Raw genomic sequence first — 50,737 nt, forward strand, 5'->3', positions numbered from 1 at the left:
CGGTAGGCGTAGTCGACGCTCACCCCGCGAGCGTCGGTGTGGCTGCTCAGGCGGCCGGCGGCGTCGTAGGTGTAGCGGTGGGTCCGGCCCAGGGGGTCGCGCCGCGCGACGACGTCGCCCCGCTCGTCGTAGGTCACCGTCCAGTCCTTGCCCCGCGGGTCGGTCACCCGGGTCCGCCGACCGGCGGCGTCGTAGCCGAAGGACACGGTGGCGCCGAGCGCGTCGGTGGTGGAGGCCAGGCGGCCGAACCGGTCGTAGAGGTGGGTCTGGGTGGCGCGAGCGGCACCCTGCTGACGAGGGTCCCGCGTGGTGAGGAGGCGACCCATGTCGTCGTACGTGCTGGTCCAGCGGTTGCCGAGCTCGTCGACCACGGCGGTCGCCCGGCCGCGTGCGTCGTACTCGTAACGGGTCGTCACGCCCTCGGGCGTGGTGACCGAGCTCAACAACCCGCCGGGGGTGTAGTCCGAGAGGGACACGCCTCCACCGGCATCGACCACGCGCACCGGACGACCGGCGCCGTCGTACTCGGTGGTCGTGCGCCGACCCTCGGGATCGACGGTCGCGGTGGGGCGTCCGGCACCGTCGTACTCGTAGCGGGTGACGTCACCGTCGGCGTCGATGGTCCGCACCACCTGGCCGGTCGGGTCGTAGACGTTCTCGACCCGGGAGCCGTCGGGGTACGTCGCCAGGCGCAGCCGTCCGAGGCCGTCATAGGTGTTCTCGACAGTGATCCCGGACGGGTTGGTGACCGTAGCGATGTCGCCACGCGCGGTGTAGGTCCAGCGGGTCACCCCGCCGGCACCGTCGGTCCGCGACCGCAGGGCACCGTCCGACGTGTAGTCGTAGGTCGTGGTGGCACCCGACGCATCGGTCTCGCTCAGGAGCTTGCCGGTCGAGGAGTGGGTGTACGACGTCGTGTGGCCGAGCTCGTCGGTCACCGAGGCCACGTTGCCGGCGCCGTCGTAGGTCGTCACCCGCGCCGGGTGGTCGCCGACCTGCTCCGAGACGACGCGGCCCTGGGCGTCGTAGGAGTAGGTGGTCGGCGCGTCGACGTGGTTGTCCAGGCTGAGCCGGCGGCCGGCGCGGTCGTAGGTGTAGTCCTCGACCACACCCGTCCCCGACACGGCGCGGGTCAGCTGCCCCAACGAGTCGTAGACCCAGCGGCGGGTGCGCCCGTCGGCATCGGTCTCCGTGCGGAGCTGACCGGCCTCGTCGTAGGTCATCGTCGTGCGACCACCCTCGGGATCCACCTCCGCGACCAGCCGTCCAGCGGTGTCGTACTCGAAGCGGGTCAGCCCGCCCTCGGGATCGGTCTCGCTGACGACCCGGCCGGCGGCGTCACGGACCCACGCCCACACCTCACCGTTGGCGTCGGTCCAGCCGGTCTTCCGGCCCTGCCCGTCGTAGGTGAACGCCTCGGTCGCCCCCTCGGGGTCGGTCACCGTGGCGAGCGTGCCGTTGGCGTTGTAGGTGTAGCGCGTCACGCCGCCGAGCGGGTCGGTCCAGGTCAGCAGCTGGCCGAGCGGGCTGTACGTCGCCGACGAGGTGGCGCCCGACGGGGGCGTCATGCTCGTGAGCGACCCCTTGGTCCAGGTGGAGCGCCACTCGTTGCCGTCCGGGTCCTTGCGGTAGGTCAGGTTGCCCGCGGCGTCGTAGCCGAACTCGGTCACGTGGCTGGCACCGTCGTAGATCTCGTTGCGGCGGACCATCCAGCCCCGCTCGTCGTAGGACGTGATCGTCACGCGCTTGCCACCCGGGTCGGTCACCGTCTCCTGGCGCAGGCCGACCGACGACCCGATCTCGGTGCGGTTGCCCTCGCCGTCGATCACCGCCGTGAGGCGGCCGTCGGTGTACTCCATCCGCACGGCAGGGCGACCGAGCGGGTCCTCGACGGTGTCGAGGTAGTGGCCGGCCTTGTAGGACAGCCGGGTGACGTTGCCCCGCTGGTCGGTGACGCTGACGAGGTCGCCCGAGGTGTCGTAGCCGTAGCGAACGGTGCTGCCGTCGGGTCCGGTGACGACGTCGATGCGACCCGCTGCGTCGCGGTGGAAGTCGATGGCGGGGCCCGAGCTCGAACGGACTCCGTCGCGACCGAAGGTCAGCGTCTCGCCAGTGGTCTCGACGATCTTGGTCAGGCCCTTGCCCACCGTGAGGTGGTACTCGGTGCCCCCGCGCGCCTGGAGCACGAAGCTGGTCGGGTCGTAGATCCCGTCGATCCCGTAGAAGCCGCCGTTGAGGTTCCCCCCGGAGAAGAAGAGCGAGCTGTCGACCGCGGTGAGCGTGGAGGTGGTGTCCTCACGGCCGGTGAACTGCGCCGTCGTCAGGCCGCTGACGAACGTCGAACCCTTCGCCGGGGTCAGGTCGAAGACCTCGTTGCGGCCGTCGGGCCAGGTGACGGTGACGAAGTGCGGGTTGTCGGTGACGAAGCACAGCGGCACGAAGATGAGCCCGGCGCCACAGGCCGTCATCGACCACCCGGCCAGGCCGAGCGGACCGTTGGTCGACACGGAGAAGTCGGCCAACGACACGTCCCAGCCCACGCCGAAGTCGCCCACGGTCTTGTCGAAGCTGTCATAGGTGCGGTTCACCGAGATCGGCACGCCGCCCATCCCGACCGTCATGTCGGTGATGGTGGTGGTGTAGCGACCGAGCTTCATCTCCCCGTCGACGACGATCGAGGTGTCCACGGCGGTGGCGCCGCCGTTGCTCGTGGTGCCGCGCACGGTCACGACGTACGCCCCGTTGGGCATGGTCGTGGGGTCGAGCGTGACGTCGACGTCAGGCCCCGTGCCGGTGCCCACGACCACGGTGTTCGGGTCGCCGGGCACCTGGTAGGTCACCGTCCAGCCCGCCAGCGTCTGCCCGTCGGGCGGAGTGAGCGTGGTGCGGACCTGCACGGGCTCGGTGACGATGGTGCCCTCGGTGAGGGACACGTCGCCGACGGTGGGTCCGGGGAGCTCCGGGTCCGCGCCCGATCCGCCGATCGGGATGGACGTGCCGTCACCGACCGTGACGGTTCGCGGGTCGTCGGTGACGATCGGGTCGAGCTGGTCGCTGGTGATCGTGCCGGTCGCGGTGAGGGTGGTGACGCCCGCGGGCAGGGGGTTCGCGACGCGCAGGCGGAACTCGATCGTCGCCTGCTGGAACGGCGCGAGCGTGCCGACCGCGACGTCGAGCGACGCACCCGGTGAGATGACGCCCTGACTGGTCCGCACCGACCCGTCGACCAGGGCGGCGCCCGGCGGCGGCTCCACCACCGCCCGAACGCCGGTCACCTGCTGGGTGCCGACCGAGCTGATGCCGATCTCGTACGCCAGCGTGTCTCCGGGGGAGACGCCGCCCGAGCCGTCGGCGTCCACGACGAGCCGGCCGCCGAGCGAGGCCGTCAGCGCGGGCTGCGGACGCGTGACCGTGGTGCGGGTCGGGTCCTGGGAGCCGGGCAGCGCCGGGTCGTCGGTCGGGATCGCCTCGGAGCCGGCGGCCAGGACGGTGCCCTGCGCCTGGAGGCGCGAGACCCCGACCGGGAACGGCTGGTCGACGACCACGTCGACCGTCACGAGGCGCGTCGCCCCACCCGGGATGTCGGGGAGGCTGAAGGACGCCGTCCCATCGGCGATGTCGATGCTTCCACCGTCGGGCGTCCGCCCGGAACCGGGCACGAACGACGACCCGGCCGGGACCGGCAGGGTGCCGGAGACACCGGTCAGGGGCTGGCCGCCGCTGTTGCGCACCGTCACGGCGTAACGCACGGTGTCGCCGGGAGAGACGACGTTGTCACCGGCCTGGTCGACGTGGAGTGCGTCGGTGAGGCTCGCGCCGAGTGCCGCGGGGAGCTGGCGCTCGACGTCGAGGCTGGAGCCGCTCGCGCCGTAGGCGTTGCCGCGCGCGTCCCGCCAGGTCGCGGTGCCACGCAGCACGGTGGTGCCGCTGGTGGCGACGGCAGCGGTGTAGTCGAAGGCGGCCTCGCCCACCTCGCCCGCGGCCAGCGACGAGGGTGCCCCGGTCACGGTCAGGGGCTGCTGGTCGGCGGTGGCCGTCGCTGTGAGGGCGTCGGCGTCCGCCGAGCCGAGGTTGGCCAGCCTGACCTGGTAGTCGGCGGATGCCCCGGCGGCGAGCGACTCGGGACCGACCGTCGACACACCCACGACCGGGAGCTCCCGGGTCGAGGTCGCCCGCACGAGCGGCGCCACCAGTCGACCAACACCGCCGGCCGCCAGCGCGAAGGCGGCGCCGTTGAGCTGGGTGCCGTCCTGCGCCACGAGGCGTGCGAGGTAGCCCGCGTCGGTCTCCCCGTCGGCGCGCGGAGACGGAACGGGCACGGCCCACTCGCGTCGGAGCTCGGCGGTCTCGCCGGGGGCGAGCCGGGCGAGCGCGGGCTCCTCGGTCGACGTCAGGACCGCGGCGTCGCCGTCGGGCAGGAGGGTGGTGACCCGCGTGTCGGTGGCGTCTGCCCCCAGGTCGCGCAGGACCGGTGCGAAGTCGGACCCGTAGGTGTACAGCCTGCGTGCCTGCACCGTCGACGGGTCGAGGGTGAAGTCGACCCGGGTCCGCACCGCGCCGGTGACGGCAGGGTCGAGGAGCTGCTCGATCTCGTCCGGGGTGAGGGTCAGCACCGCCTGCACGCCCCACGTCGCCCAGCCGCCGGGCTGCAGGCTCGTCCCCGCCACGTCCCCGGCCGCATACGTCACGCCTTCGAACGGGTTGGCGCGCAGGTCGATGCGCAGGTCGTCGTCCCCCTTGACCGCGACGGGCACCCAGGCGCCGGTCGCGACGTCCTCCCGCTCGATGGCGAATCCGTAGTCGGTGACCGTGGCCGCCTGGGCGTCGACGTTCTCCAGGCCGATCAGCGAGGGCACGACGAGCGTGGCACCGTCGTTGCCCACCGTGATGTCGAAGCCGAGCGTGTCCGAGGGCAGCGCCCGGTCCCGGTCGACAGAGATGTCGGTCGTCAGGTCGGGCACGACGACGGGGCCCGAGACGGTGTCGTCGGGGCGTCCGCAGTCGGCGCCACGAACGCTCACCTCGGCACCGCTGATGCTCACCTGGTCGCCGAGGACGCCGCAGTAGAACTGGTTGGACCTGCCCGAGATGCTGATCTCACCGGCGCCCGCGAAGACCACCCCGAGGAACTTCGAGGAGGCGGCCGCGATGTCGATCGCCTTGGCACCCGACGCTCCGGCGAGTAGGAGCAGTCCGTCGTGGTAGGACTCGAAGGCCGGCTTCGACCCGGAGATCCTGATGTGGCCCTCGCTCACCAGGGTGACCCGGCCTCCGATGTCGGACCCGTTGAGCTGGATGTCGCACGTGGCGTAGTAGACGCCGGAGGTCAGCACCTGCTGCACCTCGTGCCACGAGCCGGCTGCGCAGGCCGACGACATGTCGTGGTAGTCCGGACCGACCTCGGCCTGGACGGCGCCGCCAGGGCGGAAGTCGGCGATGGCGGGCTCGACGGGGTAGTCGGTCACCGGGGCGAGGGCCGGCTCCGGCACGAAGCTGTTCTTCGTGGTGTCGGCCGCGATGGACCCCGCGTAGGTCGTCGGGCCGACCACCGACTTGCGGTCGCCGACGAAGCGAAGGCGGCCGTTGGTGTGCACCCGGCCGGTGATGTCGCCGGAGCCGCCGCTCCAGTCGAGGGACGGGGATCCCTCCGCGTTGGCCCAGACCGCCACCGGGGTGGCCACCTCGAGGTGGTCGACGCGAGCACTGGCGGTGCCGCCGTCGTCGTCGGTCAGGGTGACGACGACGTCGAAGGCACCGGCCGTGCGATAGACGTGGGACGCGAAGAACGTGCCCCAGCCGGCTCCGGAGGTGGTGACCTCGACCTCGTCGACGGTGCCGTCGCCCCACGCGACGCGGGCGACGTGGCCATCGAGCCAGCCCTCGTCCGTGAGGGAGCCGTTGACCTGGGTGACGCCGCCGGCGAAGGAGTCACCGTGGCTGAGGTCGACCGTGGGGTCGACATTGGTGACCACGACGACGACCCGGTCGGTGGCGGTGCCGCCGGTGCCGTCGGAGACAGTGAGCTCGAGCACGTAACGGCCGTCGTCCGGGGCCACGAAGCTCGGGCGCGCGCTGGTGCGCGACGAGAGGAAGATCGGCGGGCCGGTGGAGTCGGCGACCCGCCAGCTGTAGCCCACCTCTCCCGTCACGGTGACGAGGTCGGAGCAGGTCGTCAGTGACGACTCCCCACCGAAGTCCTCGCCGGAGACCGTGAGGCAGATCCGGTGCGTGCCCGTGGCCAGGTCGTCGGGGAGGTCGAAGGTGACGTCGAGGTCGACCGGTCCGGCGGCCGGCAACGACAGGGTCTCGGAGAGGTCCACCGGCGCGCCGCCATCGACGGTGTACGACACCGAGGTGATCGTGGAGGCGACCACCTGCGGCAGGATGTCGGGCAGGGTCGTGACGGTCGGGACGTCGGTGCAGGTGCCGCCGCTGAGCGTCGCCATGTCGATGAGGCGCGCCCCGACCGCGGAGCCGCTGGCGCACTTGCTGCCGGAGCCCACGGCGAAGGAGTGGAACTTCACGGGCGGGTCGCACGGCAGCACCGTGTTGAGCCGGCCGGAGCCCTGGCCGTCGGACATGAAGGCGGTGATCAGGTTGGGCGACCCGGTCGTGGCCAGCATCTGGCACGCGGTGCGTGTCGGCGGCAGGAAGTTGGTGCCCCCACCGATGCGCAAGGTGCGCAACGCCTGCACGATGTCCAGCTCGCCGTTGCCGTCGGCGTCCGCGTCCGCGGCCACCATGGTCGACGTGGCCGCTGTCGGGTCGAGGTCGAGGGCGTTGGCGCCGGTGCTGAAGCCGATCACCGCGACCTTGTCGACGGTGCCGGAGGCGACCACCTCTTCGTGCAGCTTGAGAGCAGCCGCGATCTCGCAGTCGAGGATAGTGTTCGACCGGTTGTCGCGGTTGACGTCGCCGCCGCAGCCGGTCCCGCCGGTGCTGCCGGACACGTCGAGGACGTAGGCGATCGAGGTGTTCTGGGCCGGGGGGCCCTGCCCGATGCCGACCCCGGCCTTCACCCGGATCGCCTGGGCGTCCTCGTCCAGCCCGGTCATCGCGACGTCGAGCGAGGTGCCACCGGGCAGTGCGCCGGACTCCTCCGTGGCCTGGAGTCCGGGCTTCGTGCTGGCCTTCGAGGCACTGCCGTCCAGGGTGACGGTCGATCCCTCGGTGACCTGCTGGTCGGCACCGGCGTCGGCGACCGGGTCGCGCACCGGATCCGGAGCCGGCGGCTCCTCCGGGTCCTCGGGCTGCTCCGGCGCGATGCCGCCGCAGAACCTGAACCGGTTGTCGTCGTAGTCGCGGTCCCCGCCGCCGAACAGGTCCTCGAAGCCCACGACAGCACAGCCGTCGGTCCCGAAGTCGACCACGGCGTGGGCGATGCCGTCGGGATTCCGGGCGCCGTCGCCGAGGCGGAACTCCGAACCGCCGACCCGGATGCCGAAGACGAGCTCCTCGCCTCGGGCGTACGGGCCCACGGTCACGCTGGTGCCCACGTCGCGGTTCGTCGCGATCCGCACCTCCTCGGGATCGAGGAGGAACAGCGTCGACGTGAGTCCCGCGCTCGCAGCGAGCACCTCGACCGTCACCTGGCTCCCGGTGGAGAACAGCTGTCCACCGAGCACGGGCGCCGGATCGTCCTCGGCAGCGGCGGCCGGGCCGCGGCCGAGCGCCGCGATGACCAGCGACAGGCACACCGCGGTGACGACCAGGGCGAATGAACGACGACCGAGCGCAACGAGACCCATGAATCCCCCGATTGACATGTGTTGCCATGCGTTGGCAAGGGTCTTGTCATAGAGCATCCCGGACCGGCGTGGGAAGGGCGTCACCCGCGCCACGCCGACAAACGGGCCGGAAAATAGCCCAAGTGGGCTATGCCGAACCCCCGATCGGTGGTCACGAGACCACGACGCTCCGAGTCGTCGGGGGTCGGTGTCGAGATGCAGCGAGGATCGACGAGCTCCACGCTGGATACCTTGACGAAACCCGTCCTGGCGAAAGCGCTCGTCAAGGTGCGCGGATCGCGACATGTGAGTACGTTCCATGTCATGGGCGAGGCTCCCCGGGTCCGGTCAGACTTCGAGCCCGACGATGTTGCTCTCTCGCGGCTCCATGCTCTCGCGTTCGGTTCAACGACATTCACCGTCGCCCCGTGGGGAAAGCGGCTTCGCCACCACAGCCTCACGTGGGCCGGCGCATTTGCCGGTGACGAGCTAGTGGCGTTCGTCCACGTCGTTTGGGACGGCGGCGTACATGGTTTCCTCCTCGACACGGTCGTGCATCCATCCCACCAGCGACAGGGTTTGGGGCGAGCCGTCGTCGCAGCGGCGGTGCGGCGAGCCCGATCGGCCGGCTGCGAGTGGCTGCATGTGGACTACGAGTCGCATCTGGAGGCGTTCTACCGCGATGCTTGCGGGTTTCGACCAACCGCGGCGGGGCTTCTTCGTCTGAGCTGAGCGTGCGTGGCCTGTCCCCCCGCGCCCCAATGTGACCTCGTCGCAACGCGGCAGTAGAAGGCAGTTCAGGGCCCGGTCACGAACCCTGACGTAGGAGCGTCAGCGTTCAGACGCAGGTCTCGAAAGTCGATGACGGCGAGGGGGGCTGCTGCACGAGTAGGTGACATCTGATCTGTGGTGCCGAGAGGTGCCGCTGGAAGGATGTGCACCGTGCCGAAGCCGTATCCCAAGGAGTTCCGCGAGGACGTCGTTCGGGTTGCCAGAAATCGTGAGCCGGGCGTCCACCTCAAGCAGATCGCTGCCGACTTCGGTATCAGCGAATCCTGCCTGACGAACTGGATGAAGACCGCCGACGTCGAGGACGGCATCAAGCCGGGGACGACATCGGCTGAGAACGCCGAGAACCGCGAGTTGAAGAAGCGGATCCGGCTCCTGGAGCAGGAGAACGAGGTCCTGCGCCGGGCGGCTGCCTATCTGTCGCAGGCCAACCTGCCGGGAAAATGATGTACCCGCTCGTCCGCGAGCTGGCCGGCGACGGGATCCCCGTCACGGTGACGTGCCGGGTGCTCAAGATCGCTCGCCAGCCCTACTACCGCTGGCTGGCTGCCCCGGTCACTGATGCCGAGCTCGAGCAGGCATACCGCGCCAATGCTCTGTTCGACGCCCACCGCGACGACCCGGAGTTCGGCTACCGATTCCTCGTCGACGAGGCCCGTGAAGCGGGCGAACCAATGGCCGAGCGGACCGCGTGGCGAATCTGCTCACAGCAGGGCTGGTGGTCGGCGTTCGGCAAGCCCAAGCGCGGCAAGGCCAACAAGCCCGGCCCTCCCGTCCACGACGACCTGTGTGCCGTGACCGACAGGCACGGCGTGATCCGCCATGTCTTCGCCGCTGACGTTCCGAACCAGCTGTGGCTCAGCGACATCACCGAGCACTGGACCGGTGAGGGCAAGCTCTACGTCTGCGCGATCAAGGACGTCTACTCCAACCGGATCGTGGGCTACTCGATCGACTCGAGGATGAAGTCCCGGCTGGCCGTCGCTGCACTCAACAACGCGGTGGCCCGACGTGGTGACGTGGCCAGCTGCATAGTTCACACCGACAGAGGATCCCAGGGCGGAATCAATCGGTCGTCGCAACACCCCGTCATGGAGGTGTTGAGTGGTACGTCGTCAGCAAGCAGCAGATCGAGCGATCCGGCCGAAGCTTCGGTCGCCGGGGCACCCGAAGTTCCAGCGTCATGTCGAGGCCGCGTTCTGGGCCGAGATCGCCAATGGCTTTCTGCCCATCGAGGCCGCCGCGACGGTCGGCGTGGCGCAAGCGGTCGGTCAGCGGTGGTTCCGCCACGCTGGCGGCATGGCGCCGTTCGATCTGACGTTCAAGGCCACAGGCCGGTACCTGTCGTTCGCTGAGCGTGAGGAGATCGCGCTGCTCAAGGCCCAGAACAAGGGCGTGCGCGAGATCGCCCGAGCCATCGGCCGCGACCCCGCAACGGTGTCACGCGAGCTACGCCGCAACGCCGCCACCCGCGCGGGAAGTACCGGCTATCGGGCGTCGGTCGCGCAGTGGAAGGCCGACATGGCGGCCAAGCGCCCCAAGCCCGCAAAACTCGTCGCCAACCCTCGGCTGCATGCCTATGTTCACGAGCGGCTGTCGGGACAGATCAAGACGCCGGACGGCAAGGTCGTCCGCGGTCCGGAGCCACCACGGTTCACCGGCATCAACAAGCCCCACCGCAAGCATCGCGGGTGGTCGTCGGCGTGGAGCCCGGAACAGATCAGTAACCGGCTCAGGGTCGACTTCCCCGATGATGAATCCATGCGCATCAGCCACGAGGCGATCTACCAGTCGCTCTACATCGAGGGCCGCGGCGCGTTGAAGCGCGAGCTGGTCTGGTGCCTGCGCACTGGCCGCGCGTTGCGGGCGCCGCGGGAGCGATCACGGCGCAAGACCTGGGCACACGTCACGCCCGAGACGCTGATCAGCGAACGCCCCGCTGAAGCCGAGGACCGTGCCGTTCCCGGCCACTGGGAAGGCGACCTGCTGATCGGGCTGGAACGCTCGGCGATCGGCACCGTCGTCGACCGCACGACCAAGTTCACGATGCTGGTCCACCTTCCGCGTGAGGAGGGCTACAGGCATAAGGAGACGCCGAGGAACGGCCCCGCATTGGCCGGCTACGGCGCGCTCACGATGAAGGACGCGCTGGCGAGCACTATGTCGACACTGCCGACCGAACTGGCGAGGTCGCTGACCTGGGACCGCGGCAAGGAGATGTCCGCGCACGCCAAGTTCAGTATCGAGACTGGGATCCCGGTGTTCTTCGCTGACCCGCAATCGCCTTGGCAGCGCGGGACGAACGAGAACACCAACGGCCTGCTCCGCCAGTATTTCCCCAAAGGCACCGACCTGTCGTGCTGGTCGGCCGAGGAGATCGAAGCCGTCGCTCACGCCCTGAATACCCGGCCCCGCAAGACCCTCGGATGGAAGACACCCGCCGAGGCGTTCAACGAGCATCTACTGTTGCTCCAACAAGCCGGTGTTGCATCGACTGGTTGAACCTGGTCAGTTCCGCAGCCGCAAATTCGTCCACGCGCTCAACCGTCACGGCATGGTCGGATCGATGGGTCGCGTCGGTGCCGCGGGCGACAACGCCGCCATGGAGAGCTTCTTCAGCTTGCTCCAGAGGAATGTCCTCGACCGTCGCTCCTGGGCCACTCGCGAGGAGCTCCGGATTGAGGTCGTGACCTGGATCGAGAGGACCTACCACCGCCGCCGTCGACAGGCCGCCCTCGGCCGATTGACCCCCATCGAGTTCGAGACCATCATGACCGCGTCAGCCACTCAGGCTGCGTGACCCAACCTGTCACCTGATCGTGCAGCAGCCCCTGTCGTTCATCGCGGGTTGGCGAATTCGATGCCGCAACTGAGCTTGACCCGGGCGAGCCGCTCGACCTCTTCGATGTCGTTGTGTGCGGCGCCCGGCAGGCCAATGGGTCTCCTTGTGGCCACGCCTAACGGCAACGAATGGCAGTTGGGTGTCCGCACGCGGTGTGATCTCGCGTGCGTCCGGGGCTGTAACGGCCTGCCGGTGTGGTGGTCACGTCCCCTCCGGACGGGCAGTTATCAGCACCGTGTACGCCGCCTAGCGTCGAACCGACGACACGAGGAGGATCCGATGGGTCAGTGGTTCGAGACAGTGAACGAGGCGCAACGACGGGCGAAGAAGAGGCTGCCGTCGTCGGTCTACTCCGCCCTGCTCGCCGGGTCGGAGCGGGGAATCTCCTACGACGACAACACGCGGGCGTTCGGCGAGCTGGGCCTGGCGCCGCACATGGCCGGACTCTCGGCCAAGCGTGACCTCGCCACCCGGGTGATGGGCCAGGACATCTCGATGCCGGTGATCATCTCGCCGACAGGGGTGCAGGCCGTGCACCCCGACGGTGAGGTTGCCGTGGCGCGCGCCTCTGCGGCGCGGGGTACGGCGATGGGCCTGAGCTCATTCGCCAGCAAGCCGCTCACCGAGGTGATCGCGGCGAACTCGCAGACGTTCTTCCAGACCTATTGGATGGGCGACCGCGACGCGATGGTCCGTCGGATGAATCGGGCCCGCGACGCGGGAGCGGTCGGGCTGATCGCCACGCTGGACTGGTCCTTCTCGCACGGCCGCGACTGGGGCAGCCCGCAGATCCCGGAGAAGCTCGACCTCAAGGCGATGGCGAAGTTCGCGCCCGAGGTGCTGCGCCGCCCGCGGTGGCTCGCCGACTTCCTGCGCTCCGGTGCCCTGCCCGACCTGAGCGCGCCCAACCTGGCCGAGCCCGGTGGCGAGGCGCCGACGTTCTTCGGGGCGTACGGCGAATGGATGACCACCCCGCCGCCGTCCTGGGAGGACGTGGCCTGGCTGCGTGAGGAGTGGGGTGGGCCGTTTATGCTCAAGGGGATCTGCCGCGTCGACGACGCGCTTCGCGCCCGCGACGCGGGGGTCACCGCCATCTCCGTCTCCAACCACGGCGGCAACAACCTGGACGGCACCCCGGCCCCGATCCGGGTGCTCCCGTCGATCGCGGCCGCCGTCGGTGACGACCTCGACGTGCTGCTCGACTCCGGGATCAGGCGGGGCAGCGACGTCGTGAAGGCGGTCGCCCTCGGTGCCAAGGCCGTGATGATCGGCCGCGCCTACCTCTGGGGGCTCGCCGCCGGCGGCCAGCCGGGCGTCGAGAACGTCCTCGACATCCTGCGCGGTGGCATCGACTCCACGCTGCTGGGGCTCGGCCACTCCTCCATCCACGACCTCACGCCCGACGACGTGATCGTCCCCGACGGCTTCACCCGCACCTTGGGCGTCCCGCGGTCGTGACCCGCGTCGCCCTCGTCACCGGTGCTGCTCGGGGGATCGGCGCGGCCACGGTCCGCGCCCTCGTCGACGACGGCTGCCGCGTGGTCGCGGTCGATGCGTGCCTCGGCGAGGACCATGGATTGCCCGGTGTCGACTACCCGTTGGCGACGCGCGACGACCTCGACCTGCTCGGGTCGTACGGCGACGCGATCATCACGCACGTCGCCGACGTCCGGGACCCCGACGGACTCGGTGCGGCGGCCGACCTCGCACTGGAGCGCTGGGGAAGGCTGGACGTGGCCGTGGCCAGCGCCGCCGTGATGGCCGGCGGTCGGCCCGCGTGGGAGACGACGGCCGCCGAGCTCGAGTCGCTCTGGGCGGTCGACCTGGTCGGCGTGTGGAACACCGCCGTCGTCGCCGTACCCCACATGCTGGCCGGCCCGGACCCGGCGAGCTGCCGGTTCGTCGCGATCGCCTCCGCCGCGGGCAGCCGGGGGCTGTTCCACCTGGCCGGCTACACCGCGACCAAGCACGCAGTGATCGGACTGGTGCGCGGCCTGGCGGCAGACCTGGTCGGGACCGGCGTCACGGCGGTGACCGTCTCACCCGGAGCCACTCGCACCGCGATGCTCGACGCGACGGCCCGGCTCTACGGGCTCGAGGACCCGGCCGACCTGGCCGGCGACCAGCTCACCCGACGCCTGCACGAGCCGGCGGAGGTGGCCGCGACGATCGTGCACTGCTGCTCCGTGGCGGGCGGACTGCTCAACGGCTCGGTCATCGACCTGGGAGGCTGAGCTTGCATCTGGTTGTACCTGTCCGATCGGGCAGGGCGGCCCCCGCACAGTGACGGGCGGAAGTCGCCCGGCCGGCACCTAGGGTGAGGGCGTCCCACCAGTGGGTTCCCGGCTCGCTTCCCTGGGCTACCGTGGAAACGAACCGGGTGAGGAGGTCCTGTGGTGTCTGCCCTGACCCCTTCGCGCCCCCCGGCCCCTCCAGCCCTGGCGAAGTTCCACGCGCCGGAGGTGGTGTTCGGTGCCGACTCACTGGGTGAGGCAGGGTTCGCGGCCATCCGGCTGGGGGCACGTCGACCGTTCCTGGTCACGGACCCCGGCATCGTGGAGGCGGGCTGGCTGGCGACGCTGCTCACCCTGCTCAAGGCCGAGGGGCTCACGCCGGTGCTGTGGACCGACGTCACGCCCAACCCCAAGGACCACGAGGTGCGCCGGGCCTACGAGTTGTATGCCGAAAGCGAGTGCGACGTCATCATCGCCCTCGGCGGCGGCTCGGTCATCGATGCGGCCAAGGGCGTCGCGATCCTCTCCGGCAACGGCGGCGACATCCGCGACTACGCCGGCGTCGACCAGGTGACGCGACCCATCCCGCCGCTGCTGATGATCCCCACGACCTCCGGCACTGGCGCCGACGTGTCGCAGTTCTGCATCGTCACCGACACCGACAGGCACGTGAAGCTGACCATCATGGGCCGAGCCCTGGTACCCGATGTGTCGATCACGGACCCGCGGTTGCTCACGACCATGCCCGAGGACCTCAACGCCGCCACGGGCCTCGATGCACTCACCCACGGCATCGAGGCTTTCGTGTCGCTGGCGCACAACCCGCTCGCCGACACCCATGCGCTGAACGCGGTGGGCCTCGTCTGCCGCAACCTGCGCACGACGATCACCGAGCCGGCCGAGATGACGGCGCGGGCGAAGATGGCGCAGGCCAGCCTGCAAGCGGGCCTCGCCTTCACCAATGCGATCCTCGGCGCCACGCACGCCATGAGCCACCAGGTCGGCGGGCTGCTGGACGCGCCGCACGGCGTGGTCAACGGTGTCCTGCTGCCCCACGTGATCCGCTACAACGCCCGTGCCAGTCCTGACCGCTTCGTCGACCTGGCCCGGTCGGCCGGCATCGCCGCCGACGGCATGCCCGGCGAGGAGGCCGCCGAGCTCCTCGCCCAGCACGTCCGGCGGCTCGCCGACGACGTGGGCGTTCCGCGCGGGCTGCGCGAGCTCGGGGTGTCCGACACCGACATCGACACGATGGCGCACACCACGCTCGACGACGCGTGCCTGACCACCAACCCGCGCACGGCGTCCGAGGCCGAGATCCAGCAGCTGTTCAGGGACGCCCTGTGATGAGGGGCGCATCGTGACGACGCGGCCACAGCAGCCTCCACCGGACCTGGCCACCCTCACGGGGGTCAGGTCCGGCAAGGGCTCCTACTACCGCGCCTACGTCAACTCCGACGAGCGGATGCAGCGCGCCGTACGCGCGATGGACTCGATCTCGCGGGCGCTGGTGCGCACCCACGAGGGGCCTCGCGGGCTGCTCGAGGAAGTGGTGCGGGCGGCAGCCGAGCACCTGCAGGCCGAGTGGACCCTGTTGGCGCTGTCCGACGGGCACCTCAGGGGCGCCCGGCCCCGGTTCCTGGTCCTGGGTCCGGCCGACGGTCCCCACGGGCAGCCGACCGCCGACGACTCCGGCCTGCCGCCGATGGTGCAGCGTGAGCTGGGTGCCATCCGGGCCGGGCACGCGGTGCGCAGCAACGACGACGGCCGATGGGTGCGCGTGCCGATGACGCTCGAGGGTCGGCCGATCGGCTGTCTCGTGGGCCTCCACCAGCTGGCCGTCGACCCCGAACCCGGCGACCTGTCGGTGCTTCGCATCCTCGCCAACCAGGCGGCGGTCTCGCTGCACACCTCGGAGCAGTACCAGGCCAGCATGGCCCTGCACCGTCGAGCGCAGCTCGTGCACGACGAGGCTCGCGCACACGAGCGCGACCTCGAGGTGCGTACCTCCGAGCTCCGGCTCGCTGAGGACCGACTGGTGCTGGCGCACCAGCGCGAGCTCATCGACACGGAGCGGCACCGGATCGCTCGTGAGCTGCACGACTCCGTGGCGCAGTACGTCCTCTCGGCCGGTATGGCCGTCGAAGTGGCGCGCGGCGAGGCGGAGTCCCTGGGTGAACCCGGGGCCGGCATCTCCCATCGACTCGGGACGGCCAAGGAACTCTCCCAGCAGGCGGTCGACCAGCTGCGGCGTGCGATCTATGCCCTGCACCGCACCCCGAGCGACACCGTGGTCGAGCTGCCCGAGCTGCTGCGCGAGGTGGCCGCCCACCACCGGCCCCAGCTCGTGGTCCAGGTCCGGGTCGAGGGCGAGGCCGTGCTGCTGCCGGCCGAGGCCGGGCACGAGGTGGCCAGGGCTGTCGGCGAGGCGATGTTCAACGTCGCCGTACACGCGAAGGCGGAGCGGGCCGTGGTGCGGCTGCGCTACCGGCCAGACCAGGTGCTGGTGTCGGTCGCGGACGACGGGCAGGGCGACCCCAAGGAGCTGAGCCGGCTGCTGCGCCTGGAGCGCGGTCGCTCCGGCGACGGGTCGCACCGCGGCCTCGCCAACATCGAGAGCCGGCTGGTCGAGCTGGGCGGCAGCGTCGCCTTCCGTCGTGCTCGCATCGGCGGAGTCCGCGTCGAGATGCGCATCCCGCTCCCGCTCACACCGCCCGACCGGCCGGGCATCATCGACCAGCTGGTCGCGACCGGGAAGCGGCAACCCGCCGCACTGAAGGCCCACCGAACAAAGGACAGCTCGTGACGACGCTGACACCACCCCAGCACGGCCATGACGTGGAAACGGTGCGGATCATGCTCGTCGACGACCACGCCATCGTTCGCCAGGGCCTGCGCTCGATCCTCGAGCGGGAGCGCGACCTGATCGTGGTCGCCGAGGCATCCACCCCCGACGAGGCGCTCACCGTGATCGGCCGCTCCGCGCCGCACATCGTGCTGCTCGACCTCAAGTTGTCGACCGCGTCCGACACCGAGGGGCTCGAGCTGTGCGCCGAGCTCACGAGCCGCCACCCCGACATCGGGGTGCTGGTGCTGACCACCTTCCTCGACGAGCAGCTGGTGCTCAAGGCCATCCGCGCTGGCGCGCGCGGCTACGTCCTCAAGGACGTCGACACCTCCGGGCTGGTCCGGGCGATCCGCGACATCAGCCGTGGTGAGAGTGCCTTCGACGCGCGGTCGGCGGCCGCGATGGTGCGCGGGCTCAACACCCCGGACCCCGAGGAGTCCCAGCAGCTCACCGCCCGCGAGCGCGAGGTGCTGCGGCTGCTGGCGCGCGGGCTCTCCAACCGCGACATCGGCGTCAAGCTGTACATCTCCGAGACGACCGCGAAGTTCCACGTCGGCAACATCCTGCGCAAGCTGGGCGTCTCCCGGCGCGCCGAGGCCGTCTACGAAGCGACCAAGCTCGGCCTGATCTAACGCTTGTCGATCACCAGCCAGCCGCCGTGATGCTCGTTCACCTCGAACGGTAGCCCGGTCGCGCGGCCCCACGCTGTCAGGTCGTCGAGGCTGATCGTGCGGACGTGGCCCCACGTCTCGTCCGCCTCGTCCTCGAGGGGTACGGCGATGACGACCCGCCGCGCCGCCAGGCGCACCGCCTCGGCGACCACTCGGTCGCCGTGCCCGGCGTCGAGGTGCTCGAGGAGGTGGATGGCCAGCACCGTGTCGGCACTCGCGTCAGGACCGGGGAAGTGCCCGGCATCGGCCGCGACCGTGGTCAAGGAGATGCCGAGGCGCGGCGCCACCCCGGCGAGCAGCCGGCTGGTGCCGGGGGAGAGGTCGCTGGCTGTCGTGCGCCGACCGCTGGCCGCGATGCGGAGCGAGAGAAAGCCGAAGCAGCAGCCCAGCTCGAGCACGCTGCCGGGAGCGAGCAGCTGCTCCGCCCGGGCGTAGACGGGTGCGTAGTTGGCGATGGTGCCGTGCCGATCTGAGCCCTGCGCCACCCCGGTGTGGTCGTCGATGCGCTGCTCGATGCGCGCCATCGAGTTGCGGTAGAAGAGCTCCCAGCTGTCCAGTGCCCCGGACCGCGACGTGCGCACGATGCCGGTGAAGATCCGCTCGAAGACCTCGGGCCCACGCAGCCAGCCCGGACCGAAGAGCTCATCGGCGAGCAGCCCGGCGAGGTCGTCGTCGACCAGCTCGGGCGGCACCCGGTGGCCGACGTGGAGCAGGTCTCGGTCGTTGTGCACGTCGAAGTGCTCGGTGCGGATCGTGTGCAGCGCGCGTCGTGGCGGCACCGGACCCTGCGCACGCACCTCCACGACCTCGTCGACATAGGCCCCGTCGAGGCAGGCCTGGAGCGGGTCGATGGGGGCCGAGGTCGCGGCCTCGGTCATCAGCCGACCTCGGACATCGACATGGTGACCCGGTCGAGACCGGTCAGGTTGCGCACCACCTGGACGCGGCTGCAGTACTCCGCATAGGCGGGGAGATCGCAGCGACCCAGTCCCCACGAATAGCGCGGTTCCGGGGTGAGCCAGACGGTCTCGCGGGCCCGCCGCGTGATCTCCTCGAAGACCGACAGTCGCGGGTCGTTGCCGTTGCCCCGGCCGTCGCCGAGGACGATCACGGTCGTACGGCGGGTGACGGCGGAGCCGAACTGCTCCAGGAAGTCCTCGAACGCGGATCCGTAGTCGGAGTCGGCATCGACGTCGAGCACACCACCGGCCGGCAGTCCGGACATCACGAGCGAGAGCGCCTCCTCGGGGTGGTGCTCGGCGAACAGGTCGGTGATCTCCACGAGGTCCTTGACGAACGCGAAGGTGCGCACCGACGAGGCCAGCGACTGCAGGCTGTGCACGAGCTGCAGGGTGAAGCGCGCCGCCGAGCGCACCGAGAGCGAGACGTCGCAGAGCACCAGCAGCTTGGGCCGGTCCTCGACCTTGCTGACGGTGACCGGTCGGAACGGGACGCCGTCGTACTTCATGTTGGCGCGCATGGTGCGGGCGCCGTCGACGACGCCACGCGCGGCGGCCTTGCGACGCGGACGCGGCGCGCCACGCAGCGACCTCAGCAAGCGGCGCAGGGCCTCTTCCAGCTCGGCCCGCTCGTGCTCGTGGATCCGCTCGGTCTGGGCTGCCCGGATCTCGCGCTTCTCGATCTCGTGCTCGACCGCCATCAGCTTCTCGAGGTGCTGCTTCAAGCGCTCGGGCAACCCGGCGAGGAAGGGTGCGAGTGCCGCGCGCAGGGCTTCGAGCGTCGCACCGCGGTCCTCGTCGACATCGGGCAGGGCGTCCTCGAGCCAGCTGAGCAGTGCCATCTCCTGGGCCACGGTGAGCTCGACGTCGAGCTCCATGCCAGGGCTGCGGATGAGGTCGCCGGGGGAGCCCGGGTTGTGCATCCGGTGCGTGGAGATCTGCACGCGCGCGGCCTCGCCGGCACTGCCCTCGGTGTCGTTGGAGAGCACGATCTCGTCGGTTAGGGCAGCGATGTCGATCTTGTTCGCCTCCTGGTGGAGGTTGTACTGCTGCGCCATGTCCTCCGGCTTGAAGAACTCCTTGATGTCGTCCGGCTTGCCGTGCGAGTGACCGTCCTCGGGGATGTCGCCGGGCTCGTCGGAGAGCGTGAACTGCTCGAGCTCGCCGTCATCGGTCAGGTCGTCGTGGCTGTGGCCGTGGCCGACCTCGTCCTCGAAGACCGCTCGCAGCCCGAAGAACAGGTCGAAGACGCGATCGAAGGTGTCCAGGTCGCGACGGTCCTTGATCAGACTGACCATGAGCGCCGATCGAAGCACCTCGCGCTCACCGAGCACGCCGGCCTGAGCGACGGCGTGCATCGCGTCGATCGCCTCCGCCGTGCTCACCCGCACCCCGTTGAGGCGGAGGAACCTGATGAAGCGATGGACTGCCCCCTCCATCGGATCAGACCGGACGCTTGCGGGCAGAGCGCGCAGCGAACGAGCGCTCGCCCTGGCTGGCCGTGACCGTCTTGACCGCGGGTGCCTCGTCGGACTTCCCGGGACCGCCGTAGTTGTCACCGTGGCGTCCGGGCCTGTCCTTGGCGGCGCGGACCTCCTTGCCGTCCACCTCGGCGTCACCGTCGTCGTGACTGTGGTCGCCGTCCGCGCCGTGTCCGTGTCCGTGGCCGTGTCCGTGTCCGTGGTCGTTCTTGGACGGCACCTTCGCATTCGGGTCGACCAAGGTGGGGATCGCGGCCAGCGCCTTCTTCAGGTCACGTTCGTACTTCACCACCACGTTGAGGGTCTGTGACAGCACGTCGGCACTCAGCTCGCTGACCCCGAGCACGGCCAGCGTGCGGGCCCAGTCGATGGTCTCGGAGATGCTCGGTGCCTTGCGGAGCTCGAGCGCGCGCAGACCTCGCACGATCTCGATGAGGCGGACGGCCAGCGCCTCACTGAGCCCGGTGTCCTTGGAGTTGATGATCTCCAGCTCGCGCTGCGCCTCGGGGTAGTCGAGGAAGAGGTGGAGGCAGCGGCGCTTGAGTGCGGCGGACAGGTCGCGGGTGTTGTTGGAGGTGAGCACGACGTACGGCAGTTGCTCGGCCTTCACCGTGCCGACCTCGGGGATGGAGATCTGGAACTCCGACAACAGTTCGAGCAGCACGGCCTCGAGGGCCTCGTCGGCGCGGTCGACCTCGTCGATCAGCAGCACGACGGGTTCGTCGGAGTCGATCGCTTCCAGCAACGGTCGGGGAGCGAGGAAGCGCTCCGAGAAGAAGACGCTGTCCTGCTTGGCGATCCGCTCGACCGCCTCGTTGAGGTCGGCGGCGTCCTCGACGACCTGGCCGATCTTCTCGCGCAGGATCTGGGTGTAGAGCATCTGCTTGCCGTAGTCCCACTCGTAGAGGGCCTTGGTCTCGTCCTGGCCCTCGTAGCACTGCAGCCGGATCAGCCGCCGGCCGGTGACGGCGGCGAGGCTGGTCGCGAACTGGGTCTTGCCCACGCCGGCCGGGCCCTCGAGGAGGACCGGCTTGCCCAGGCGGGTCTGGAGGAACACCGTCGTGGCGAGACGGTCGTCGGCGAGGTAGCCGGCTTCGCGGAAGCGCTCGAGGGCATGGGCGACGTCGTCGAACTCGCCTTCGCCGGCAGCATTGCGCGGATCCGTGTTCACTTGGCGCTCCCTCGAACGTGGTGGGGATGGGGTCCGGACCGGGCAGCACGGCGATCGCTGCCCGGTCCGGCGTACAGGGGCGAACCCGGCCTCAGGAAAGGAGGTCGTCCAGGTCACCGTTCATGCAGTGCTCGATGACGGGGCGAACCGTCTCGAAGGTGCACTCCTTGGCGTTGCCCGGGGTGCAGGCGTCGCCGAGGACGTGGTTGGTGATGCGGTCCACGTCCTCCTTGTCACCGGTGATCACCTTGGCGTTCTCGTAGAACTTCGTCGGGCCCTGGCCCAGCCGGTTCTTCGAGTAGCTGTCGGCGGTGATGTCGGTGAACTTCTCCGGGATGCCCACGTCGCGCAGCAGCCGGATCGAGGCGGCGAGCGCCGCATCGGCTGCCTGCGGCTTGGTCATGCCGCGGGTGTCGACGCCCATCGCCTCGGCGATGTCGGCGAAGCGGCCGTACGCCGCCGACATGTTGAACGCCCACACACGCGGCAGCGCGATGGCGTTGTTCAGGCCGTGGTGCGTGTCGTAGAACGCGCTGATCGCGTGCGACGTCGAGTGGATGATGCCGAGACCACCGGAGTTGAACGCCTGGGCGGCGATGTACTGCGCGTACATCATGCCCTCGCGTCCGGCGAGGTCCTGGCCGTTCCACACCGCTGCCCGGAGGTGCTCCGACGTCAGTTTGATGGCGTGCAGTGCGTTGCCGAGCGACGGCTGGAAGTTGATGCGGGAGACGTACGGCTCGCTGGCGTGCGCGAGCACGTCGAAGCCGCACTGGGCGGTGTAGTCGACCGGGCAGTCGAAGTAGAGCACCGGGTCGTCGATCGCCAGGGAGGTGACTGACGCGTCGTCGAAGGCGACGTACTTGTGCGGGTTGTCCGGGTCGGTCGTGGTGTCGGTGATGACGTAGGCCCACGAGGTCTCCGAGCCGGTGCCGGCCGTGGTGGAGACCGCGATGTGCGGCGGGTTCTTCGGGTTCTCGGACATGTTGAAGCCCTCGAACTCGTTGACGTTGCGACCGTCATGGGCCACCGAGACACGAGCGCCCTTGCAGGCATCGTGCGAGGAGCCGCCGCCGATGGAGACGAACGAGTCGCACTCGTTCTCCTGATACATCGCCACGGAGTCCATGACGTTGTAGTCTTTCGGGTTGGACTCGACCTTGTCGTAGACCACGACCTCCAGGCCGTGGTACTTCATCGACTCCACGATCTTGTGCACGATGTCGGTGCCGCGCAGGCCCGACGTCATGACGAGCGTCTTGCGGAAGCCGAGCTTGAGTGCCTCCGGCCCGATCATCTCGTGCGCGCCGGGTCCCATCAGGGCCCGAGGGAACGGGTGGAACTCCTTGATGGGGAACGGTTTGAGCAGTTCGTCGACCTGCACGGATGACCTCCTGGAGACGGATATCTGACTGCTCCGGACGCTAGGTCCGCCACGGGGCCGCGGCCAGACGAGGATCCGCATACGGGTCGGTGGGTCAGGAGTCGACCTGACCATCAGGGCAGGTCCGGCCCGCTGAGTGAGGGGTGCGCCGCCACGGCGTGCTTCCTAGCGTGGAAAGCGACCCACCAGCCATCTCGACCCGGAGGTATCGCCATGACCGACCCGAACCAGGACCCCACTCCCGAGACCAAGACCGCCGCCCTCGCCGAGGACGAGCTGGTCGAGGAGGTCTCCATCGACGGCATGTGCGGCGTCTACTGATGATCGACGGCGAAGCCTGGCAGCTGAGTCCGTCGGTGGAGTTGCGACCGGAGCCCTTCGGGGCGTTGGTCTACGACTTCTCGACCCGACGCCTCAGCTTCCTCAAGACCCTGCGCCTGCTCGACGTCGTCCGCCGCCTCGACGGGACGACAGACGTCGGTCACGCGCTGGAGTCTGCGGGAGTGGGCGAGGGGGAGCGCGCCGGCTACCTCAAGGCCCTCGACGGGCTCGCCGCCAACGGCGTACTGATCAGGAGCGCACCATGACCGCGACATTGACCGAGACCCCGCCGCCCGCCGTCGGTCGCCTCATCGACCAGTTCGAGCTCGGCCTCGACGCCCCGATCTGCCTCACCTGGGAGCTCACCTACGCCTGCAACCTTGCGTGCCTGCACTGCCTGTCGTCCTCGGGTCGCCGCGACCCCGACGAGCTGGACACGGAGGAGGCCAAGGCCCTCATCCGCGAGTTCGAGCGGATGCAGATCTTCTACGTCAACATCGGCGGCGGAGAGCCCACGGTGCGTCCCGACTTCTGGGAGCTCCTCGACTACGCGGTCGAGCACCACGTCGGGGTGAAATTCTCGACCAACGGCTTCCGGATCACCAAGGAGCGGGCCGAGAAGCTCGCGGCCACGGACTACATCGACGTACAGATCTCGCTCGACGGCGCGACCGCCGAGGTCAATGACGCGGTCCGCGGCCAGGGCACCTACGACGCCGCCATGAAGGCGCTCGCCAATCTCCAGGCAGCCGGCATGCAGGACTTCAAGATCTCGGTGGTGTGCACGCGTCACAACATCGACCAGCTCGACGAGTTCAAGGCGATCGCGGACAGCTTCGGCGCCCAACTGCGGCTGACGCGGCTGCGACCGTCGGGTCGCGGTGCCGACGTGTGGGACGAGCTGCACCCGCTGCCGCACCAGCAGCGCCAGCTCTACGACTGGCTCGTCGCCAACGGCGAGAAGGTGCTCACCGGTGACTCGTTCTTCCACCTTGCGGCGTACGGCGATCCGTTGCCCGGCCTCAACCTGTGTGGCGCCGGCCGCGTGGTCTGCCTGGTGGACCCGGTCGGGGACGTCTATGCGTGCCCGTTCGCGATCCACGACAGGTTCAAGGCCGGCAACATCCGTGACCTCGGCTTCGACCACGTCTGGAAGCACGCGCCGTTGTTCGAGGAGCTGCGCAGCCCGCAGACCGGCGGTGCCTGCGCGAAGTGCTCGGCCTACGACAACTGCCGCGGTGGCTGCATGGCGGCCAAGTTCTTCACCGGGCTGCCGTTGGACGGTCCGGACCCGGAGTGCGTCAAGGGCAACGCCGAGGAGGCGTTGGCGAGCCTGGACCGCGGCGCGCTCCCGGGCTCCAGTCAGGACCACTCCCACACAGGCACGGTGCGCAACGCACCCGTCGGACTCACGCTCGGGGCGACCCGGACGCGACCGACGAGCGCGTGCGACGAGAGTCCGGTCGCAGGGATGGTCTGAGATGGGTGCGAGCTCGGCCGGCGAGCCCAGTCGACGCCTCGGCCTCGGCGGGGCGCGCTGGCCAACGATCGAGGGCGACCCGCCGCTGGTGCTCGTACCCATCGGATCGCTCGAGCAGCACGGCCCGCACCTCCCGCTGGCGACGGACTCGATGCTGGCGTGTGCAGCGACCCGGGAGGTCGCCGTACGACTGGATGCTGCTGGTGTGCGCGTGCTGGTGGCGCCCGCTCTTGCGTATGGCGCCAGCGGCGAGCACGAGGACTTCCCTGGGACCATCTCGATCGGCCACGAGGCGCTCTACCTGCTGCTGGTCGAGCTCGGCCGGTCGGCCTGTCGGTGGGCCAAGGGGCTCGTCTTCATCAACGGCCACGGCGGCAACGTGCCCACGGTCGTGAGCGCGGTGACCACCCTCCGCGACGAGGGTCGCCCGGCGGCTTGGACAGGGTTCGGGGTGCTGGGTGGTGACGCGCACGCGGGCCGCACGGAGACCTCCCTGCTACGCAACCTGGCGCCGTGGACCGTGCGTGTGGACCTTGCCGAGGCGGGGGCCACCGAGCCCATCGATCAACTGATGCCGCGGCTGCGAAGCGTCGGGGTCCGCACAGTCTCGCCCAACGGCGTCCTGGGCGACCCGACCGGGAGCTCGCCGGAGGAGGGTCGACGGCTCTTCGAGGTGCTGGTGAACCGGCTGCAGGGCGAGTTGACCGATCTCGACGTCGGCAGCGACGGCCGACTGGGTCGTCCCGAACGCAGTACCGTCGGATCGTGAACCTGCCGGCCGGCTTCGGAGTCCGCCTCTCGTCGCGGACGAAGGTCTGTGACGGCGGCCGGTCACTGGTGGGCGGCAGCCGCGGCTCGGTGCTCTACCTCAGTGACGTGGCCGCTGACCTGCTCGACGGCGGCGCGGTCCTGCTTGCGACGAGCGGCGACGGCACCACGCTGGCCCGGTCGCTCCTGGATCGTGGCTTCGCCGACCCGTGGTGGCCGAACCCGGCAGGGCCGGACAGCCAGGTCCTCGACGTCACGGTCGTGGTGCCGGTGCGCGACCGGGCGCAGGACCTGACCTTGTTGCTCGAGGCGCTGCCGTCGTCGGTGCCGGTCGTGGTGGTCGACGACGGGTCGCGCGATCCCGGGCAGGTCGCTCGCGTCGCTCGTGCGTACGGCGCTTCGCTGGTCGTCCACGACGTCAACCGCGGTCCGGCGGCCGCCCGTAACTCCGGCCTGCGCCACGTGACCACGCCCTTCGTCGCCTTCTGCGACTCCGACATCGTCCCCGACCCCGGCTGGCTGGCGACGCTGCGCCGGCATCTCGACGACCCGGCGCTGGCGATGGTCGCGCCGCGGGTGCTGGGTCCCGAGCGTCGCCCCGGTGACAGCTGGGTGGAGCGCTACGAACAGGCGCGGTCCTCCCTCGACCTCGGCCCCGAGCCGGCAGCTGTGCGTCAGCAGGGCGTCGTTGCCTACCTCCCGAGCGCCTGTCTGGTCGCGCGCGTCGCCGTACTCGCCCGGCTCGGGTCCGGCCCCTTCGACGAGGCGCTGCGCTGCGGTGAGGACGTCGACCTGGTCTGGCGGCTGCTCACCGCAGGCGCGAGTGTTCGCTACGAGCCGGCGGCCACCGTCCGGCACCGGCACCGCGCCCGGCTGGGGGAGTGGCTCGGACGCAAGGCCTTCTACGGCACGTCGGCGGCGCCGCTGGCGCAGCGCCACGGCTCGGCGGTCGCGCCCCTCGTGATCTCGCCCTGGTCCGCCGTGTTCGCGGCCGCCCTCCTCGCCCAGCGCCGCTGGTCCGTCCCGGTCGCGCTGGCCTCGGCTGCCGTCGCGACGGCTGGCACCTCCCGTCGGCTGGGCCGCAGTGAGCGTCCCGTTCGCGCGGCGGCGATCCTGACGCTGGAGGGCAGTGTCGCCGTGCTGTGGCAGACGGGCGCCGCGTTGACCCGCCACTACTGGCCGCTCGCGGCCCTGGCCGCCACCCGGTCACGCCGCGCCCGGCGCGCACTGGCCGTGGCCGCGGTGGTCGACGGACTGGTCGACCGGCGACGGGTCGGGGCCGACCTGGATCCCGTCCGCTACGTGCTGGCGCGACGGCTCGACGACCTGGCCTACGGGAGCGGCGTCTGGCTCGGCGCCGCCCGGGCGCGTTCCTTCGACGCGTTGCGCCCCGACGTACGCCTCTCTCGTCGCCGATGAATCACGGTGCAACCTCGTCGAACCTCCGGCGCGCGATGGTGGGGAACCGGGCGGGCTCCGGAGGGGTGAGCGTGAATAATGAACCCATGGGTCGCGACGGCATGCGCGCAGAGGTGGCAGATTCCTGGCACCTGTCGGCGGCGGCGGGCGTGGACGTGGAGAGCGTCGAGGCGCCGATCACGCTGGCCGAGTCCGACCTGCGTGACCACCGGGCGGCTCATCCGCTCGCCCAGGTCTTCCCGCTGCTCGACGACGTGCTCGGCCAGGCCGCGCGGGACTGCGGTGCGGTCATGGCGGTCAGCGACGCGGCCGGCCAGCTCCTGTGGGTGTGCGGCTCTCCGTCGACGCTGCGGCAGGCCGAGAAGATCGGCTTCGTCGAGGGCTCGAACTGGGACGAGCGCCTGGCCGGCACCAACGCTCCGGGTCTCGCCCTGCGCCTCGGCCAGCCTGTCCAGGTGCGGCGGTCGGAGCACTTCCGGCACTCGGTCCAGCAGTGGAGCTGTGCGGCATCGCCGATCCACGATCCGACGTCCAGCACCCTGCTCGGGGTCCTCGACATCACCGGCAACGACGACATCGCGGTGCCGCAGACGATGGCGATGGTGCGGGCGGCGGCCCGGATGGCCGAGGCCGAGCTCGCGCGTGAACTGCTCACGCGCGCCGCGCAGCCGGTCGAGTCCAAGGCCGGTCCGCAGGTCGTGGTCGAGCTGCTCGGACGCCACGAGGCGCTGCTCACGATCGACGCGCGCCACTCGCTGCGGCTCTCCCCGCGCCATAGCGAGATCCTGCTCCTCCTCGCCTCGGCCCCGCACGGGCTCTCCGGCGACGAGCTCGCCGTCCTGGTCTACGAGGACGACGGCGCGTCCTCCACGCTGCGTGCCGAGCTCAACCGGCTGCGCAATCTCCTCGGCGACGACCTTCTCGCGTCGCGCCCCTACCGGCTCGGCGCCCGGGTCGCCGGCGACTGGCTGGCGCTCGAGGCGCAACTGGCGGCAGGCGACGTACGCCGCGCGCTGCGCGACTATCGCGGTCCGATCCTTCCCCGGTCGACCGCGCCCGGCGTGGTCCGGCTTCGCGACCAGCTGCACCACTCGCTGCGTGCCACGGTGCTGGCGAGCAAGGAACCCGACCTGATGTCGACGTGGACGCGCTCTCGGTGGGGCGCGGACGACTACGACATGTGGGTGGCGCAGCGCGATGCCCTCGGCGCGGTGTCGCCGATGCGTTCGCTGGTCGACGGGCAGCTCGCGCGCCTCGACCGCGACCTGGCCTGAGGGCCGGCCCGGGGGTTCGCAACGTTCATGCAACGTGCCCGCTCCTAGCGTGACGGTCGTCACACACTCCCTCACTCTTTGGAGCATCACATGACTGTCTACGCCCAGCCCGGAACCGACGGTTCGGACATCGAGGTCAAGAGCCGCTACGGCCACTACATCGGCGGCGAGTGGGTCGACCCGATCAAGGGCGGCTACTTCGAGAACATCTCCCCGGTCAACGGCAAGCCCTTCACCGAGGTGGCGCGCGGGACCGCCGAGGACATCGAGGCCGCCATCGACGCTGCCTGGAACGCCGCCGACGGCTGGGGACGTTCATCGACCACCGAGCGTTCCAACGTCCTGCTCAAGATCGCCGACCGGATGGAGGCGAACCTCGAGTCCCTCGCCGTCATCGAGACGTGGGACAACGGCAAGGCGGTGCGCGAGACCATCAACGCGGACATGCCGCTGGCCATCGACCACTTCCGCTACTTCGCCGGCGCCCTGCGCGCCCAGGAGGGCGGCATCTCCGAGATCGACGAGAACACGATCGCCTATCACTTCCACGAGCCTCTGGGCGTCGTCGGCCAGATCATTCCGTGGAACTTCCCGATCCTGATGGCGGTCTGGAAGCTCGCGCCCGCCCTCGCGGCCGGCAACGCGGTCGTGCTCAAGCCGGCTGAGCAGACGCCGTGGTCGATCCTCAAGCTGATGGAGCTGATCGGCGACCTGCTGCCGGCTGGCGTGCTCAATGTCGTCAACGGCTTCGGTGTCGAGGCCGGCAAGCCGCTGGCGAGCAGCAGTCGCATCCGCAAGATCGCGTTCACCGGCGAGACCACGACCGGGCGGCTGATCATGCAGTACGCCTCGGAGAACATCATCCCGGTCACGCTCGAGCTCGGCGGCAAGAGCCCGAACATCTTCTTCGACGACGTCGCGGCCGAGAAGGACGCCTTCTACGACAAGGCGCTCGAGGGCTTCACGATGTTCGCGCTCAACCAGGGCGAGGTCTGCACGTGTCCGTCGCGCGCGCTCGTTCAGCGGTCGATGTACTCCGACTTCGTGCCCGACGCGATCGCCCGGGTCGAGGCCATCACCCAGGGCAACCCGCTCGACGTCACCACGATGATGGGCGCGCAGGCCTCCAACGACCAGCTCGAGAAGATCCTGTCCTACCTCGACATCGGCAAGCAGGAGGGCGCCAAGGTGCTCACCGGTGGTGAGCGCAACGTCCTCGAGGGCGACCTCGCCGAGGGCTACTACGTGCAGCCCACCGTCTTCGAGGGCGACAACTCGATGCGGATCTTCCAGGAGGAGATCTTCGGTCCGGTCGTCTCGCTCACCAGCTTCGACGACGAGGCCGACGCCCTCAAGATCGCCAACGACACAATGTTCGGCCTCGGTGCCGGTCTGTGGACCCGCGACGGCTCCCGTGCCTTCCGCGCCGGCAAGGCGATCCAGGCCGGCCGGGTCTGGACCAACTGCTACCACGCCTACCCCGCGCACGCGGCGTTCGGCGGCTACAAGCAGTCCGGCATCGGCCGCGAGAACCACAAGATGATGCTCGATCACTACCAGCAGACCAAGAACCTCCTGGTCTCCTACAGCCCCGACAAGCTGGGCTTCTTCTAAATGCTCGAACGAGTAGCGGTGACAGGTGAGGCGGCGGAGATGATCCGCCGCCTCACCGAGGCGCACGGCCCGGTGATGTTCCACCAGTCCGGCGGCTGCTGCGACGGGTCGTCGCCGATGTGCTACCCCGACGGCGAGTTCCGCACCGGCGACTCCGACATCCTGCTCGGCGAACTTGCTGTCGGGCTCGACCGCGACGTGCCCGTCTGGATGTCGAAGACCCAGTTCGAGTACTGGCAGCACACCCACCTCACCATCGATGTCGTCAAGGGCCGCGGCGCCGGCTTCTCCCTCGAGGCACCCGAGGGCGTGCGGTTCCTGATCCGATCACGTCTATTTACGGACGAGGAGTCCGCCACGGTCAACGGCTGACATGTAGGCCACGCCGGCACGCGCTGCTGCCAGCAAGTTGGACGACAACCCCGCGATCGTCATGGCGGGAGCGCGGTGATGCACCTAGTAGAGAGGCAATTTCGCCACTCAAGACACGGCTGCTTGCCGGCGGGCGTCAACGCGGCCCGACTAGCGCTGAACTTGCACTCCACTTTCAACTACCCGATAAGGAGACGATATGAATTGCCCAGGGAAGCCCGACCCAACTCGTTCAAGACTTCTGTCGAATCCGTCCCGTGAGGAGCGTCGCTTCGAGCCGCCCGCCGACCTCGCAGCCAACGCCAACGTCAAGGAGGAGGCCTACGCCCGCGCCGATTCCGACCGTGAGGCGTTCTGGGCCGAGGCCGCCGAGCGCCTCGACTGGGGCCAGCGCTGGGACCATGTCCTCGACTGGTCCAACCCGCCGTTCGCGAAGTGGTTCGTCGGCGGCACCATCAACGCCGCCGTCAACTGCGTCGACCGGCACGTCGATGCCGGCAACGGCGACAAGGTCGCGATCCACTGGGTCGGCGAGCCCGAGGACGACACCCGCGACATCACCTACGCCGATCTCCTCGACCAGGTCTCGCGCGCGGCCAACGCGCTGACCGACCTCGGCGTGCAGAAGGGCGACCGGGTCGCGATCTACATGCCGATGATCCCCGAGGTCGTCGTCGCGATGCTGGCGTGTGCGCGCCTCGGCGCCCCGCACACCGTGGTCTTCGGCGGCTTCTCCGCCGACGCCCTCGCCTCGCGCGTCACCGACTGCGGGGCGAAGGTGATCCTCACCGCCGACGGTGGCTACCGCCGCGGTGCGCCCAGTGCCCTGAAGCCCGCGGTCGACGAGGCCGTGGCCAAGGTCGCCGCCAAGGGCGGGGAGAGCCTCGTCGAGCACGTCGTCGTCGTACGCCGCACCGGCCAAGACGTCGAGTGGGACGACTCGCGCGACGTCTGGTGGCACGACGTCGTCGACGCCGCCTCGCCCGAGCACGACGCGGAGATGCACGACTCCGAGCACCCGCTCTACGTCATGTACACCTCCGGCACCACCGGCACACCGAAGGGCATCCTGCACACGACCGGCGGCTACCTCACCGGCACGTCCTACACACACTGGGCGGTCTTCGACCTCAAGGACGACGACGTCTACTGGTGCACCGCCGACGTCGGCTGGGTGACCGGGCACAGCTACATGGTCTACGGCCCGCTCGCCAACGGCGCGACGCAGGTGATGTACGAAGGCACCCCCGACGCCCCGCACAAGGGCCGCTGGTGGGAGATCATCGCGAAGTACGGCGTCACGATCTTCTACACCGCGCCGACCGCGATCCGGACGTTCATGAAGTGGGGCGACGACATCCCCGCCGAGCACGACCTGTCCTCGATCCGCCTGCTCGGCTCGGTGGGTGAGTCGATCAACCCCGAGGCCTACATCTGGTACCGCAAGCACATCGGTGCCGTTCAGGCGCCGATCGTCGACACCTGGTGGCAGACCGAGACCGGCCAGATGATGATCAGCCCGCTGCCCGGCGTGACCGCCGGCAAGCCCGGCTCGGCGATGAAGGCGCTGCCCGGCATCTCGATCGACGTGGTCAACGACGAGGCCCAGTCGGTCGGCAACGGCAACGGCGGCTACCTCGTGATCCGCGAGCCCTGGCCGGCGATGCTGCGCACTCTGTGGGGCGACGACCAGCGGTTCAAGGACACCTACTGGTCGCGCTGGGAGGGCCTCTACTTCGCCGGCGACGGCGCCAAGCTCGACGACGACGGCGACATCTGGCTGCTGGGCCGCGTCGACGACGTCATGAACGTGTCGGGCCACCGGCTCTCCACGACCGAGATCGAGTCGGCGCTGGTCTCGCACCCCAAGGTCGCCGAGGCGGCCGTGGTCGGGGCAGCCGACGACATGACTGGCCAGGCCGTGGCCGCCTTCGTGATCCTGCGCGACACGGCCGGCGACGGGGGGGCGGACATCGTCGAGGAGCTGCGCAAGCACGTCGCCAAGGAGATCGGCGCGATCGCGAAGCCGCGCCAGATCATGGTCGTGCCCGAGCTGCCGAAGACCCGCTCGGGCAAGATCATGCGCCGCCTGCTCAAGGACGTCGCCGAGCACCGTGAGGTCGGCGACGTGACCACGCTCGCCGACTCCACTGTCATGACGCTGATCACCGACAAGCTCACGTCCGGCAGTCCCAAGGACGACGGATGAACTCTGGCCGGACCAAGAAGGAGCAGCCCGCCGCAATGAGATTGATCTTGATGGGCCCCCCAGGAGCGGGCAAGGGGACGCAGGCGAGGGTCATCGCCGCCGAACTGGGAATCCCCGCCATTTCCACCGGGGATCTCTTCCGAGCCCATGTGGCGAAGCAGACACCCCTCGGCATCGAGGCGGAGCGTTTCATGAGCCTCGGCGAGTACGTCCCTGACTCCGTCACCAACGCGATGGTTCGAGATCGGCTTGACGAGGGTGACGCTCGCGGCGGATTCCTACTCGATGGCTATCCGCGCACATTGGCACAGGTTGAGGAACTCGACGTTCTGATGACCGCAAGAGGAATTGCTCTGGACGCGGTCATCTTGTTGATCGTTGATGGTGACGAAATCGTCGAGAGGCTGCTGCGGCGGGGTGCCACCGAGGGACGCACGGACGACAACGAGAGAGTGATCCGTCGCCGTCTTGACGTCTACGCGGAGGAGACCGAGCCATTGCTCTTGAACTACTCTCGCAGTGGCCTTCTCACCGAAGTCTTTGGTGCGGGTCCGCCTACCGAGGTGACCAGTCGAACCTTTGCCGCTCTACAGCGCTCCGGACTGACGGTGCCAAATCCCTCCCGAGGTCAGCCTCGGAGCGGCTTCGAGGGCGCACAGCCCTCGTCACGGTCAACGACCTGAGTTGTGAAGTACCAATGGAATCGTCCCACCACCAGGACTTCGTTGTTGGCGGCCCGGCCGGCAAGGGATTTGCGACTCTCTCAGGCGTCGGCCGTGCCCAGATGGATCTTGAGTACCGGAAATAGGTGAGGTCACATGTCGCTCCGTTCCCTTTTGGACGTCGCTCACGTCGCTGTGCGGGAGTTACGGTTGATGTGCCGAGATAGCGCACTTCGACGACGCGCATCAGTCAGGTGGATCGCATGAGGTTGCAAGTGGCAGGCTGTGAGGCATCTTCGTGTCCTCCGGCAGGGCGGTCGCTCTTTGGAGTATGCGAGTTCGCTCATTCTCCCGACGAGACCGAGCACGTCCGGTGGATTGCGATGGCTCACTACTGCTCCCGCGTGGCAAGTCGTCCGATATGACGAGGCCCATCCGGTGGTTTCTGACGACTCAGTTCGAGTACGTAACGCCCCCCGACAAGCCGGCATCACCGAGTCAGCTTGTACACGCGAAGGAGATGGGGACGCTCCTCACGGCCTGTGGGCAGATATCAACGAGCTGGTTCAAATACTGGGAGCAGCCCTTCGTTCCTGGCGCCCCCGGGCGTTGTTCGAAGTGTCAGATGGTTGTGACTGATTCGGGACTGCTGCCCCGCAAACCAGGGGCTGCTGCACGAGTAGGTGACATCTGATCTGTGGTGCCGAGAGGTGCCGCTGGAAGGATGTGCACCGTGCCGAAGCCGTATCCCAAGGAGTTCCGCGAGGACGTCGTTCGGGTTGCCAGAAATCGTGAGCCGGGCGTCCACCTCAAGCAGATCGCTGCCGACTTCGGTATCAGCGAATCCTGCCTGACGAACTGGATGAAGACCGCCGACGTCGAGGACGGCATCAAGCCGGGGACGACATCGGCTGAGAACGCCGAGAACCGCGAGTTGAAGAAGCGGATCCGGCTCCTGGAGCAGGAGAACGAGGTCCTGCGCCGGGCGGCTGCCTATCTGTCGCAGGCCAACCTGCCGGGAAAATGATGTACCCGCTCGTCCGCGAGCTGGCCGGCGACGGGATCCCCGTCACGGTGACGTGCCGGGTGCTCAAGATCGCTCGCCAGCCCTACTACCGCTGGCTGGCTGCCCCGGTCACTGATGCCGAGCTCGAGCAGGCATACCGCGCCAATGCTCTGTTCGACGCCCACCGCGACGACCCGGAGTTCGGCTACCGATTCCTCGTCGACGAGGCCCGTGAAGCGGGCGAACCAATGGCCGAGCGGACCGCGTGGCGAATCTGCTCACAGCAGGGCTGGTGGTCGGCGTTCGGCAAGCCCAAGCGCGGCAAGGCCAACAAGCCCGGCCCTCCCGTCCACGACGACCTGTGTGCCGTGACCGACAGGCACGGCGTGATCCGCCATGTCTTCGCCGCTGACGTTCCGAACCAGCTGTGGCTCAGCGACATCACCGAGCACTGGACCGGTGAGGGCAAGCTCTACGTCTGCGCGATCAAGGACGTCTACTCCAACCGGATCGTGGGCTACTCGATCGACTCGAGGATGAAGTCCCGTCGGACCCGAGAGATCGACGCGCAGGTCGCCCGCCTTCGCTGGCTCCTGAGCGCGTATCCGTCAGCGCTCGGCAACGCGCGGCAGTAGCGATCGCATCACGGCAGCCGAGCGACCGCGCCCAGCGGTGGTGCGTCGCAGATCGCCTGCCACTGGTCGTGCTGGTCTTCCCAGCGATAGATGCGCTGCGAGGAGACGGCGTTCTTCCGTACCTCGGTCAACACCAGGTCGCCCCCGATGTAGATGCGGTCAGCCGTCCGCTCATCCTGCTCAACGCGGATCCGCTTCGCGAAGTCGATCAGCCCTGCATCGGAGAGCTCGTCCGGCTGGGTATCGCCGAGCGGATCCGGCTTGACCCCGAACGCGGGCGCCTCGCCTTCCTCAGACTCGAAGTCGTTGGCCGAGCGGTACGCGAAGCGACGACACCGGCCGGTGTGCTCGTCGAAGCCGAAGTGGTAGATCGTCGCCGACCCCTCCAGGGGTCCATGCTCGCGCTGGATGTCAGCCCAGATCTCTCTGAGCGAGCCGGGGGTGTGCAAATCGAGCATGGAGGTGTCGCGTGCGCGGACGTTCTCGCGCAGCCGTTCCACCCAGCGGAGCATCAGTTGCTGGTAGCCGGTCGTCGCAATGGCGAGGTTCATCGACGGCACGGCGACGCACTTGTCGACGAAGTCGAGCGGCTTCCCCAAGGTGTCGGTGGCGAGCGTGTCCGTCAGGATCACCGCGCCATCGTCCTGATGGAGGAACATCAGCAGGCTCATGAGGACGGCATCCCCTTCCCTCGTCGTGACGGCTCGCTCCGATAAGTCGACCGGGCCAGTAGATCTTGAGCGACCTCTCGTTTGCTCAAGATTGGCTGCATCTCGACAGTTGCCTCAGCCCTGGGCCATGTCCACGAAGCGGGAGTAGTGGCCCTGGAAGGCGACGGTGAGGTCGCGGGTGGGGCCGTTACGGTGCTTGGCCACGATGAGGTCGGCCTCGCCGGGGCGGGTCGACTCCTTCTCGTAGACGTCGTCGCGGTGGAGCAGGATCACCATGTCGGCGTCCTGCTCGAGCGATCCGGACTCACGCAGGTCGCTCATCATCGGGCGCTTGTCGCCACGCTGCTCGGGACCACGGTTGAGCTGGGACAGCGCGATGATCGGGCACTCGAGCTCCTTGGCGAGGAGCTTGATGTTGCGGGAGAACTCCGAGACCTCGAGCTGGCGGGACTCGACCTTCTTGCCCGAGCTCATCAGCTGCATGTAGTCGATGACGATGAGCTTGAGGTCGTGGCGCTGCTTGAGGCGTCGCGCCTTGGCGCGGATCTCCATCATCGTCATGTTGGGGCTGTCGTCGATGAACATCGGCGCCCCCGAGACCTGGCCCATCTTGCGGGCGAGCTTCTCCCAGTCGTCGTCACGCATGGTGCCGTTGCGGATGTGGTTGAGCGGCACCTTCGCCTCCGCGGAGAGCAGACGCATCATGATCTCCGAGCGCGTCATCTCGAGGCTGAAGAAGACGCTGGTGAGGTTGTTGTGGATCGACGCCGCCCGGCAGAAGTCGAGGGCCAGGGTCGAGTTGTGGGTCGGGATCATCGACCGGCCGGCGAGGTAGAGGTGTTCCTCGTTGTCTACCTGGACGCACCGCACCGGCACGGACTCGATCTTCCTCACGGCAGTGATGTAGCGCTTGCCGATGCGGACAGTGGAGGCGGGACGCTCCTCCTTGTGGAGCAAGGCCTTCCGCTCGAGCAGGAACACGTCGTCAACGGTCGAGAAGTTCAGGATGTAACAGGTCGACGACGCCTCCGAGCGGCCCGCCACCCGCTTCGTCGTCCGGCCGCACCTGTAGCCCAAGCTCACGACGAGCTCGTAGACCGATTCGGCCAATCGCTCGCTGGTCACCGCGAACTGGACGGAACCCACGCCCTTGACCACGGTGCCGTCGGTGTCGAGCAGACCGGCGAGGAGGTCACGGCGTGCCTCCTCCGACGCACGCAGATAGGTGTCAGGAATGTGCTTGTCGTTCAGCACACCAGCACCGCGCAGAAGTGCCGTGAAGGACCCGCGCTCCTCCTGGCACGATGCACAGAGGTAGGTGCCGTGCATGCCGCCGCCACACCCCGGGCAGACACCTCGCTCTGTCGCAACGGTGCGGGGCGTGCGGATGCTGTAGAGCATGTTGCCCTGAGAGGTGACGATGTAGCCGCGCCCCTCGATCCGCATCGGAATCTCAGGCGTCTCGCAGGTGATGCGGCCGCCCGCACTATGACCGTCTCCCAGCCAGGCACCGAGCACGTAGGGATCGATCGGGAGGACGTCGTCGTGGCCCGACAGGGCGCCTGCGTTGAGCACGGCGTGGTTGGCGCGCTGCTCACGTCCCAGCCGGACCGTCTGTGCGATCTCCTCGGTGGTCACGACGGATGCGTGGATGCGCTGGTTTCGAACCCGGTTGTAGTGATTGTCGGCAGCCCACTTCGACTTCCGCGCCGCTCGGGTCTCGGTCAGCCACTGGTGCTCGGCATCGGCAACGATCACCGACCCGTCCGAGAACGTGACCTCGTAGCAAGGCCGGTCGACCATCACCTCGGTGGCCGCGACGATTCGGGTGGGGCGGCCATGGGCGTCGTACAGCTCGTCACCGACCTCGACCTCCCCCATCGTGGTCCAGCCGGTCGGCGTCGGCAGCGGAGTGTCCAGGGCGAGCGCCTTGCCCATGGCAGGACGAGCCGCGACGATGATCATCTGGCCCGAGTGGAGACCGTTGGTCAGGTCGTCGAGGTCGGCGAAGCCGGTGGGCACGCCGTAGAGCCCGGCCTCGCGGTTGCCGATCGCCTCGATCTCGTCGAGGACCCCGCTCATGATGTCGCTCAGCGGGGCGTAGTCGACCGCCGCGCGGCGGTCGGTGACCTTGTAGACCTCGGCCTGCGCGTGGTCGACGACGTCGTCGATCTCGCCCTCGCCGGCATAGCCGAGGGCGGCGATGCGGGTGCCGGCCTCGACCAGGCGGCGCAGGATCGCCTTGTCGCGCACGATCTCGGCGTAGTAGCCGGCGTTGGCCGCGATCGGCACGTTGGCCGACAGGGTGTGGAGGTAGGGGGCGCCGCCGATGCGCTGCAGCTCGCCGCGCTTGACCAGCTCGGCCGCCACCGTGATCGGGTCGGCCGGCTCGCCGCGACCGTAGAGGTCGATGATCGCGTCGTGGATGACCTCGTGGGCGGGGCGGTAGTAGTCGACCCCCTTGATCACGTCGACGACGTCGGCGATGGCGTCCTTGGACAGCAACATCGAGCCGAGCACGCTCTGCTCCGCCGCGTTGTCCTGGGGAGGCGTCCGGTCGCCCGCCGAGCGCGGCGACTGGCCGGGCTCGTAGGCCGCCGGGCCGTCGCCCCAGGCCTCGTCGGTGTCCCCCTCGAAGGTGACGCTCACCGGTGCTCCCTCCCACTCGCTAGGCCTCGCTCGGGTCCGCTGACCACGACGTTAGGGACGACCTCCGACATCGAATCGACATCGCTGCCCGCTTCGCTCGCACCCGAGTTCCACCAGCCGGTCCAGCACTGGTTCCGCGCAGGACCGTACGTGCTCCACACCCCCGGTGGGAAGCCGACGGCCCCGAGTTATCCACAGGGTCTGTGGAGAAGGTGGGGGCGGCCGTGGACGACACGCTGGTCCAGGTGCACACACCTTGGAACACCCTGTGGACACGGGGGGGAAATCAATCCGTCTCAGGGCTCTGACCTGCGCAAACGTCGCACACACCCTGTGGACACGAAATTGTTGCCTGACAGGACCGTTCACCCGTCCGCCATCTGGGAGATGCCTGCCGCTGGGTCGCCCTCCTGCCACGAACAGCGCCGGCGCGCCGTCATCCACACGGCCATGCACAGGTAGTTCCAACGGGCTATGTACGTCGATGCACAACCGTCGCTATGCCGCCCCGGATTCGGCGGAGAATGCCGGGTTCCTAGGGTGAACCTGTGAAGGCCGCGCACCGGGAGGCAGACCGGGAGTCACCCCGGGAGACGGACCGCGAGATCCTGCGGCTGGCCGTCCCGGCCTTCCTCGCCCTCGTCGCCGAGCCGCTCTTCCTGCTCTCCGACGCCGCCATCGTCGGCCACCTCGGCACGCCGGAGCTCGCCGGCCTCGGCGTCGCCGCGGTCGTCCTGCAGACGGTGGTCGGGCTGTGCGTCTTCCTGGCCTACGGCACCACCGCGAGCGTCGCCCGCCACCTCGGCGCGGGAGACCTGCGCGCCGCGCTCGCGCAGGGCATCGACGGGGTGTGGCTCGCCGTCCTCATCGGCGTCCTCGCCACCGCCGGTGGCATCGCGCTCACCCCGGCGCTCGTCGGCGTCTTCGACACCGGGACCGAGGTGGCCGGGCACGCGGAGACCTACCTCACGATCGCCTTCCTCGGCACCACCCCGCTGCTGATCATGCTCGCCGCGACCGGCGTGCTCCGCGGCCTGCAGGACACGCGTACGCCGCTGCTGGTCGCGGTCGTGGGCAACGGGCTCAACATCGTCCTCAATGTCGTCCTCGTCTACGGCCTCGGACTCGGGATCGCCGGCTCGGCCATCGGCTCGGTCCTCGCCCAGGTCCTCAGCGCGGGATGGCTCCTCGCCGTCGTGGTCCGCGCGGCCCGGGAGCACGACGCACCGATGAGCCCCGACCGCGCCGGCATCGCCGCCGCCGCCCACGCCGCGGTCGCGCTCGTCATCCGCACCCTGGCGTTGCGGGCCTGCCTGCTCGTGGGCACCTACGCGGTGACCCGGGTGGGCACCGGGGCCACCGACGTCAACGTCGCCACCCACCAGATCGCCATCACGCTCTGGAGCTTCCTGGCCTTCGGCCTCGACGCAATCGCGATCGCCGCCCAGGCGCTCACCGGTCGCGCCCTGGGCAGCGGCGACGTCGAGGGCACCCGACGCCTCACCCGCCGGATGATCCGGTGGGGATGGGGCAGCGGCATCGTCGCCGGCGTCGGGCTGGCGGCCGTGTCCCCGTTCGTCGGTGCGCTCTTCACCACCGACCCCGCGGTGCGCGACCTGCTCGTGCCGGTCCTGCTCGTCGCGGCAATCGGCCAGCCGGTCGCCGGCGTGGTCTTCGTCCTCGACGGGGTGCTCATCGGAGCCGGCGACGGCGCCTACCTCGCGTGGGCCGGCCTCGTGGTGCTGGCGGCGTACGCCCCCGCCGCGCTCTGGGCGGCCACCCTCCCCCACGGCCTGGTCGCGGTCTGGGTCGCGATGACGGTCGTCTTCATGGGCGCGCGCGGCGTCCTGCTCTCGTGGCGGGCACGCGGCGACCGGTGGCTCGTGACCGGAGCTGCCTCCGCTCGTTGACCCCGGTGAGGGCGCACGGGAGCGCGCCGGACCCGAGGGAGGACCCATGGATCGACTCCGCACCGCGAGCCGGCTGGCCGTGCTGGGACTGCTGGGCGGCGCCCTGGTGCCACTGGCCGCGGCACCGGCAGGCGCCACCCCCGGCTGCGTCGACGAGACGGCGCCGAGCCTCCTGCAGAACGGCTGCGACGACAGCACCCCGCCCGAGACCACCCTGACGCCGTCCACGGCGCCCAACGCCGCCGGTCTCGTGACCGTGTCGACCATGTCCTTCACCCTCGGGTGGCAGGTCACCGACGGCGACCCCGGGCCGTTCGGCCTCGAGTGCCGCCTGACCGGCGGCCCGCAGGCCCACGACTGGCGCGCCTGCACCAGCCCGGTGACGTACGCCGACCTGCCCGACGCCGCGGCAGGCACCTACGTCCTCGAGGCCAGGGCCGTGGACCTCGGTGACCGGGCCCGCACCCCCGACACCGCTCCGCTGCTCCCGCCCACGGTGCCTGACACCCCCGACGAGGACCCGACGCCGGCGACCTTCACGTGGGGCCAGGACACCCGGGCGCCCTTCGTCTTCGTCACCGGCACCTCCTACGACGAGATCACCCCGACCCAGCCCGTCGTGACCGGAGCGAGCGTGCCGATCCGGCTCAACAGCAGCGAGGCGGGCTCGCGCTTCGAGTGCACCGACAACGACCGGCCCGTCGCCTGCACCGGCGGCCGGTGGCAGCTCCCCGACCCGACCGCAGGACGGCACCGCTTCTCCGCCCGCACGATCGACGCCGCCGGCAACGCCAGCAGCTGGTCGCCGGCGATCGAGTTCTTCGTGCCGCGCGACCTCACCCGTCAGCGCGGCTGGAAGAAGGTCACCGGGTCGGGCTACGTCGACGGGGACGCCGTGAGGACGTCCCGCCGGGGTGCGCGCCTCGTGCTCCCGCGTACGAAGGTCGGCGAGCTCCGGCTCCTCGCCGCGACGGGCCGGGGCCACGGCAAGGTGCGTGTGCGCGTCGGCAAGCGGGCCTGGCACGTGGTGGACCTGGCCGGGCCGAAGGCGTCGTCGGAGCAGCTCGTCGTCATCGACCGCTACTCCGGCATCCGGTCGGGGCGGATCGTCATCGAGTCGTTGAGCGCCCGGCCGGTCGTCCTCGACGCCATCGTCGCGCGGCCCAACCGATTTCCCGCCGCGACCCGATGACCGCCGCACGACACTGCTGTATTACAGCCTCGTTACAGGAGAACTTTCACCGACGAATTCGTTGACAGCAGATGCTGGAGTGACTTGGGATACAGGGGCTCCACCCTCTGCTGACTTGCTCGGCACCCATTCGCTCTCGGGGTCTCGTTGTCGCGCGGTCAGACCATTTCAGTCGAACGGGAGATCCGCGTGATCCGTCGTACCATCGCGGCCGGCGCTGCCACCAGCGTCGCTGCCGCACTCCTCGTGCCGTGGGGGACGGCTGCCCACGCAGCCGACCTCGACCCCGGCCAGCTCAAGCCGGAGAAGGCATCGCCGGCCAAGGCCCTCGAGAAGGGCACCGTGCTCGACCTCGGCACCGGCAAGAAGGCCGAGACCTACATCGTCCAGCTGGACGCTCCCGCAGTCCCGACCCGCGCCAGCGCGGCGGGCCGCGGTGAGGCCGGCACGCAGTCGGAGTCGGCCTACCGCCAGGACCTCAAGTCCGAGCAGGCCGACCTGGTCTCGTCCATCTCCCGGGTGACCGACGGCAACGCGAAGGTGCTCTACCGCTACACCGAGGCCATCAACGGCATCGCGGTGCAGCTCACCCGCGCGCAGGCGCAGAAGGTCGCGCGGATCGACGGCGTCGCCGCCGTCCAGGTCGACTTCGAGCGCGAGCTCACCACCGACAAGGGCCCGGAGTGGATCGGCGCGCCCACCGTGTGGGACGGCTCCAACGTCCCGGCGGGCTTCGAGGGCAACAAGGGCGAGGGCGTCATCGTCGGCATCCTCGACTCCGGCCTCAACCCGGCCAACCCGTCGTTCGCCGACGTGGTGCCGGAGGAGGACGGCGGTGACGGCTACGACCACACCAACCCCCTCGGTGCCGGCAACTACCTCGGCATGTGCGACCCCGACAACGCGGAGCAGTACGTCGCCGACTGGGGCTGCAACGACAAGCTGATCGGCTACTACAACTTCGAGAACCCCGCCGCCGGCGGCGACCCGAAGGACGACGTCTACGACGACGACGGCCACGGCAGCCACACCGGCAGCACGACCGCCGGCAACCAGGTCGACGCCACCGCGCTCGCCGAGGGCGGCGACTTCTCCGTCACCAGCACGATCAAGGGCGTCGCGCCCCACGCCAACATCATCGGCTACGACGTCTGCGACGGCGGGTGCCAGGGCTACTCGATCCTCGCCTCGATCAACCAGGCGATCATCGACGACGTCGACGTCATCAACTACTCGATCGGCTCGAGCGCCGCGTCGAACCCGTGGACCGACGCCGACGCGGTGGCGTTCCTCAACGCCCGCGCCAACGGCATCCACGTGGCCACCTCCGCCGGCAACGCCGGACCCGGTGCCGCCACGATCGGCGGCCCCGGCGACGTGCCGTGGATGACGAGCGTCGGTGCGACCACCCACGACCGCAAGTACGTCTCCTCGGTCGTCGACATCACCGCGACCGACGAGGCCACGCGGCCCGACATCGCCGGTACCGGCCTCTCCGGCCCCACCGACGGCTCCTTCCCGCTCGTGTACGCCGGTGACTTCGGCAACGCGCTCTGCGGTGCCCCGACCGACGCGCCTCCCGGGACCGGCACCACGTTCCCGGCCGGCACCGACTTCACCGGAAAGATCGTCATCTGCGACCGCGGCGGCAACGGCCGGGTCGAGAAGGGCGTCAACGTCGAGGCCCTCGACGCCGAGGGCATGATCCTCGCCAACGACCAGGCCAGTGGGAACTCGCTCAACGGTGACGCGCACGCCCTGCCGACGGCGCACATCAGCTACGCCGACGGCCAGGCCCTGAAGCAGTTCATGGCCGACCACCCGGGCACCGAGGCCGCGCTCTCCGGCGCCGTCGCCGACGTCGACCCGGCCAACGGCGACATCATGGCCGCGTTCTCCAGCCGCGGACCCAACCGTGCGGTCTCCTCGATCAGCCCGTCCGTCTCGGCGCCCGGCGTGGACATCCTCGCCGCTGCCGGCGTGGACAACAGCGTCGAGTGGCACTTCATCTCCGGCACCTCGATGGCCAGCCCGCACACCGCCGGAGCGCTCGCGCTCCTCAAGGGCATGCAGCTCGACCTCCCCGAGGCCGACCAGTGGACCCCCGCCGAGGCCCAGTCCGCGCTGATGACCACGTCGGAGCGCGAGATCACCGACTCCGACGGCACCGCCGCCGACTGGTTCGACATGGGCTCGGGTCGCATCGAGCTGCGCCGCGCCGCGAAGGCCGGCCTGGTGCTCGACGAGACCCTCGCCGGCTACCAGGGCGCGGACCCCGCCACCGGCGGGGACGTCCGCGACCTCAACACCGCGAGCATGGCCGACGACGAGTGCCTCCAGTCCTGTGACTGGACCCGCACCTTCACCGGCACCGCCACCGGCGCCGGCACGTGGGACGTCTCGGTGGAGAACCTGTCCGACGGTGTCACCCTCACCACCGACGTCGACTCGATCGAGGTGACCGACGGCGGCACGGCCGACGTCGCCGTCACCGCGACCATCGACGCCGGGATGCCCACCGACGAGTGGCTGTTCGGCACCCTGGTGCTGACGCCGCCCGCCGGTTCAGAGGCTCCGACGGCCCACCTGCCCGTGGGCGTCCTGCCCTCGGCGGGCGTGCTGCCGAGCTCGATCGACATCACCACGCGTCGCGACGCCGGCTCGCAGGTGGAGGACGGCCTCGAGGCCGTCGCCATCTCCGACCTGCAGGTCGAGGCCAGCGGGCTCGTTCCCGAGGACCGGGTCGAGCTCACCGTCCCGCTGGACACCACCAACGGCGACCCCTACGACGGCAACGGCACGCACGTCGAGATGGTCGAGGTCCCCGCCGGCGCCACCAGCCTCATCGCGAAGCTGGAGGACCCGACGGCACCCGACTTCGACCTCTACGTCGGCACCGGTGAGGTGTCCGCGGCCAACGAGGTCGCCATGAGCGCCAGCGCGGGCTCCAACGAGTCGGTCGAGATCGCCAACCCCGAGCCGGGCACCTACTGGGTCCTGGTGCAGAACTGGGAGGCCAGCACGGCCGGCGGCAGCGACACCACCGACCTGGTGACCGCCGTGGTCGCCGGCGACCAGGGCAACCTGCGCGCGGAGGGCCCCGAGGGTGACCTTCCCGCCGCCACGCCGTTCTCGCTCCGCACCTTCTGGGACGAGGACGCCATGGAGGCCGGCCAGACCTGGCACGGCACCCTGACGCTCGGCACCTCGCCGGCCACCCAGGGCGACATCGGTGTCGTCCCGGTGACCATCGAGCGGGTGGCCGACGACGTGACCAAGTCGGCGGACGTGACGGAGGCGGCTCCGGGTGACACCGTCACCTACACCGTCGACGTCGCGCCCAACGTCACGCGTGAGGGCCTGCGCTACACCATCACCGACACGCTGCCGGACGGTGCGACGTACGTCGAGGGCTCGGCCACCGATGGCGCGACCGTCGAGGACGGGGTCGTGTCGTGGACCGGTGAGCTCGCGTCGACCTACGGCGAGGAGGGCAACTACACGCTCACGACGAGCGCCGAGGACCCCGAGGCCTGTGCGCCCGGCTACCTCGACCTCGCCTCCCTGGGCATCCCGGCCCAGTCGGCGGTCGTGGGCGACACGGAGACCTTCTCCACCTTCGGCACCGGCACGTTCGGCTTCTACGGCGAGTTCCAGCAGGGCCTGACCTTCTCCGACGACGGGTTCCTCGTCTACGGGGATGGCTACGCCGGATCGCCCTGGATCCCGCAGGCCGTGCCGAACGCCGCGACGCCGAACAACGTCGCCGCGCTGCTCTGGCAGGACATGGAGTTCCGCTACGACGCCGGGACCGGAGCCGGTGTGTCGCTGGCCAGCACGGCGTCGGCCAACGGCAACTCCACGCTCGATGCGGGCGAGATCGCCATCATCGAGTACGACGACATGCGCCTCTACGACGACGAGGCCGGTGACGGTGGCTCGCTCGACATGCAGGTGATCGCCACTGCGGGGAGCAACGACCTCGTCTTCGTCTACGACAACGTCGAGGCGGGCCCCCTCCTGGACGGCGCCACCATCGGCACGGAGAACGCCGACGGCTCGGTGGGGGCGGCACTCGTCAACGCCGGCGATGCGAGCACCGTCCTCGAGGACGACCTCGCGGTCTGCGCGACGTACTCCGAGCCGGCGGCGGAGGGCGCGAGCTTCTCCTACCAGGTGACGGTCGACCCGACCATCGGTGCCAAGGACCTGACCAACAAGGTGGTCCACACGACCGACGACCCGGGTGCCAAGCCCGCTTCGGCGCGTCACACAGTGAAGATCACGGGCGCGGCCGCCAGCTCCTTCGTGGCGCTGTCGCTCGACCCGACCACCATCCAGACCGGTGGCACCACCACCGCGACGGCGCAGGTGTTCGGCACCAGCGCGACCGCGCCCACCGGCACCGTCGAGTTCTGGGCGGGAGACCGCAAGGCCGCTTCCGCGGTGCTCGACGCGGCCGGCCGGGCCACGGCGCAGCTGACGGGCTTCTCCGCCGCGGGGACCGTCCCCGTGACGGCGCGGTACGTCGCCGAGGCTCCGTACTCCAGCTCCACGTCGGCGCCGGTCAACCTGGTCGTGTCGAAGGGCGCGGAGGCCCCGGCCAAGGTCCGGTCCAAGATCTTCCCCAAGATGGTGAAGCCCCTGGAGGTCCGGACCAAGGTCAAGCTGCGCATGACGGTGCGGGCCAAGGACGTCACCCCCACCGGTGAGGTCAAGGTCGTGCTGAAGGGTGCGGGGAAGAAGAAGACCTGGACGGTCGAGCTCAACAAGCGCGGCAAGGCCAAGGTCACGCTGCCGAAGTTCAAGCGGACCGGCAAGGTCAAGGTCCGCATCAAGTACTCCGGTGACGCAGCGGTCGAGTCCAGCAAGAAGAAGATCAAGTTCACCGTCGTCGACCGCCGAGGCGTGCGATGAGGTGAGGTAGCAGGAACCGTGAGGGGGCCGTCGGTGGTGACACCGGCGGCCCCTTCGTCGTCCCCCGGAACGACCGCTGCCGACCGCCCGTCAGACTGCCATGATGACCACGACGCGACGCCCCGCCCTGCTGCTGGCGGCCTGCACCCTCCTGGTGGCGTGCGGCGCGCCGGACCGATCGCCGAGCACCGAGGAGACCGCCGTGGACCCCAGCCCGTCGTCCAGCCCGTCCTCGCCCAGCCCGTCGTCCGGGCCCTCGGGTGGCGCCGCCCGCCCCGACGTCGTACAAGCTGTCGACGACCTCGCCGCCACGATCGGCGTCGACGCGGGTGACGTCGAGGTGGTCTCGGTCGAGGAGGTCACCTGGCGCGACGGCAGCCGCGGCTGCGCCCAGCCCGGGATGGCGTACACCCAGGCGCTGGTCGACGGCTCACGGATCACGCTGCGCGCCGGGGGTCGGACCTACGAGTACCACGCCGGCGGCAGCCAGCCGCCCGCGCGCTGCGACAAGCCGACCGAGTGACCGAGTCCTGACCGATTCCTGTCCCGGGTCCTGATCGGGTCCTGACCGGTCCCGGACGCACCACGGCCCGCCACCCCTGAGGGGCGGCGGGCCGTGGTGGTGTCGTACGTCGGTCGCGTCAGGCGGGAACGACGTTGAGGGCCACCGTGGCGGACACCTCGTCGTGCAGCTTGACGGTCACCTCGTGGGAGCCGAGCGACTTGATGGGGTTGGCCACCACGATCGTGCGGCGGTCGACCTTCTCGCCGGAGACGTCCGTGATGGCGTCGGCGATCTCGGTGGTGGTGACGGCGCCGAACAGGCGGCCGCCCTCACCGGAGCGGACCTTCACGTTGACCGCGTTGGCCTCGAGCTTGGCCTTGACGTCCTTGGCGTGGTCCTCGTCGCGCACCGCGCGGGCCGTGCGGGCGGACTTGATCGACTCGATGGTCTTCTCGCCGCCGCGGGTCCAGCGGATGCCGAGGCCACGGGGAACGAGGTAGTTGCGGCCGTAGCCGTCCTTGACCTCGACCACGTCACCGGGAGCACCGAGGCCGTCGACCTCCTGGGTCAGGATGAGCTTCATCGTCCGTGCTCCTCTCAGCGACCGGTGGACGTGTAGGGCAGCAGCGCCAGCTCGCGCGCGTTCTTGACGGCGATGGCCACGTCGCGCTGGTGCTGGACGCAGTTGCCGGTCACGCGACGGGCGCGGATCTTGCCGCGGTCGGAGATGAACTTGCGGAGCAGGGTGGTGTCCTTGTAGTCGACACCGGTCGCCTTCTCTTTGCAGAACTGGCAAACCTTCTTCTTGGGCTTGCGCAGAATTGCCTTGGCCATTGTGGTGCTCCCTTTCAGTGAGCCCGGCCCTGAAGGCAATCAGGGACGGAATGGAATGAATGTCGTTGCTCGATGTTCCGGATCAGAACGGGGGCTCGTCGTTGCCGCCGTTGACCCCGGGCGTGGCCCACGGGTCCTTGGCCGGCGCGGACTGTCCGCCACCCTGCTGGCCCTGGGACTGACCGCCCCAGCCGCCGCCACCCTGCTGCGAGGGGGCCGGGGTCGCCCACGGGTCGTCGGCCGGAGCGGACTGCTGCCCGCCACCGCCACCGCCACCGGAGTAACCCCCGCCGCCGCCACCACCCGAGTAGCCGCCACCGCCGCCCTGCCGCGTCGTCTTGGTGACCTTCGCCGAGGCGCTTCGCAGCGACGGGCCCACCTCCTCGACGTCGATCTCGAAGACGGTGCGCTTCTCACCCTCGCGGGTCTCGTACTGGCGGGACTTCAGGCGACCCTGGACGATCACGCGCATGCCCCTCTGGAGGGACTCGGCGACGTTCTCCGCGGCCTGACGCCACACAGCGCAGGAGAGGAACAGCGTGTCGCCGTCCTTCCACTCGTTGCTCTGGCGGTCGAAGGTGCGCGGCGTCGACGCGATCCGGAAGTTGGCCACGGGGGCCCCCGAGGGGGTGAACCGCAGCTCCGGGTCGTCGACGAGGTTGCCGATCACGGTGATGGTGGTCTCGCCTGCCATGTCAGGGTCTCCTCAGAATGCTGCTGTGCAGGTTGATCCGGGTTGCTCCCGGTGATGAGCCCATCAAACAGGCACTCACCGACAGCGGGAAGGGTCTATCCACAGACGCCGGAGGGCGCTCAGTGGGCGTCGGGACGCATGACCTTCGTGCGCAGGATCGACTCGTTCAGCGTGAGCTGGCGGTCGAACTCCTTGACCGTCGCGGGCTCGGCCGTCAGCTTGACGACGGCGTAGATGCCCTCGGCGTTCTTCTTGATCTCGTACGCCATCCGGCGACGACCCCACACGTCGAGCGACTCGATCGAGCCACCGTCCTTGCGGATCACGTTGAGGTACTTGTCGAGCGACGGCTCGATGGTGCGCTCGTCGAGACTCGGGTCGAGGATGACCATCACTTCATAGGCACGCATAGCGGTCTCCACCTCCTCTGGGCTAGAGCGGCCACGGGCTCTCCGTGGCAGGAGGACTGTGCGTTCGCGGCGGGAGTACGACGTGGGTCGTGCGCCGCGGTCGCCCGAAGGCAACCGGAGAAGGTTACCAGCGCACGGACCCGCGGCCGGAATCGTCGTACGGCGCCTGTGGAGGAGCACCGGACCGGCTCCCGGGCGGGCTAGCGTCGAGAGGTGCGCGCGACCACCTCCTCGTGGACCTCCTCGTGGACCGCCCCACGGACCTCCGCGGTGGTGGCGGGCCGCTACCGGCTGCTCGACCAGGTGGGGGCCGGCGGGATGGGCTCGGTGTGGCGCGCGCACGACCTGCGCACCGGGGACGACGTCGCGCTCAAGGTCCTCGGACGACACAGCTCCGCACTGCTGGCCAGGTTCGTGCGGGAGCAGGCCGTCCGCGTGCGGCACCCGCACGTCGTGGCCCCGCACGGCTGGGCCGCCGAGGACGGCCTGGTCGTGCTCGCGATGGAGCTCGTGACCGGCGGGTCGGTGGCCGACCTGCTGCGCGAGCACGGCCCGCTCGACGCCGGCACCTGCGGCCTGCTCGTCGAGCAGCTGCTGCTCGGCCTCGCGGCCGTGCACGGCGCCGGGCTGGTGCACCGCGACGTCAAACCGGCCAACCTGCTCCTCGAGGCCACGGGGGACGGGCCGCCCCACCTGCGCCTCGGCGACTTCGGCGTCGCCGCGCCCGTCGCGGACCGACGCTTCACCACGGTGCCCGGCGCCATCGGCACCGACGGCTACATGGCGCCCGAGCAGGCGCGGGGAGCCCCGCCGGAGCCGACCCAGGACCTCTACGCGGTGGGGCGCGTGGCCCTCGAGCTCCTCACCGGCGAGCCGCCCGCGCGGCAGGGCGCGATCCCGTCGCACCCGTTGCGGCCGCTCGTCGAGCGGCTGCTGGTGGCCGATCCCGAGCAGCGCATCGCGACCGCCGACGCGGCGCTGCGCCTGCTCCGCCGGCTCGCGGTGCCGGAGCCCGCCGGCCCGCCGGTGCCCGACCGGCTGGGACCGCCCCCGCGCGGACGGCGTACGACGTCGCGGGCGCGCGCCGTGGACTGGGTCGGGTGGGTCGCGGTCGCGGGCCTCGCGGGCGTGGTCGTCGGGTGTCTGTGGATCCTCCTAGGCTGGACCGCATGACCAGCACCCTCGCCATCGGCGCCCACGTCGAGCAGACCGACCCGATCGCCGAGGCGCTCGCCCGGGACACCTCGCTGGTGCAGTTCTTCCTGGGCGACCCCCAGGGCTACAAGGGCCCCGAGGTCCGCTTCGCGGGCGGCGCGGAGGGGCTGCGGGCGGCGGCCGAGGAGGCCGGCGTCGACCTCTACGTCCACGCCCCCTACGTGGTCAACGTCGCCACGACCAACAACCGCATCCGGATCCCGAGCCGCAAGCTGCTGCAGCAGCACATGGACGCGGCGGCCGCGATCGGCGCGAAGGGGCTCATCGTGCACGGTGGCCACGTCAACAAGAGCGACGACCCGGCGGTCGGCTTCGACAACTGGCGCAAGGCGATCGAGGCGACCGACATCAAGGTGCCGCTGCTCATCGAGAACACCGCCGGCGGCGACAACGCCATGGCCCGCCACCTCGACCGCATCGCCGGCGTCTGGGACGCGATCTCGTCGGCCGAGGGCGCGGACGACGTCGGGTTCTGCCTCGACACCTGCCACGCCTGGGCGGGCGGCATCGAGCTCGCCGACGCGGTCGAGAAGGTCCGCGGGATCACCGGGCGCATCGACCTCGTCCACGCCAACGACTCGCGCGACACCTTCGGCTCCGGCGCCGACCGCCACACCAACTTCGGTCACGGCCACCTCCCGGCCGACGAGTTCGCCGGTGTCGTGCGCGAGGCCGGCGCCCCCGTGATCTGCGAGACGCCGGGCGGTGCGGCGGAGCACCAGGCCGACTTCGCCTGGCTCCGCGAGCACCTCTGATCAGCCGACGGGCTGTGCCGTGACCACCACGTTGCTGCGGTATCCCGTGCCGTCCCAGTCCTCGCACGTGATCAGCACCAGCCGGCCCGGGCCGGTCCGGCCGAACACGTCGGCGCTGCGTCGGGCCAGCTCGTCGCGGCTCAGCACCTCGACGGTGCCGACGCGGTAGGTGAGGGTGTCCGCACCCGAGCCCACCGTCACCCGGTCGCCGGGAGTCAGCGTCTCGAGGTCGTCGAAGGCCCCGCCACCGGTGTGCACGGTGTGACCCGTCACGACCGCGGCGCCCCGGGCTGCCCCCGGCCGCGCGCCATCCGCCCACCACCCGACCTGCTGGGGGTCCGACGGCGGGGTCAGCACGCCGTCGACGGTGCGGATGGGGGTCACCGGCGCCTCGACCCCGAGGGCCGGTACGACGACCACCTGAGGTCGCACGCCGGCTGCCGCCGTCGGAGCGGGCGACGCCGCCGGGGCGGGGGACGGCGTGGACGGACCGGCCGCCGGCGCACCGGTGGGCCCGGCCACCCGGATCGCGGGCGGCGGCGCCGCCTGCACTGCCGGCGCCGGGACGGGTGCCGTCGCCTCGAGTCCCCCGCCCGCCAGGAACAGCCCACCCACGACGAGCGCGGGTGCGGCTGCCCCCAGCAGGAGCGTCGTCAGTCGACGACGGCGACGGGTGTCAGCCACGGACGCGGTGCCACCCCAGTCGGGCGAGCGCCCCACCGACGAGCACCATCAGCAGGCCCAGCAGGGCCTCCATCGGGCTGGGGCCGACCGGCGTCGCTCCCGCGGCGCCGGCGTTGACGGCCGTGGGGAGCTGCTGCGACTGCGGCGACGAGGACGACGGGCTGGTGCTGTCGTTCGAGCCGGCACCCGAGTCATCGTCGTCACCGAAGGCCTGGACGCCCAGCACCTCGGGCGACTCGGTGTCCTCGGGCGACTCGGTGTCCTCGGCCTCCTGCGGCTGCTCCACCGGCGGGGTCGTCGGCGGGGTCGTCGGCGGGGTCGTCGGCGGGGTGGCCGGCGGGGTGGCCGGCGGGGTCGTCGGCGGGGTCGTCGGCGGGGTCGTCGGCGGGGTCGTCGGCGGGGTCGTCGGCGGGGTCGTCGGCGGGGTCGTCGGCG

38 protein-coding genes and 2 pseudogenes (1 of these 40 running past the window's edge) are annotated in these 50,737 nt (G+C 70.0%); 27 read left to right on the forward strand and 13 right to left on the reverse strand.

What is annotated here, in order from left to right:
- Window positions 1-7,748, reverse strand: partial view of an RHS repeat-associated core domain-containing protein gene (locus Q1B24_RS09830; RefSeq protein ID WP_299927059.1) — the 5' portion only. Its footprint begins 1,942 nt before the window's first position; only the first 7,748 of its 9,690 coding nucleotides appear in the window; the start codon lies at window positions 7,746-7,748; its stop codon lies off the left edge, out of view.
- 231 nt (window positions 7,749-7,979) lie between these two features.
- Between Q1B24_RS09830 and Q1B24_RS09835 the strand changes: the two genes are divergently transcribed.
- From Q1B24_RS09835 to Q1B24_RS09875, 9 genes and pseudogenes are all read left to right on the forward strand, one after another.
- Window positions 7,980-8,459 (forward strand): GNAT family N-acetyltransferase, encoded by a 480-nt coding sequence (locus tag Q1B24_RS09835; RefSeq protein ID WP_299927062.1) that lies wholly within the window; start codon window positions 7,980-7,982, stop codon window positions 8,457-8,459.
- 201 nt (window positions 8,460-8,660) lie between these two features.
- A pseudogene (locus Q1B24_RS09840) lies at window positions 8,661-9,574 on the forward strand (IS3 family transposase); the annotation flags it as partial.
- Between the two features lie 241 nt (window positions 9,575-9,815).
- On the forward strand, window positions 9,816-11,018 hold the full coding sequence (locus Q1B24_RS09845) for an IS30 family transposase (protein ID WP_232820091.1): 1,203 nt from the start codon (window positions 9,816-9,818) through the stop codon (window positions 11,016-11,018).
- 7 nt (window positions 11,019-11,025) lie between these two features.
- A pseudogene (locus Q1B24_RS09850) lies at window positions 11,026-11,316 on the forward strand (integrase core domain-containing protein); the annotation flags it as partial.
- 321 nt (window positions 11,317-11,637) lie between these two features.
- Complete coding sequence (mftD, locus tag Q1B24_RS09855; protein WP_207083557.1) at window positions 11,638-12,816, forward strand: pre-mycofactocin synthase MftD; 1,179 nt, start codon at window positions 11,638-11,640, stop codon at window positions 12,814-12,816.
- Window positions 12,813-13,592, forward strand: coding sequence for a mycofactocin-coupled SDR family oxidoreductase (locus tag Q1B24_RS09860; RefSeq protein ID WP_299927079.1), 780 nt, complete (start codon window positions 12,813-12,815; stop codon window positions 13,590-13,592). The genes mftD and Q1B24_RS09860 overlap by 4 nt, the downstream gene beginning before the upstream one ends.
- 162 nt (window positions 13,593-13,754) lie before the next feature.
- Entirely contained in the window at window positions 13,755-14,939 is a 1,185-nt protein-coding gene (locus tag Q1B24_RS09865) for an iron-containing alcohol dehydrogenase (protein WP_299927083.1), read from the forward strand.
- A 13-nt stretch (window positions 14,940-14,952) separates the two neighbouring features.
- Entirely contained in the window at window positions 14,953-16,398 is a 1,446-nt protein-coding gene (locus Q1B24_RS09870; protein WP_299927086.1) for a histidine kinase, read from the forward strand.
- A gap of 50 nt (window positions 16,399-16,448) precedes the next feature.
- Complete coding sequence (locus Q1B24_RS09875; RefSeq protein WP_207085326.1) at window positions 16,449-17,072, forward strand: response regulator transcription factor; 624 nt, start codon at window positions 16,449-16,451, stop codon at window positions 17,070-17,072.
- Here Q1B24_RS09875 and mftM read toward each other — a convergent pair.
- From mftM to mdo, 4 genes are all read right to left on the reverse strand, one after another.
- A complete protein-coding gene (gene mftM / locus Q1B24_RS09880; protein WP_207083554.1) occupies window positions 17,069-17,989 on the reverse strand; it encodes a mycofactocin oligosaccharide methyltransferase MftM in 921 nt (306 codons plus the stop codon). The two genes, Q1B24_RS09875 and mftM, sit on opposite strands and share 4 nt — an antisense overlap.
- Window positions 17,989-19,455: a VWA domain-containing protein gene (locus tag Q1B24_RS09885; RefSeq protein ID WP_242532627.1), complete on the reverse strand. Its 1,467-nt coding sequence runs from the start codon at window positions 19,453-19,455 to the stop codon at window positions 17,989-17,991. The genes mftM and Q1B24_RS09885 overlap by 1 nt, the downstream gene beginning before the upstream one ends.
- Before the next feature lie 58 nt (window positions 19,456-19,513).
- Window positions 19,514-20,722: a MoxR family ATPase gene (locus tag Q1B24_RS09890; protein WP_299927103.1), complete on the reverse strand. Its 1,209-nt coding sequence runs from the start codon at window positions 20,720-20,722 to the stop codon at window positions 19,514-19,516.
- Window positions 20,723-20,813: 91 nt separating this feature from the next.
- The gene (gene mdo, locus Q1B24_RS09895) at window positions 20,814-22,106 is read right to left on the reverse strand and encodes an NDMA-dependent methanol dehydrogenase (protein WP_207083552.1); all 1,293 of its coding nucleotides are present in this window, start codon (window positions 22,104-22,106) and stop codon (window positions 20,814-20,816) included.
- A 213-nt stretch (window positions 22,107-22,319) separates the two neighbouring features.
- On the opposite strand from mdo, the gene mftA reads away from it, so the two are divergent.
- From mftA to Q1B24_RS09955, 12 genes are all read left to right on the forward strand, one after another.
- Window positions 22,320-22,427, forward strand: a complete 108-nt coding sequence (gene mftA, locus Q1B24_RS09900; RefSeq protein WP_207083551.1) for a mycofactocin precursor MftA — start codon at window positions 22,320-22,322, stop codon at window positions 22,425-22,427.
- Window positions 22,427-22,693, forward strand: coding sequence for a mycofactocin biosynthesis chaperone MftB (gene mftB, locus Q1B24_RS09905; RefSeq protein ID WP_207083550.1), 267 nt, complete (start codon window positions 22,427-22,429; stop codon window positions 22,691-22,693). The genes mftA and mftB overlap by 1 nt, the downstream gene beginning before the upstream one ends.
- Window positions 22,690-23,907 carry a mycofactocin radical SAM maturase gene (mftC, locus tag Q1B24_RS09910; RefSeq protein ID WP_207083549.1) on the forward strand — a complete coding sequence of 406 codons (1,218 nt, stop codon included), beginning with the start codon at window positions 22,690-22,692 and terminating at the stop codon, window positions 23,905-23,907. Before mftB ends, mftC begins: the two co-directional genes overlap by 4 nt.
- A 1-nt stretch (window position 23,908) precedes the next feature.
- Window positions 23,909-24,676: a mycofactocin biosynthesis peptidyl-dipeptidase MftE gene (mftE, locus tag Q1B24_RS09915; protein ID WP_299927121.1), complete on the forward strand. Its 768-nt coding sequence runs from the start codon at window positions 23,909-23,911 to the stop codon at window positions 24,674-24,676.
- Entirely contained in the window at window positions 24,673-26,094 is a 1,422-nt protein-coding gene (mftF, locus tag Q1B24_RS09920; RefSeq protein ID WP_299927124.1) for a mycofactocin biosynthesis glycosyltransferase MftF, read from the forward strand. The genes mftE and mftF overlap by 4 nt, the downstream gene beginning before the upstream one ends.
- Window positions 26,095-26,180: 86 nt before the next feature.
- Window positions 26,181-27,368 (forward strand): GAF domain-containing protein, encoded by a 1,188-nt coding sequence (locus Q1B24_RS09925; protein ID WP_224279312.1) that lies wholly within the window; start codon window positions 26,181-26,183, stop codon window positions 27,366-27,368.
- A gap of 90 nt (window positions 27,369-27,458) precedes the next feature.
- Entirely contained in the window at window positions 27,459-28,982 is a 1,524-nt protein-coding gene (locus Q1B24_RS09930) for an aldehyde dehydrogenase family protein (RefSeq protein ID WP_207083545.1), read from the forward strand.
- Entirely contained in the window at window positions 28,983-29,354 is a 372-nt protein-coding gene (locus tag Q1B24_RS09935) for a DUF779 domain-containing protein (RefSeq protein WP_207083544.1), read from the forward strand.
- A 199-nt stretch (window positions 29,355-29,553) separates the two neighbouring features.
- Window positions 29,554-31,563: an acetate--CoA ligase gene (gene acs, locus Q1B24_RS09940; protein WP_299927141.1), complete on the forward strand. Its 2,010-nt coding sequence runs from the start codon at window positions 29,554-29,556 to the stop codon at window positions 31,561-31,563.
- A gap of 35 nt (window positions 31,564-31,598) precedes the next feature.
- On the forward strand, window positions 31,599-32,246 hold the full coding sequence (locus tag Q1B24_RS09945) for an adenylate kinase (RefSeq protein WP_299927215.1): 648 nt from the start codon (window positions 31,599-31,601) through the stop codon (window positions 32,244-32,246).
- Window positions 32,247-32,958: 712 nt separating this feature from the next.
- A complete protein-coding gene (locus Q1B24_RS09950) occupies window positions 32,959-33,252 on the forward strand; it encodes a transposase (protein ID WP_299927145.1) in 294 nt (97 codons plus the stop codon).
- Window positions 33,249-33,866: a DDE-type integrase/transposase/recombinase gene (locus Q1B24_RS09955; protein ID WP_299927149.1), complete on the forward strand. Its 618-nt coding sequence runs from the start codon at window positions 33,249-33,251 to the stop codon at window positions 33,864-33,866. The genes Q1B24_RS09950 and Q1B24_RS09955 overlap by 4 nt, the downstream gene beginning before the upstream one ends.
- An 8-nt stretch (window positions 33,867-33,874) precedes the next feature.
- Here the strand turns inward: Q1B24_RS09955 and Q1B24_RS09960 are convergent, their stop codons facing one another.
- A complete protein-coding gene (locus Q1B24_RS09960) occupies window positions 33,875-34,537 on the reverse strand; it encodes a hypothetical protein (protein WP_299927152.1) in 663 nt (220 codons plus the stop codon).
- 114 nt (window positions 34,538-34,651) lie between these two features.
- Window positions 34,652-37,186: a replicative DNA helicase gene (gene dnaB, locus Q1B24_RS09965; RefSeq protein ID WP_299927155.1), complete on the reverse strand. Its 2,535-nt coding sequence runs from the start codon at window positions 37,184-37,186 to the stop codon at window positions 34,652-34,654.
- A gap of 548 nt (window positions 37,187-37,734) precedes the next feature.
- On the opposite strand from dnaB, the gene Q1B24_RS09970 reads away from it, so the two are divergent.
- The 4 genes from Q1B24_RS09970 (at window position 37,735) to Q1B24_RS09985 (ending at window position 45,728) form a co-directional block, all read left to right on the forward strand.
- Entirely contained in the window at window positions 37,735-39,096 is a 1,362-nt protein-coding gene (locus tag Q1B24_RS09970; protein WP_299927158.1) for an MATE family efflux transporter, read from the forward strand.
- A gap of 46 nt (window positions 39,097-39,142) precedes the next feature.
- Entirely contained in the window at window positions 39,143-40,288 is a 1,146-nt protein-coding gene (locus Q1B24_RS09975; RefSeq protein ID WP_299927161.1) for a hypothetical protein, read from the forward strand.
- A gap of 189 nt (window positions 40,289-40,477) precedes the next feature.
- Window positions 40,478-45,205, forward strand: coding sequence for a S8 family serine peptidase (locus Q1B24_RS09980; RefSeq protein ID WP_299927164.1), 4,728 nt, complete (start codon window positions 40,478-40,480; stop codon window positions 45,203-45,205).
- Between the two features lie 103 nt (window positions 45,206-45,308).
- Window positions 45,309-45,728, forward strand: a complete 420-nt coding sequence (locus Q1B24_RS09985) for a hypothetical protein (RefSeq protein WP_299927167.1) — start codon at window positions 45,309-45,311, stop codon at window positions 45,726-45,728.
- 118 nt (window positions 45,729-45,846) lie between these two features.
- Here the strand turns inward: Q1B24_RS09985 and rplI are convergent, their stop codons facing one another.
- From rplI to rpsF, 4 genes are all read right to left on the reverse strand, one after another.
- Complete coding sequence (gene rplI / locus Q1B24_RS09990; RefSeq protein WP_299927169.1) at window positions 45,847-46,293, reverse strand: 50S ribosomal protein L9; 447 nt, start codon at window positions 46,291-46,293, stop codon at window positions 45,847-45,849.
- A 14-nt stretch (window positions 46,294-46,307) separates the two neighbouring features.
- Complete coding sequence (gene rpsR, locus Q1B24_RS09995; protein WP_056603689.1) at window positions 46,308-46,544, reverse strand: 30S ribosomal protein S18; 237 nt, start codon at window positions 46,542-46,544, stop codon at window positions 46,308-46,310.
- An 82-nt stretch (window positions 46,545-46,626) separates the two neighbouring features.
- Window positions 46,627-47,238: a single-stranded DNA-binding protein gene (locus Q1B24_RS10000; RefSeq protein WP_299927186.1), complete on the reverse strand. Its 612-nt coding sequence runs from the start codon at window positions 47,236-47,238 to the stop codon at window positions 46,627-46,629.
- Between the two features lie 119 nt (window positions 47,239-47,357).
- Window positions 47,358-47,648, reverse strand: a complete 291-nt coding sequence (gene rpsF / locus Q1B24_RS10005) for a 30S ribosomal protein S6 (protein ID WP_135837775.1) — start codon at window positions 47,646-47,648, stop codon at window positions 47,358-47,360.
- 213 nt (window positions 47,649-47,861) lie between these two features.
- On the opposite strand from rpsF, the gene Q1B24_RS10010 reads away from it, so the two are divergent.
- Together Q1B24_RS10010 and Q1B24_RS10015 are read left to right on the forward strand one after the other, a co-directional pair.
- The gene (locus Q1B24_RS10010) at window positions 47,862-48,821 is read left to right on the forward strand and encodes a serine/threonine-protein kinase (RefSeq protein ID WP_299927193.1); all 960 of its coding nucleotides are present in this window, start codon (window positions 47,862-47,864) and stop codon (window positions 48,819-48,821) included.
- Entirely contained in the window at window positions 48,818-49,618 is an 801-nt protein-coding gene (locus Q1B24_RS10015; protein WP_299927197.1) for a deoxyribonuclease IV, read from the forward strand. The genes Q1B24_RS10010 and Q1B24_RS10015 overlap by 4 nt, the downstream gene beginning before the upstream one ends.
- Here the strand turns inward: Q1B24_RS10015 and Q1B24_RS10020 are convergent, their stop codons facing one another.
- Both Q1B24_RS10020 and Q1B24_RS10025 read right to left on the reverse strand, forming a co-directional pair.
- On the reverse strand, window positions 49,619-50,302 hold the full coding sequence (locus Q1B24_RS10020) for a class F sortase (protein ID WP_299927200.1): 684 nt from the start codon (window positions 50,300-50,302) through the stop codon (window positions 49,619-49,621).
- A complete protein-coding gene (locus tag Q1B24_RS10025; protein ID WP_299927203.1) occupies window positions 50,295-50,588 on the reverse strand; it encodes a hypothetical protein in 294 nt (97 codons plus the stop codon). The genes Q1B24_RS10020 and Q1B24_RS10025 overlap by 8 nt, the downstream gene beginning before the upstream one ends.
- Window positions 50,589-50,737: the final 149 nt, after the last annotated feature.

This window comes from uncultured Nocardioides sp., assembly GCF_947488025.1.
GTDB lineage: Bacteria > Actinomycetota > Actinomycetes > Propionibacteriales > Nocardioidaceae > Nocardioides.

What these genes read in the sequence shown, in the direction of transcription:
- Q1B24_RS09845 (WP_232820091.1), top strand. Translation starts at nt 9,816, where the DNA reads ATGGCGCCGTTCGATCTGACGTTCAAGGCCACAGGCCGGTACCTGTCG.
- mftD (WP_207083557.1), top strand. Translation starts at nt 11,638, where the DNA reads ATGGGTCAGTGGTTCGAGACAGTGAACGAGGCGCAACGACGGGCGAAG.
- Q1B24_RS09875 (WP_207085326.1), top strand. Translation starts at nt 16,449, where the DNA reads ATGCTCGTCGACGACCACGCCATCGTTCGCCAGGGCCTGCGCTCGATC.
- mftM (WP_207083554.1), bottom strand. Translation starts at nt 17,989, where the DNA reads ATGACCGAGGCCGCGACCTCGGCCCCCATCGACCCGCTCCAGGCCTGC.
- mftA (WP_207083551.1), top strand. Translation starts at nt 22,320, where the DNA reads ATGACCGACCCGAACCAGGACCCCACTCCCGAGACCAAGACCGCCGCC.
- mftB (WP_207083550.1), top strand. Translation starts at nt 22,427, where the DNA reads ATGATCGACGGCGAAGCCTGGCAGCTGAGTCCGTCGGTGGAGTTGCGA.
- mftC (WP_207083549.1), top strand. Translation starts at nt 22,690, where the DNA reads ATGACCGCGACATTGACCGAGACCCCGCCGCCCGCCGTCGGTCGCCTC.
- mftE (WP_299927121.1), top strand. Translation starts at nt 23,909, where the DNA reads ATGGGTGCGAGCTCGGCCGGCGAGCCCAGTCGACGCCTCGGCCTCGGC.
- Q1B24_RS09925 (WP_224279312.1), top strand. Translation starts at nt 26,181, where the DNA reads ATGGGTCGCGACGGCATGCGCGCAGAGGTGGCAGATTCCTGGCACCTG.
- Q1B24_RS09930 (WP_207083545.1), top strand. Translation starts at nt 27,459, where the DNA reads ATGACTGTCTACGCCCAGCCCGGAACCGACGGTTCGGACATCGAGGTC.
- Q1B24_RS09935 (WP_207083544.1), top strand. Translation starts at nt 28,983, where the DNA reads ATGCTCGAACGAGTAGCGGTGACAGGTGAGGCGGCGGAGATGATCCGC.
- acs (WP_299927141.1), top strand. Translation starts at nt 29,554, where the DNA reads ATGAATTGCCCAGGGAAGCCCGACCCAACTCGTTCAAGACTTCTGTCG.
- Q1B24_RS09945 (WP_299927215.1), top strand. Translation starts at nt 31,599, where the DNA reads ATGAGATTGATCTTGATGGGCCCCCCAGGAGCGGGCAAGGGGACGCAG.
- Q1B24_RS09955 (WP_299927149.1), top strand. Translation starts at nt 33,249, where the DNA reads ATGATGTACCCGCTCGTCCGCGAGCTGGCCGGCGACGGGATCCCCGTC.
- Q1B24_RS09960 (WP_299927152.1), bottom strand. Translation starts at nt 34,537, where the DNA reads ATGAGCCTGCTGATGTTCCTCCATCAGGACGATGGCGCGGTGATCCTG.
- Q1B24_RS09975 (WP_299927161.1), top strand. Translation starts at nt 39,143, where the DNA reads ATGGATCGACTCCGCACCGCGAGCCGGCTGGCCGTGCTGGGACTGCTG.
- Q1B24_RS09985 (WP_299927167.1), top strand. Translation starts at nt 45,309, where the DNA reads ATGACCACGACGCGACGCCCCGCCCTGCTGCTGGCGGCCTGCACCCTC.
- rplI (WP_299927169.1), bottom strand. Translation starts at nt 46,293, where the DNA reads ATGAAGCTCATCCTGACCCAGGAGGTCGACGGCCTCGGTGCTCCCGGT.
- rpsR (WP_056603689.1), bottom strand. Translation starts at nt 46,544, where the DNA reads ATGGCCAAGGCAATTCTGCGCAAGCCCAAGAAGAAGGTTTGCCAGTTC.
- Q1B24_RS10000 (WP_299927186.1), bottom strand. Translation starts at nt 47,238, where the DNA reads ATGGCAGGCGAGACCACCATCACCGTGATCGGCAACCTCGTCGACGAC.
- rpsF (WP_135837775.1), bottom strand. Translation starts at nt 47,648, where the DNA reads ATGCGTGCCTATGAAGTGATGGTCATCCTCGACCCGAGTCTCGACGAG.
- Q1B24_RS10015 (WP_299927197.1), top strand. Translation starts at nt 48,818, where the DNA reads ATGACCAGCACCCTCGCCATCGGCGCCCACGTCGAGCAGACCGACCCG.